This window comes from Campylobacter sp. JMF_11 EL3, from assembly GCF_027736965.1.
In the GTDB taxonomy this organism is placed as follows: Bacteria; Campylobacterota; Campylobacteria; order Campylobacterales; family Campylobacteraceae; genus Campylobacter_B.
In genome coordinates, this window is the sequence record NZ_JAOVTJ010000001.1 from 575531 (window position 1) to 632036 (window position 56506).

At 39.7% G+C, this 56506-nt stretch carries 65 protein-coding genes and 7 tRNA genes (2 of these 72 cut by a window edge); 22 read left to right on the forward strand and 50 right to left on the reverse strand.

From position 1 onward, the window contains the following. The 5 genes from OFN67_RS02860 to OFN67_RS02880 all read right to left on the reverse strand — a co-directional run. A protein-coding gene (locus OFN67_RS02860) for a YihY family inner membrane protein (protein WP_270861963.1) crosses the window boundary here: on the reverse strand, nt 1-494 show its 5' portion. The gene continues 331 nt to the left of window position 1, outside the view; the window shows 494 of its 825 coding nt (coding positions 1-494); the start codon lies at nt 492-494; its stop codon lies beyond the left edge, outside the window. A gap of 235 nt (nt 495-729) precedes the next feature. Then, entirely contained in the window at nt 730-1272 is a 543-nt protein-coding gene (gene hpf, locus OFN67_RS02865; protein ID WP_270868099.1) for a ribosome hibernation-promoting factor, HPF/YfiA family, read from the reverse strand. 17 nt (nt 1273-1289) lie between these two features. Then, on the reverse strand, nt 1290-1766 hold the full coding sequence (locus OFN67_RS02870; RefSeq protein WP_270868100.1) for a type II secretion system protein: 477 nt from the start codon (nt 1764-1766) through the stop codon (nt 1290-1292). Beyond that, nucleotides 1766-2773, reverse strand: a complete 1008-nt coding sequence (locus tag OFN67_RS02875) for a prepilin-type N-terminal cleavage/methylation domain-containing protein (RefSeq protein WP_270868101.1) — start codon at nt 2771-2773, stop codon at nt 1766-1768. Before OFN67_RS02875 ends, OFN67_RS02870 begins: the two co-directional genes overlap by 1 nt. A 9-nt stretch (nt 2774-2782) precedes the next feature. Continuing rightward, complete coding sequence (locus OFN67_RS02880) at nt 2783-3523, reverse strand: type II secretion system protein (protein ID WP_270868102.1); 741 nt, start codon at nt 3521-3523, stop codon at nt 2783-2785. Between the two features lie 189 nt (nt 3524-3712). Between OFN67_RS02880 and OFN67_RS02885 the strand changes: the two genes are divergently transcribed. The 6 genes from OFN67_RS02885 (at nt 3713) to OFN67_RS02910 (ending at nt 8984) form a co-directional block, all read left to right on the forward strand. Beyond that, a complete protein-coding gene (locus OFN67_RS02885; protein ID WP_270859336.1) occupies nt 3713-4360 on the forward strand; it encodes an outer membrane protein assembly factor BamD in 648 nt (215 codons plus the stop codon). A gap of 10 nt (nt 4361-4370) precedes the next feature. After that, nucleotides 4371-6767, forward strand: a complete 2397-nt coding sequence (lon, locus tag OFN67_RS02890; protein ID WP_270868103.1) for an endopeptidase La — start codon at nt 4371-4373, stop codon at nt 6765-6767. Nucleotides 6768-6791: 24 nt separating this feature from the next. After that, nucleotides 6792-7364 carry an imidazoleglycerol-phosphate dehydratase HisB gene (hisB, locus tag OFN67_RS02895; protein ID WP_270868104.1) on the forward strand — a complete coding sequence of 191 codons (573 nt, stop codon included), beginning with the start codon at nt 6792-6794 and terminating at the stop codon, nt 7362-7364. A gap of 285 nt (nt 7365-7649) precedes the next feature. After that, on the forward strand, nt 7650-7880 hold the full coding sequence (locus OFN67_RS02900) for a hypothetical protein (protein WP_270860777.1): 231 nt from the start codon (nt 7650-7652) through the stop codon (nt 7878-7880). 9 nt (nt 7881-7889) lie between these two features. Then, nucleotides 7890-8027: a hypothetical protein gene (locus OFN67_RS02905; RefSeq protein ID WP_270860778.1), complete on the forward strand. Its 138-nt coding sequence runs from the start codon at nt 7890-7892 to the stop codon at nt 8025-8027. A 3-nt stretch (nt 8028-8030) separates the two neighbouring features. After that, a complete protein-coding gene (locus OFN67_RS02910) occupies nt 8031-8984 on the forward strand; it encodes a PstS family phosphate ABC transporter substrate-binding protein (protein ID WP_270868105.1) in 954 nt (317 codons plus the stop codon). 4 nt (nt 8985-8988) lie between these two features. On the opposite strand, the gene OFN67_RS02915 is transcribed toward OFN67_RS02910, so the two are convergent. The 25 genes from OFN67_RS02915 to OFN67_RS03035 all read right to left on the reverse strand — a co-directional run bounded on the left by OFN67_RS02915 (nt 8989) and on the right by OFN67_RS03035 (nt 30581). Then, complete coding sequence (locus OFN67_RS02915; protein ID WP_270868106.1) at nt 8989-9378, reverse strand: DoxX family protein; 390 nt, start codon at nt 9376-9378, stop codon at nt 8989-8991. Between the two features lie 105 nt (nt 9379-9483). After that, nucleotides 9484-13998, reverse strand: coding sequence for a DNA-directed RNA polymerase subunit beta' (rpoC, locus tag OFN67_RS02920; protein ID WP_270862322.1), 4515 nt, complete (start codon nt 13996-13998; stop codon nt 9484-9486). After that, complete coding sequence (gene rpoB / locus OFN67_RS02925; protein ID WP_270868107.1) at nt 13995-18131, reverse strand: DNA-directed RNA polymerase subunit beta; 4137 nt, start codon at nt 18129-18131, stop codon at nt 13995-13997. Before rpoB ends, rpoC begins: the two co-directional genes overlap by 4 nt. A gap of 93 nt (nt 18132-18224) precedes the next feature. Continuing rightward, nucleotides 18225-18602, reverse strand: a complete 378-nt coding sequence (gene rplL / locus OFN67_RS02930; protein ID WP_270862320.1) for a 50S ribosomal protein L7/L12 — start codon at nt 18600-18602, stop codon at nt 18225-18227. Between the two features lie 23 nt (nt 18603-18625). Then, nucleotides 18626-19105 (reverse strand): 50S ribosomal protein L10, encoded by a 480-nt coding sequence (gene rplJ, locus OFN67_RS02935; RefSeq protein WP_270859325.1) that lies wholly within the window; start codon nt 19103-19105, stop codon nt 18626-18628. 125 nt (nt 19106-19230) lie between these two features. Next, nucleotides 19231-19932 (reverse strand): 50S ribosomal protein L1, encoded by a 702-nt coding sequence (gene rplA, locus OFN67_RS02940; protein WP_270859324.1) that lies wholly within the window; start codon nt 19930-19932, stop codon nt 19231-19233. Nucleotides 19933-19991: 59 nt separating this feature from the next. After that, on the reverse strand, nt 19992-20417 hold the full coding sequence (gene rplK, locus OFN67_RS02945; protein ID WP_270859323.1) for a 50S ribosomal protein L11: 426 nt from the start codon (nt 20415-20417) through the stop codon (nt 19992-19994). A gap of 23 nt (nt 20418-20440) precedes the next feature. Next, complete coding sequence (gene nusG, locus OFN67_RS02950; protein ID WP_270859322.1) at nt 20441-20971, reverse strand: transcription termination/antitermination protein NusG; 531 nt, start codon at nt 20969-20971, stop codon at nt 20441-20443. Between the two features lie 12 nt (nt 20972-20983). Continuing rightward, complete coding sequence (gene secE / locus OFN67_RS02955; RefSeq protein ID WP_270859321.1) at nt 20984-21157, reverse strand: preprotein translocase subunit SecE; 174 nt, start codon at nt 21155-21157, stop codon at nt 20984-20986. A gap of 14 nt (nt 21158-21171) precedes the next feature. Next, nucleotides 21172-21247, reverse strand: a tRNA-Trp gene (locus OFN67_RS02960). A 6-nt stretch (nt 21248-21253) separates the two neighbouring features. Continuing rightward, complete coding sequence (gene rpmG, locus OFN67_RS02965; protein WP_270859320.1) at nt 21254-21424, reverse strand: 50S ribosomal protein L33; 171 nt, start codon at nt 21422-21424, stop codon at nt 21254-21256. 56 nt (nt 21425-21480) lie between these two features. Next, nucleotides 21481-22680, reverse strand: coding sequence for an elongation factor Tu (gene tuf / locus OFN67_RS02970; protein ID WP_270859319.1), 1200 nt, complete (start codon nt 22678-22680; stop codon nt 21481-21483). Between the two features lie 55 nt (nt 22681-22735). Further along, a tRNA-Thr gene (locus OFN67_RS02975) sits at nt 22736-22810 on the reverse strand. Nucleotides 22811-22922: 112 nt separating this feature from the next. Beyond that, nucleotides 22923-22999, reverse strand: a tRNA-Gly gene (locus OFN67_RS02980). Nucleotides 23000-23008: 9 nt separating this feature from the next. Beyond that, a tRNA-Tyr gene (locus OFN67_RS02985) sits at nt 23009-23093 on the reverse strand. A 35-nt stretch (nt 23094-23128) separates the two neighbouring features. Continuing rightward, nucleotides 23129-23204 (reverse strand) — tRNA-Thr (locus tag OFN67_RS02990). A gap of 85 nt (nt 23205-23289) precedes the next feature. Then, complete coding sequence (locus OFN67_RS02995) at nt 23290-23439, reverse strand: hypothetical protein (protein WP_270859318.1); 150 nt, start codon at nt 23437-23439, stop codon at nt 23290-23292. Between the two features lie 95 nt (nt 23440-23534). Continuing rightward, nucleotides 23535-24527, reverse strand: a complete 993-nt coding sequence (locus OFN67_RS03000) for an HP0729 family protein (RefSeq protein WP_270868108.1) — start codon at nt 24525-24527, stop codon at nt 23535-23537. A gap of 7 nt (nt 24528-24534) precedes the next feature. Next, complete coding sequence (locus OFN67_RS03005) at nt 24535-26115, reverse strand: GTPase (protein ID WP_270868109.1); 1581 nt, start codon at nt 26113-26115, stop codon at nt 24535-24537. Next, nucleotides 26109-27866, reverse strand: a complete 1758-nt coding sequence (locus OFN67_RS03010; RefSeq protein WP_270868110.1) for a hypothetical protein — start codon at nt 27864-27866, stop codon at nt 26109-26111. The genes OFN67_RS03005 and OFN67_RS03010 overlap by 7 nt, the downstream gene beginning before the upstream one ends. Next, complete coding sequence (locus OFN67_RS03015) at nt 27847-28359, reverse strand: hypothetical protein (protein ID WP_270868111.1); 513 nt, start codon at nt 28357-28359, stop codon at nt 27847-27849. Before OFN67_RS03015 ends, OFN67_RS03010 begins: the two co-directional genes overlap by 20 nt. Then, a complete protein-coding gene (locus OFN67_RS03020) occupies nt 28359-29165 on the reverse strand; it encodes a GTPase (protein ID WP_270868112.1) in 807 nt (268 codons plus the stop codon). The genes OFN67_RS03015 and OFN67_RS03020 overlap by 1 nt, the downstream gene beginning before the upstream one ends. A gap of 141 nt (nt 29166-29306) precedes the next feature. Further along, on the reverse strand, nt 29307-29612 hold the full coding sequence (locus tag OFN67_RS03025; RefSeq protein ID WP_270868113.1) for a hypothetical protein: 306 nt from the start codon (nt 29610-29612) through the stop codon (nt 29307-29309). Nucleotides 29613-29677: 65 nt separating this feature from the next. Continuing rightward, nucleotides 29678-30361, reverse strand: coding sequence for a WYL domain-containing protein (locus tag OFN67_RS03030; RefSeq protein ID WP_270868114.1), 684 nt, complete (start codon nt 30359-30361; stop codon nt 29678-29680). Further along, a complete protein-coding gene (locus OFN67_RS03035; RefSeq protein WP_270868115.1) occupies nt 30327-30581 on the reverse strand; it encodes an HTH domain-containing protein in 255 nt (84 codons plus the stop codon). The genes OFN67_RS03030 and OFN67_RS03035 overlap by 35 nt, the downstream gene beginning before the upstream one ends. A 131-nt stretch (nt 30582-30712) precedes the next feature. Between OFN67_RS03035 and OFN67_RS03040 the strand changes: the two genes are divergently transcribed. After that, complete coding sequence (locus tag OFN67_RS03040; RefSeq protein ID WP_270868116.1) at nt 30713-30931, forward strand: hypothetical protein; 219 nt, start codon at nt 30713-30715, stop codon at nt 30929-30931. Between the two features lie 31 nt (nt 30932-30962). On the opposite strand, the gene OFN67_RS03045 is transcribed toward OFN67_RS03040, so the two are convergent. The 5 genes from OFN67_RS03045 to hemB are packed head-to-tail and all read right to left on the reverse strand — an operon-like array spanning nt 30963 to nt 35978. Then, nucleotides 30963-32228, reverse strand: a complete 1266-nt coding sequence (locus tag OFN67_RS03045; protein WP_270868117.1) for a (Fe-S)-binding protein — start codon at nt 32226-32228, stop codon at nt 30963-30965. A gap of 3 nt (nt 32229-32231) precedes the next feature. Then, nucleotides 32232-33596 (reverse strand): oxygen-independent coproporphyrinogen III oxidase, encoded by a 1365-nt coding sequence (gene hemN, locus OFN67_RS03050; RefSeq protein WP_270859306.1) that lies wholly within the window; start codon nt 33594-33596, stop codon nt 32232-32234. After that, nucleotides 33583-34065, reverse strand: a complete 483-nt coding sequence (locus tag OFN67_RS03055; RefSeq protein ID WP_270865587.1) for a DUF2603 domain-containing protein — start codon at nt 34063-34065, stop codon at nt 33583-33585. Before OFN67_RS03055 ends, hemN begins: the two co-directional genes overlap by 14 nt. Then, the gene (gene argF / locus OFN67_RS03060; RefSeq protein ID WP_270868118.1) at nt 34066-34986 is read right to left on the reverse strand and encodes an ornithine carbamoyltransferase; all 921 of its coding nucleotides are present in this window, start codon (nt 34984-34986) and stop codon (nt 34066-34068) included. It lies immediately after the preceding gene. A 14-nt stretch (nt 34987-35000) separates the two neighbouring features. After that, the gene (gene hemB, locus OFN67_RS03065) at nt 35001-35978 is read right to left on the reverse strand and encodes a porphobilinogen synthase (protein ID WP_270868119.1); all 978 of its coding nucleotides are present in this window, start codon (nt 35976-35978) and stop codon (nt 35001-35003) included. A gap of 61 nt (nt 35979-36039) precedes the next feature. Here hemB and ribA point away from each other — a divergent pair, with 61 nt between their 5' ends. From ribA to OFN67_RS03115, 10 genes are all read left to right on the forward strand, one after another. Beyond that, nucleotides 36040-36603 carry a GTP cyclohydrolase II gene (gene ribA / locus OFN67_RS03070; RefSeq protein WP_270868120.1) on the forward strand — a complete coding sequence of 188 codons (564 nt, stop codon included), beginning with the start codon at nt 36040-36042 and terminating at the stop codon, nt 36601-36603. Next, nucleotides 36600-37166, forward strand: coding sequence for a 16S rRNA (guanine(527)-N(7))-methyltransferase RsmG (gene rsmG / locus OFN67_RS03075; protein WP_442868087.1), 567 nt, complete (start codon nt 36600-36602; stop codon nt 37164-37166). The genes ribA and rsmG overlap by 4 nt, the downstream gene beginning before the upstream one ends. 47 nt (nt 37167-37213) lie before the next feature. Then, nucleotides 37214-37414 (forward strand): hypothetical protein, encoded by a 201-nt coding sequence (locus OFN67_RS03080; RefSeq protein WP_270862309.1) that lies wholly within the window; start codon nt 37214-37216, stop codon nt 37412-37414. Further along, the gene (locus OFN67_RS03085) at nt 37411-37791 is read left to right on the forward strand and encodes a type II toxin-antitoxin system death-on-curing family toxin (protein ID WP_270865584.1); all 381 of its coding nucleotides are present in this window, start codon (nt 37411-37413) and stop codon (nt 37789-37791) included. Before OFN67_RS03080 ends, OFN67_RS03085 begins: the two co-directional genes overlap by 4 nt. A 9-nt stretch (nt 37792-37800) precedes the next feature. Continuing rightward, a complete protein-coding gene (locus OFN67_RS03090) occupies nt 37801-38031 on the forward strand; it encodes a hypothetical protein (protein ID WP_270862307.1) in 231 nt (76 codons plus the stop codon). Then, complete coding sequence (locus tag OFN67_RS03095; protein ID WP_270865582.1) at nt 38028-38564, forward strand: hypothetical protein; 537 nt, start codon at nt 38028-38030, stop codon at nt 38562-38564. Before OFN67_RS03090 ends, OFN67_RS03095 begins: the two co-directional genes overlap by 4 nt. After that, nucleotides 38552-39418, forward strand: coding sequence for a zinc metalloprotease HtpX (gene htpX, locus OFN67_RS03100; RefSeq protein ID WP_270868121.1), 867 nt, complete (start codon nt 38552-38554; stop codon nt 39416-39418). The genes OFN67_RS03095 and htpX overlap by 13 nt, the downstream gene beginning before the upstream one ends. 577 nt (nt 39419-39995) lie before the next feature. Beyond that, on the forward strand, nt 39996-40418 hold the full coding sequence (gene lysM, locus OFN67_RS03105) for a peptidoglycan-binding protein LysM (RefSeq protein ID WP_270859298.1): 423 nt from the start codon (nt 39996-39998) through the stop codon (nt 40416-40418). 83 nt (nt 40419-40501) lie between these two features. Further along, nucleotides 40502-41035 (forward strand): type II secretion system protein, encoded by a 534-nt coding sequence (locus OFN67_RS03110; RefSeq protein ID WP_270865163.1) that lies wholly within the window; start codon nt 40502-40504, stop codon nt 41033-41035. A gap of 100 nt (nt 41036-41135) precedes the next feature. Continuing rightward, nucleotides 41136-41438, forward strand: a complete 303-nt coding sequence (locus OFN67_RS03115; RefSeq protein ID WP_270865162.1) for a hypothetical protein — start codon at nt 41136-41138, stop codon at nt 41436-41438. A gap of 78 nt (nt 41439-41516) precedes the next feature. On the opposite strand, the gene OFN67_RS03120 is transcribed toward OFN67_RS03115, so the two are convergent. From OFN67_RS03120 to rpmB, 7 genes are all read right to left on the reverse strand, one after another. Next, complete coding sequence (locus tag OFN67_RS03120; RefSeq protein ID WP_270868122.1) at nt 41517-41957, reverse strand: hypothetical protein; 441 nt, start codon at nt 41955-41957, stop codon at nt 41517-41519. Between the two features lie 85 nt (nt 41958-42042). Continuing rightward, a complete protein-coding gene (locus OFN67_RS03125; RefSeq protein ID WP_270868123.1) occupies nt 42043-42471 on the reverse strand; it encodes a hypothetical protein in 429 nt (142 codons plus the stop codon). Continuing rightward, on the reverse strand, nt 42440-42865 hold the full coding sequence (locus tag OFN67_RS03130) for a hypothetical protein (RefSeq protein ID WP_270868124.1): 426 nt from the start codon (nt 42863-42865) through the stop codon (nt 42440-42442). The genes OFN67_RS03125 and OFN67_RS03130 overlap by 32 nt, the downstream gene beginning before the upstream one ends. After that, a complete protein-coding gene (locus OFN67_RS03135) occupies nt 42862-43242 on the reverse strand; it encodes a hypothetical protein (protein ID WP_270868125.1) in 381 nt (126 codons plus the stop codon). The genes OFN67_RS03130 and OFN67_RS03135 overlap by 4 nt, the downstream gene beginning before the upstream one ends. A 51-nt stretch (nt 43243-43293) precedes the next feature. Further along, nucleotides 43294-44487 carry a bifunctional glutamate N-acetyltransferase/amino-acid acetyltransferase ArgJ gene (argJ, locus tag OFN67_RS03140; RefSeq protein ID WP_270868126.1) on the reverse strand — a complete coding sequence of 398 codons (1194 nt, stop codon included), beginning with the start codon at nt 44485-44487 and terminating at the stop codon, nt 43294-43296. Then, nucleotides 44480-45610 (reverse strand): potassium channel family protein, encoded by a 1131-nt coding sequence (locus OFN67_RS03145; protein ID WP_270859293.1) that lies wholly within the window; start codon nt 45608-45610, stop codon nt 44480-44482. The genes argJ and OFN67_RS03145 overlap by 8 nt, the downstream gene beginning before the upstream one ends. Nucleotides 45611-45628: 18 nt before the next feature. Continuing rightward, entirely contained in the window at nt 45629-45820 is a 192-nt protein-coding gene (rpmB, locus tag OFN67_RS03150) for a 50S ribosomal protein L28 (protein WP_270859292.1), read from the reverse strand. 150 nt (nt 45821-45970) lie between these two features. On the opposite strand from rpmB, the gene rpe reads away from it, so the two are divergent. The 5 genes from rpe to OFN67_RS03175 all read left to right on the forward strand — a co-directional run bounded on the left by rpe (nt 45971) and on the right by OFN67_RS03175 (nt 47975). Then, nucleotides 45971-46612, forward strand: a complete 642-nt coding sequence (gene rpe / locus OFN67_RS03155; RefSeq protein WP_270868179.1) for a ribulose-phosphate 3-epimerase — start codon at nt 45971-45973, stop codon at nt 46610-46612. Beyond that, nucleotides 46609-47403 carry a 3'-5' exonuclease gene (locus OFN67_RS03160; protein WP_270868127.1) on the forward strand — a complete coding sequence of 265 codons (795 nt, stop codon included), beginning with the start codon at nt 46609-46611 and terminating at the stop codon, nt 47401-47403. Before rpe ends, OFN67_RS03160 begins: the two co-directional genes overlap by 4 nt. A gap of 80 nt (nt 47404-47483) precedes the next feature. Further along, nucleotides 47484-47558 (forward strand) — tRNA-Gln (locus OFN67_RS03165). 24 nt (nt 47559-47582) lie between these two features. Beyond that, a tRNA-Met gene (locus OFN67_RS03170) sits at nt 47583-47657 on the forward strand. Nucleotides 47658-47771: 114 nt separating this feature from the next. Then, nucleotides 47772-47975, forward strand: a complete 204-nt coding sequence (locus OFN67_RS03175; RefSeq protein WP_270868128.1) for a hypothetical protein — start codon at nt 47772-47774, stop codon at nt 47973-47975. An 84-nt stretch (nt 47976-48059) separates the two neighbouring features. Here the strand turns inward: OFN67_RS03175 and OFN67_RS03180 are convergent, their stop codons facing one another. From OFN67_RS03180 to leuS, 8 genes are all read right to left on the reverse strand, one after another. Next, nucleotides 48060-48560, reverse strand: a complete 501-nt coding sequence (locus OFN67_RS03180) for a hypothetical protein (protein WP_270868129.1) — start codon at nt 48558-48560, stop codon at nt 48060-48062. Nucleotides 48561-48685: 125 nt separating this feature from the next. Beyond that, nucleotides 48686-49366, reverse strand: coding sequence for a 3-methyladenine DNA glycosylase (locus tag OFN67_RS03185; protein ID WP_270868180.1), 681 nt, complete (start codon nt 49364-49366; stop codon nt 48686-48688). Then, on the reverse strand, nt 49353-50180 hold the full coding sequence (locus OFN67_RS03190; RefSeq protein ID WP_443101019.1) for an ATP-binding protein: 828 nt from the start codon (nt 50178-50180) through the stop codon (nt 49353-49355). Before OFN67_RS03190 ends, OFN67_RS03185 begins: the two co-directional genes overlap by 14 nt. Nucleotides 50181-50193: 13 nt before the next feature. After that, nucleotides 50194-53169, reverse strand: coding sequence for a DEAD/DEAH box helicase (locus tag OFN67_RS03195; RefSeq protein ID WP_270868131.1), 2976 nt, complete (start codon nt 53167-53169; stop codon nt 50194-50196). Then, on the reverse strand, nt 53169-54059 hold the full coding sequence (locus tag OFN67_RS03200; protein WP_270868132.1) for a M23 family metallopeptidase: 891 nt from the start codon (nt 54057-54059) through the stop codon (nt 53169-53171). Before OFN67_RS03200 ends, OFN67_RS03195 begins: the two co-directional genes overlap by 1 nt. After that, the gene (locus OFN67_RS03205) at nt 54046-55269 is read right to left on the reverse strand and encodes a Mur ligase family protein (protein ID WP_270868133.1); all 1224 of its coding nucleotides are present in this window, start codon (nt 55267-55269) and stop codon (nt 54046-54048) included. The genes OFN67_RS03200 and OFN67_RS03205 overlap by 14 nt, the downstream gene beginning before the upstream one ends. Beyond that, nucleotides 55250-55801 carry an LPS assembly lipoprotein LptE gene (gene lptE, locus OFN67_RS03210; RefSeq protein ID WP_270859283.1) on the reverse strand — a complete coding sequence of 184 codons (552 nt, stop codon included), beginning with the start codon at nt 55799-55801 and terminating at the stop codon, nt 55250-55252. Before lptE ends, OFN67_RS03205 begins: the two co-directional genes overlap by 20 nt. Nucleotides 55802-55807: 6 nt before the next feature. Next, nucleotides 55808-56506, reverse strand: partial view of a leucine--tRNA ligase gene (leuS, locus tag OFN67_RS03215; RefSeq protein ID WP_270868134.1) — the final stretch only. The gene runs 1734 nt beyond the window's last position; 699 of the gene's 2433 nt are visible here — the last part of the coding sequence; its start codon lies off the right edge, out of view; the stop codon is at nt 55808-55810.

The following is a 56506-nucleotide window of genomic DNA, read 5'->3' on the forward strand; positions in this document are numbered from 1 at the left end:
TCGGTTTTATCGAGTAAATTTTGAAGTTCTGAGCTGATGAAAAACGACGCGCCAAGCCCTACGGGAGCCAGTGTCATAAGCGTCCAATATGTGCTAAGGCCTTTGAAAAAACCGCGCTTTGGCGAGTGCGAAATCTGCGCGATAATCTCCTCAAAATCATCAAAAAACAAAATCGAAGTTACAAGCACCGCCAAAAATCCCAGTGCGCCAAGGCTTAGGCCGTTTGCCATAAACTCTTCCAAATACGGAATCAGGCTTTCTTGGTTGGCTGGAAGCAGGTTTGAGAAGATAAATGCCTTGATTTTGGCGTAATAATCGTGAAAACTAGGCAGCTGCATAAATACGCTCAAAGATACCATAAGCACAGGGAGCAATGCCAAAATCGTGTGAAAACTAAGCGACGAGGCGTAGTGCATGAGGTGCGGATCGTAAATCTTGCGCCAGGATTTGATAAAAATTTTAAATTCGTCCAAAAATATCTTTAAATTTTTCATTTCGCAATTTTAGCTAAAATTTTAAAAATTTGGGTAAAAATGAAATTTAGAAAGGTTAAATTTGGCAAAATTTGAAATTCTTTAAATTTGTGGAATTTATAAATTTTGATTTTTGAATTCGTGGTTTTCCGCATTTATTTAGCGGTTTGCAATGGCAAATTTTGCAAAAATTTGCCATAAAAAACGGACAGGCGAACCTGTCCGTGAAATTTGGCAAAATTTAGAAAATCAAATCCTAGAATAATCCAAATTTGCCGTCTTTGCGTTTGTATAAAACACGCATTTTAGCGTCCATATCGTTGAAAACTAGGAATTGATCGGTGCTTTCTTTTAATTTATTTAGCGCCTCGTCGATTTCTAGCGGTTTGTAAAGATCTAACTCTGTTGGGACGATTTCATCGACATTATCGTCTAAATTCGGCTCGCTAGCCTTGATGATTTCATCTACTGCGTTTTGTTTCATATCATCGCGGTTTTTGTGCGAATTTACCTTGTCGTGGTAGCGACGAAGCACTTTTGCAAGGCGATTTGTTGCGTTATCTACCGCTGCGTATAGGTCTTTGTCTTTTTCGCGCACGACAATTGTGTCTTGGTGAGCTAAATTTAGCGAAAAATCCACGACGAAGCCCTTGCGACCTTGTTTTTCATCTGCTGATATGACAGCGCGACCTGATATAATGTCAAGGTTGTATTTTTTTAGACTATCAAACGCTTGTGTGATATAATCCTTAATAGCGTCTGTTAGTTCAAACTGTTTTCCTACTATACTTAAATTCATTCTTTCCTCCATTGAAATTAAGGTTTTTGTATTGTTCTTCTATGGTATCTGATTCGCGGTGAATCAAGAGCCGGTGTCGAAGTAACGACAACATCAATAATGGCTGCGTGGCTAGTTACAGCATTCCCAGTCGTCTTGCTAAATGCAGTTGTTGATGCCCTGTTGCACCTAGCAGGCATATTTGCATCCAAGTAACTAATTGTAACATTTATATCAAAAAGAGATTCGTTACGACTCGGATAAGTAATATCAATTTGATTTAGACACTCTGCATTGTCAGTAGTTGTGGTTGGATACACATGTTGTTGCATAGCCAAAACAGCATACTCTGTCGCACTTTGCGCTAAAAGCACAGCCTGCTCGCGGTTGTGAGCATTATTTGTATCGCGGGCTGTCATCGTAGCGATAGAAAGCGCAGTAATAGCCGTAGTGGCAACTAAAACGATAAAAAATATTGCGGCTATCAAGCCAAAAGCTCTTCTCATCTTTTTCATTAGTACACCACCTGAGATTTACACATAATCATATCTAATTGATTAGGGTCAAAATTTCTACCATTATCTCTCATACATAGTTTCATTTCGACAGCACCATTATCATCTCTAAATCTAAACATAAACACATCTTCTGCTAACAAAACTTTTTGTGTTGTTGCGTCACTATATCTTTCACCTGCCCATGGTCTATAATTGTAAGCCAAGGTAAGATTAAAATTTTTACCAGCTTTACCTCCATAATTAACCACTTGTGTTCCAGTAGGATAAATAGCATATGCTGAATGCGCCAAATAGTATTGATCTGAGAACTCTCGAACAGTAGCGCCAACATTGTCCAAACGAGTTGGATAATTTGTGATAGTCAAATTCTCATCATCATTGTTGCCTACTGTTGCACTAGCTACATAAACTCTATCGCTATTATTGCCTGTGCCGTTGTATCCATACGCACCATCGATATTCACACCATCATAGTCATTAGCCAAATAAGTAAATATAATAACAAAATCATTATATCTACCTGTTGCGCAATTAGATTTATTAACACATGTCAATTTATCAATTATATTACTCACACTATTCAAACTACTACCCTGAGAAAGTATAGAATTTGCCTTATTATCCGCGTCATTAAAAGGATTTGGGATAGAGCTCATATCCACAAAACCACTCCAACCAGGATTTGAATTATTTATATTCTTAGTTTCTATACTTTGACCAATCCACTCGATAATATCGTGATCTTTACTAATACCAGCAAGATTGATAAAATCCGTTATAGGCTTACCCGCTTCTCTACCGATTACACTTCCATAAATACGATATTCCAATCGATTTGATATTAAAGTAATCGCGTTTTGCGTCCTTGATTCTAACTGATTTAGCGCACGGGTATGCAAGTATGATTTATATATTTGAGAATACAAATCGGCACCAAACATAGAGATTATACCCAAAATCACTATGACCATTACTAATTCTATTAAAGTAAAACCCTTTTTCATGTCATATTCCTAATACTGTTGCTTATCTATTTTCATAGAACCAGAGCCTATATTAAAACCATAATATCTAAGCGCAACGCTAGCTCCTGGATCATCTTCATTTGTCGCAATAACATTTACCATTTTAACATTTGTAGGAGTTCCATTCGCAGGAGTAGTGCCAAAATTAGCTACCAAAGTAGAACTATTATTATAATTTCCAACTACTAATGGATCAGCTACATAATCTACACTAACAACAGTTTCTGTATTAAGAACAAAATCGCCTGTAACCAAATCTGAACTTTTTATCTTATGTTTAAAACCTTGATAATCATCTAAATCCCAATAAGGTTGATTTGCGCTAATAGATTTATCTTTTCCTGCGTATCGAATAGAACCAACCCCTATGCCAAAATTCCCATACGGTGTCGGACCCACATCGCTAATACTATCTTTTTTATCCTTGCCTTCCGAATCCAAAATCCCGACTCTACTTTCTTTTGTCGCACCAGCAGCTATATTCACACTATGAATAACATTAGCATTTGAACAACCGCCAGTACAACCAGCAGAAGTACTATATGCACTATCCCACTTCGCCGGCTGGATACGGCTCATCATAGATTTAGCATTATAAACAAGCTCCTGTTGCACGGCAAACATATTTAAATTTACCGTCTGAGCGACTATACGCGGTATGGCCATTGTAGTAATAGCCAAGATTACGATGGTAAAGACCAACTCGATCAGAGTGAAACCCTTTTTCATCTCGCCTTCCTTAAATTTTACTCATGGATACTCAATATCCACTGCTAGACGCATAATTATACAACGCAAAACCTTAAATTTGCTATTTTTACGCATACAAAATGAAATTTTTAAAATTTGAGTGAAATTTTGGTGTATATTTACCTAAATATTATAGAATTGCGGGTTAAAATTTCACAAGGAAAAAATATGCAAAATTTAATCAAATTTCTACTTTGTGCCTTGTTTGTCGCATTTATCGGCGGTTGTAGCTCGAAGGGCGATGGCACACTTTTTAACCTCAGCCAAGAAGCATGGTATGCGCAAATCCTAGACGATTTAAACTCGCTTTCATACGATGATGCCGAGACGCACTACACGAGCTTTGCTAGCGAGCACATCGCTTCACCACTTTTGGAAGAAATGACGCTGATTATGGCGCAAGCCTTCGTCGATGACGAAAATTACGAAAAAGCAAACAAATATCTAGACGAATACATCCGCAGATACGGCACCGCGAGAAAAATCGAGTATGCAAGATACCTAAAAATCAGAGCAAATTTCGACTCATTTTCGCGCCCAGGTCGCAATCAGCGATTAATGCTAAATAGCATAGATGAAATTCGCAAATTTATCATCGAATACCCTCAAAGCCAGTATAGACCGCTATTAGAGACCATGATGACCAAACTTCGCCTAGCCGAACACCAGCTCAATAAAGACATAAAAGACCTTTACGAACGCACTGGCAAGGACGAATCAGCTAAAATTTACGAAAGCAGAATCGAAAATTCGCCGATGAACAGCACCGAGATTATCAAACCGCAATCCCCATGGTATCGCGCGATATTTGAGTAGGAAATTTCTAATGCAGTTATCACAAAATAAAAAATTTCCCACAGATTTGCCGATTTTGGTCGAGGACGAGCTGTTTTTATACCCGTTTATGATAACTCCGCTTTTCATAAGCGATGAAAAAAACAAAAGAGCCATCGATCTTGCGATAAAAAACGAATCCATGATAATGGTAGTAAGCTCGACGCCCGAATTTAACGGCGACAGGAGCTTCGGCGGGATTTATCATATCGGCGTAATCGGCACTATCATGCGCACAGTGCCACTTCCTGATGGCAGGGTTAAAATTTTATTCCAAGGCTCTGCAAAGGGCAAAATTCTGCACGAAATTTCGCAAAACCCGCTATTTGCCACTATCGGTATCGTCCATGACGAGCGAGGAGATGAGGCGAAAATCGACGCATCAATCAATGTTTTAAAAGAGAGAGTCAAAGCCCTAAGTAGCCTAACGCATTTTTTCCCAAACGATCTGCTTAAAACTATCGAGGAAAACACAGACGCATCGCGAATTTGCGATTTAACACTAAGCGCGCTCAGGGTCAAAAAAGAGATAGCGTATTCGTTTTTTTCGCAGTTAAATTTAGAAAAAAGAATTTTTGATCTCATCGCCTACATTGCCGATGAAATCGAATCTTATCGCCTCGAAAAAGAGATCAAAAGCAAGGTTCATAGCAAAATCGATCAAACCAACAAAGAGTATTTTTTAAAAGAGCAGTTAAAACAAATCCAAAAAGAGCTTGGCTCAGATAGCGATAGAGAGGTCGAAATCGAAGAATACAGAAAAAAGCTAGACCTAAAAAAGCCATTTATCAGCGATGAAGCCTACAAAGAGATAAAAAAGCAAATCGACAAATTTGCGCGCCTTCACCCAGATAGCGCAGACGCTGGACTTTCGCAAAGCTATCTAGACTGGGTTTTGGAAATCCCATTTGAGCAAATGGCAAAGGAAAAACTCTCAATCCAAAGCGTAAGCAAACAGCTAAACAAAGACCATTATTCCCTAGAAAAGCCAAAAGAGCGTATCGAAGAGTATTTCGCGCTAAAAGAGCTTTTAGAGCTTCGCGGAAGCGTGGATAAAGAGGGCAAACGCGTGAATAATGGCGCGATTTTGTGCTTTTACGGACCTCCGGGTGTGGGTAAAACCAGCCTAGCAAACTCTATTGCAACAGCCTTAAAACGCAAATTAATCCGTATTGCGCTTGGCGGATTAGAAGATGTCAATGAGCTTCGTGGCCACCGCCGCACCTATGTAGGCGCCATGCCAGGGCGTTTGGTGCAGGGTTTAATCAGCGCAAAACAGATGAATCCTGTCGTCGTGCTAGATGAAATCGACAAGGTATCCACCTCGTATAAAGGCGATCCGACCGCTGTTTTGCTCGAAATTTTAGATCCAGAGCAAAATTCAGCATTTAGGGATTATTACCTAAATTTCGATATTGATTTAAGCAAGATTATTTTTATCGCCACAGCGAACGATATTTCTCAAATACCTGCCCCACTTCGCGATAGAATGGAGTTTATCGGGCTTAGCTCATACACCCCGCAAGAGAAATTTCAAATCGCAAAAAACTATCTAATCCCGCAGGAATTAGAGCGACACGGGCTCAAACCAGCCGATATCAGCTTTCACTCTACTGCGCTTGAAAAAATCATCGCCGAATACACCAGAGAGTCAGGCGTGCGTAACCTGCGCCGCCAAATCGCAGCGATTTGCCGTAAAATCGCCGTTAGAATTCTAAAAGATAGCGAATTTAAAAAACTTGCCATAACAACCAAAAATTTAGAAGAATTTTTGGATAAAAAGGTTTTTGAAATCGACGCGGTGAAAAAAACGAATCAAATCGGCATTGTAAATGGCCTAGCTTGGACGAGCGTGGGCGGTGATGTCCTAAAAATCGAAGCGATTAAAATCAAAGGCAAGGGTGCGATGACAATTACCGGTCAGCTTGGCGATGTAATGAAGGAATCCGCTCAAATCGCATTTAGCGTGGTAAAAGTCCTAATCGATAATGGAAAATTAAAATTTAAAAAAAGCGCAAATTTGGCAAAAGACGAGCAAATTTATAACAAATTTGACCTGCATATCCATGTCCCAGAGGGCGCTACGCCAAAAGACGGCCCAAGTGCTGGAATCACGCTAGCAACGGCGATTGCGTCGATTTTAAGCGAGAAAAAGGTGCGCTTCGATGTGGCGATGACGGGCGAGATTACGCTAAGTGGGGCCGTGCTTGCAATCGGCGGATTAAAGGAAAAATTAATCGCTGCGCACAAGGCCAAAATCACACACGCCCTAATCCCGCGCAAAAATTTCGAGCGCGATTTGGACGAGATTCCAGATGAAGTCAAAAACGCCATGCAAATCACGCCAGTCGATCACATAGAAGATGTGCTAAAAATCACATTGGTCTAAATTTAGCCTTTTAAAGGAGATAAAATGATAAGCAAAACTAGAAAAACGAAAGAAACCGACATAAGCTTAGAGCTTGAAATTTACGGCTCAGGCAAGGCTGAGATTAGCACAGGAATTGGCTTTTTTGACCACATGCTAACGGCTTTGTGTAAGCACTCGCTAATGGATATGAAGCTTGTTTGCAAAGGCGATTTGGAAGTGGATTTTCACCACAGCGTCGAAGACTGCGGTATCGTGCTGGGTGAAGCTATAAAAGAAGCGATTTATCCGATTCAAAATGTCGAGAGATACGGCGATAGCGTGGTTGTTATGGACGAAGCGGCAACTAGCTGTGCAATCGATCTTTCAAATAGAGCATTTTTGGTTTATGAAGGTCTAAAAACCGGCAAAATCGGCGAATTTGACGCCGAGTTGATAGCTGAGTTTTTTAGAGCCCTTGCGTTTAACGCTGGTATCACGCTACATCTCATAAATTTGCGTGGCGAAAACGCTCATCACATAGCAGAAGCCACATTTAAGGCATTTGCAGTGGCATTTAGAAGAGCAGTGGCTAAAAACCCACGCACAGGAACTCCAAGCACAAAAGGCGTATTGTAGCGTATGGATATATTATTTGGGATTTTTGGATTTTTTTGGATACTTTCGTATTTTTTATTTATCCCAATTAGTATAACAATAGTTTTGTTAATCATTTCATTATATGGTTTTATTGAGCTAAAAAAAAGCGATAAAGAGAATTCGGATTATCAAAATTTAAAAAAAGTAGTCTTAAAATTTACCATTATAACCTGCATTTGTGCAGTTATTACAATTGATTTATATATTACAAATTTAATATTCCAAAAGCCAATTTTTCATATGTAAATTTAGGAAAATTTTAAAATGAGCGATTTGTTTTTTGCCGAACTTTTGTGGGGAATTCCGATTTTATTGCTTGTCGGAGTTGGAATTGTCGATAAAAAAATTAGAGCTTATCTTAAAGCAAGGGACGGCTCAAAACTTACCAACACATTGATTTATATAATTTTATCTCTTGTAATTGTAGCGATTGTCCTTATTTCTTCTTTTGTGGTGCTTATGATTTTAATGTCATTGCCCGGTGCTACAATGTAAGGAAAATTTATGAGTGATGAAAAATTTTATAAAATAATCCTTGCGATTTGCGTTATTTGGGCATTTAGCGTGGCTGGACTGATTTCTTATACTTTTGATTTGCAAAGCAAATGTTCGATTATTTCGTATATCGCAAACGGAAAATAAGCCGTGAAAAAATCTCAAATTTTAATAATCATTTCGCTTATTTTAGCGTTTTTGGCGTTTGATTTGGCGTTTTATCACGGCATTACCAAACGCTACAAAAACTCCACAAACCCCGAAATGCAGGCAAAATCAATCGAAATTAGCAAATTTTTGCCATTTGATGAAAATTCACACATTTACAAAACAAAAGCAGACTTAAATTTACAAGGCGACTTGCCCGTCATCGACGGAGCAGCGGCACTTTTCCCTGTGTTTTCAGCTTTTGTGGGTGCGATTTATCCAAAAGATAGAGTAGAATTTGACGGCGAAAATTTCAGCGAAAAAAGCAGACTAAAATACACAAACACTCGTGGTGCTTATAAGGCAGTGGTTGATAAGAAAGCAGATTTGATTTTTGTCGCAAAGCCCTCAAATTCGCAACTACAATACGCCAAAGAAAATGGCGTGAATTTAGAATTCGTGCCAATCGGGCTTGAAGCCTTTGTTTTTATCGTCCATAAAGATAATCCCGTATCAAATTTAAGCACCGCTCAAATCAAGGAAATTTATAGTGGAAAAATCACAAAATGGTCGCAAGTAGGTGGGGCAAATTTATATATTGACGCCGTGCAACGAAACGAAGGCAGCGGTTCGCAAAGTGCGATGAGCGCGTTTATGAAAGATGAAAAAATGAAGCGAAACACGCTTGGATTTTTTGGCTCAGCCATTGGTTTTTCGTTTCGTTACTATGTCGAAACTCTCGTCGCAAACGGCAAGGTTAAAATGCTAAGTCTAAACGGCGTGTATCCAAACAAAAAAAATATCAAAAACCGCTCATATCCGATAATAGGCGAAATTTACGCCGTGTATGACAAAAATAACAAAAACGAAAATATCGCCAAAATTTTAGAGTGGATTTTGAGCCCGCAAGGGCAAGAAATCATCGAGCAAAGCGGATATGTGGGGGTAAAATTTTAATTCACTAATCCCTTGCCACGCTAAATCGTCCGCCACCGCAGGCTAGCAGACAAAGAGAAATTCCGATATAAAGGTATAAAATTTCAGCTTCAAATCCGCCGTGTTTTGATAATGCCAAAAAATCAGGGTGCGCTAGATAAAATATCACGCCGCACAGCCCAAGCACGATGAGCGCGCCCACGCGGGTGAAAAATCCGATGATTATCATCACGGGTGCGACGATTTCGCCCAAATACACGCCATACGCGATAAACTCAGGCAATCCCTTTGCACCCAGCATGCCCTTTATACCGCCCACGCCGTTCATTATCTTTGCCACGCCATGCATAAAAAGGCAGACTCCAAGCGTCAAACGAAGCATTAATAATCCGAAATTTGGAAATGATTTAGGCATAGGTAATCCCTTTTGTGGCGAAATTTTAAAATTTTAAAATTTGGCAAAATTCAAGAATTCTAAAATTTTAAAATTTAAAAAAGGGGCGAAATTTCGCCCCCAAAATTATTTTTTAAGCTTGACTTCTTTGTCTTTGTATAGACCGGTTCCGACTGGGATTATGTGACCTAAAATGATATTTTCCTTCAAGTCCTCTAATCTATCAAATTTCGCCGCGATACTTGCCTCGGTTAGAACTTTGGTAGTCTCTTGGAAGGAAGCAGCCGAAATCACGCTATCGCTTCCCACAGCCGCTCTTGTGATACCAAGAAGCACTGGCTCAGCGATCGCTGGCTCGCCACCCATTTTCATAATGCGCTCATTTTCTTCTTTAAACCTGCGGCGGCTGATTAAATCGCCGATGATTAGCTTAGTATCGCCACTATCTATAATGCGGACTTGGCGAAGCATTTGAGATACGATGATTTCGATATGTTTATCGTTAATCGCAACGCCTTGTGAGCGATAGACTTGTTGAACTTCGCTAACTAGGTAGTAATGAAGTGCCTTTTCGCCCAAAATTCTAAGCACATCGTGTGAGCTAATAGAGCCGTCAGTTAGCCTTTCGCCAGCATGGACAAACTCGCCGTTTCTAACCTGAATTTGGCGAGATTTATCGATTAGATACTCAGCTACTGTGCCGTCCTCGCCCTCGATGATTACGCGCTCTTTTGAGCTCATAGGTTTGCCAAATCTCACAGTTCCGTCGATATCAGCGATGATAGCGGTATTTTTTGATTTGCGCGCTTCGAAAAGCTCAGAAACGCGTGGCAAACCACCTGTGATATCTTTCGATTTCGCAGCGGCTTTTGGCGTCCTAGCTAGGATATCAGCAATCGCTACCTCATCTCCACTAGTTGCAAGAATTTGAGTTTTTGGTCCGATATTGTATTTCATCGGCTCGCCCTTGCTAGGTGTGATTACGATAGCTGGTTTTACGCCTTGTGGTAAATACTCATTAATCACCAAACTACTATGTCCTGTCGCTTCATCGTATTGCTCAGTAGCAGTGTAACCTGGCTCGATATCCTCGTAGCTAACCACACCAGCGCACTCAGCTACCACAGGGGTAGTATATGGATCCCATTGAGCGATTACGGTGTTTTCTTCTTTTTTAGGTTTTGCGATGATATCATCAAATTTAACCTTGCTATTATCGTTAAATACAAGCACAGATTCGCGTGGGATATAGTGTCTGATAGCCTCTCTGCCGTTTTCATCAGAGATTACAGCATACATACCTTTTTCGGTTACGATATTTCCCTTTTTGATATCTTTTAGACGCTCTAAATAATCGCCTTTTAAGATGAAATATTTGATCTCGCCAACTGCGCCTGATTTGATTTTTTGAGTTACAGGCTCGCCGTCTTGGACGCAAATTTCACTAGCAAACGGCACGCGAGCTGGGATATTCCAGTCTGTTTTGATGATTTCGACCAAACTCTCGTTTTCTTCGATATTATCGCCGTCTTTGCAAACGATATAGTATTTGCCCTCGACCTTACCGCTAACACCAGCTAGCTCGTTTGGTTTAGCCAAATCGTGGCGGCGGATATTATATTTAACCTCATCTTTTTTGCTTTTTACAGAGATATTGACATCATCGTGAGTTACTTCTATGCTTACCTTACCGCTAAATGGAGCTTTGATTTTTGGTTCGACCAAAAGCACAGCCGCATTACGGCGATTCATTACGATATTTTTGCCATTGTTTTCATAAGTTTTGACATTGTAATATCTGATATAACCCTCATCGCTAGCGATAACCTTATCTGCTTGTTGATCAGTAGCAGCCGTTCCACCTGCGTGGAAAGTTCTTAGCGTTAGTTGCGTTCCTGGCTCGCCGATTGATTGAGCTGAGATGATACCGACAGCCTCGCCTGGTTTTACCAGTTTGCCTTCGCCCAAATTCACGCCATAGCATTTAGCGCAAACGCCCTTGTGAGCCTTGCAAGTAATCGGAGTGCGAATGCTAACTGATTTAATTCCAGCATCTACGATAGTGCGAACCTCTTTTTCGCCAAGAAGTGTGCCCTCGGTAAATAAAATTTCATTTGAAACCGGATCAATCACATCTGCACTTAGCACGCGACCCAAAATTCTATCGGCTAAATTCTCGACCAAAGTTCCGTTTTCGACGATTTCAGTTACTTCGATACCCTCGTGTGTGCCACAATCATGGATTGTAACGCGGACATTTTGAGCGACATCGATTAGCTTACGAGTAAGGTAACCAGCATTTGCCGTTTTAAGCGCAGTATCGGCTAGACCCTTTCTCGCACCGTGGGTTGAGATGAAGTATTCGTTCGCATCTAGTCCCTCGCGGAAATTTGATGTAATCGGGGTCTCGATAATCGAGCCATCTGGCTTAGACATCAAACCACGCATACCAGCTAATTGGCGAATTTGCTCTGAACTACCACGAGCGCCACTATCAGCCATCATATAGATTGAGTTAAAGCCGTCTTTGTCGTTTTTCATCAAATCCATCATCTCATCGGCTAGTTTTTTAGTCGTGCTTGTCCAAATTTGAATAGTTTTATTGTATCTCTCGCCCTCAGTTAGCAAACCGCCAGAGTATTGGTTTTGGACTTCGCGGACTTGATTTTTCGCGTCCTCAATCAAATTTGACTTAGAATTTGGCACGATGATATCTGAAACAGCGATTGAAATTCCGGCTTTTGTAGCGGATTCGAAACCTAAATTTTTAAGATTATCTAGGAATTCAGCACTTACTTCCAAACCGCCATTTTTATAGACATAATCGACTAGTTCTGCGATATCTTTTTTCTTTAATTTTTTATTCCACAATGTATCTGGGATAAAATCAGGCAAGATCGATTTGATGACCAATCTACCAGCTGTCGTAAAGATAATGCGACCATCGACCATAGTTTTGATTTTAGCGTGGATATCGAGAGAATTCGCCTCCACAGCGACCATAACCTCATCGACATTGGCAAAAATTTTGTTTGTGCCTTTTGCACCGGCTTTTTCAAGGCTAAGATAATAAATTCCCAAAACCATATCTTGCGAAGGCACAGCCACAGGCTTACCGCTAGCTGGAAGCAAGATATTCATAGAACTTAGCATTAAAATTTTGCACTCTGCGATTGCTTCTTGGCTTAGTGGGACATGCACAGCCATTTGGTCGCCGTCGAAATCAGCGTTGAAAGCCGCACAAACAAGCGGGTGCAAACGAATAGCCTTACCCTCGATTAGGACTGGGTGGAAGGCTTGGATTGACATTTTGTGAAGTGTCGGCGCACGGTTTAGCATGACAGGGTGGCCTTTAACGACCTCTTCTAGGCACTCCCAAACCTCATTTACCTTGCCCTCAATCATTTTTTTGGCTTGTTTTACGGTTGTTGCATAGCCTTTTTCTTGAAGTCTAGCTATCAAATGCGGTTTAAATAGCTCTAATGCCATAGTTTTTGGCAGACCGCATTGATCCATACGCAAATTTGGACCTACGACGATAACTGAACGACCTGAGAAATCGACGCGTTTTCCAAGCAAATTTTGTCTGAAACGGCCTTGTTTTCCTTTGATAATCTCACTTAGAGATTTTAGCGGGCGTTTGTTTGCGCCTTTTACAGCGTTTGCCTTTCTGCCGTTATCAAATAGCGCATCGACAGCTTCTTGGAGCATGCGTTTTTCGTTGCGAATAATAATCTCTGGCGCGTCAAGCTCCAAAAGTTTTTTAAGGCGAGTGTTGCGATTGATAACTCTGCGGTATAAATCATTGACATCTGAAACCGCAAATTTACCGCCGTCAAGGCTAACTAGCGGTCTTAAATCCGCTGGTAGAACTGGTAAATTTGTAATCATCATCCACTCTGGTTTGTTGCCAGAATTTAAAAAGCTCTCTACGACTTTTAGGCGTTTGATTATATTTTTTTTCTTTAATTCTGAATTTGTGCTAGCCATTTCCTCTTTCAAATTTGAAAGAATTTCGACCAAATCAAGATCTGCTAGCATATCTCTGATAACTTCGCCGCCCATTTTAGCCACAAAACCAGTTTGCTCAAATCTCTCGCGCAAACTTTGGTATTGCTCTTCGTTTAATACATCGTATTTTTCGACTTTTTTAGTGTTTTCGTTATCATAATACGCACTACCAGCGCTCTCTACAATATACGCCTCGTAGTAAAGCACGCGCTCTAAATCTTTCATTTTGATATTCAAAAGCGTGCCGATACGGCTAGGGAGCGAATTTACATACCAAATGTGCGCTACTGGGGTAACTAGCTCGATATGTCCCATGCGTGTGCGGCGAACCTTCGAACTAGTGATTTCTACGCCACATTTTTCGCATTTCCAGCCTTTGTAGCGCATTTTTTTGTATTTTCCACAAATGCACTCATAATCCCTTACTGGACCAAAAATTTTAGCGCAAAACAAGCCGTCTCGTTCAGGTTTTAGCGTGCGATAGTTGATAGTTTCTGGCTTTTTAACCTCGCCGTGGCTCCAATTTTTGATTTGCTCAGGGCTAGCAAGTCTTATGGCAAATACATCAAAATCTTGAACTCTACCGTCTTCTTTAATTTCAATTTTTTCTAAGCTATTGTTTTCGCTCATTTCTTTTCCCCGTTTCCGTAAATTTCAACATCCAAAGCAAGTGATTTAAGCTCGTTTGTTAAAACAAAAAATGTCTCAGGAATTCCTGTTGTTGGAACATTTTCGCCTCTGGTAAGTGCTTTATACGCCGCCAAACGACCATCGACATCGTCTGATTTGACAGTTAGCATTTCGCGCAAGGTATATGCCGCGCCATAAGCTTCAAGCGCCCAAACTTCCATTTCTCCAAATCTTTGACCACCAAATAGCGCTTTACCGCCGACTGGTTGCTGTGTAACAAGGCTGTAAGGGCCTGTGCTTCTAGCATGGACTTTTTCATCAACTAAGTGGTGGAGTTTGAGATAATACATACAACCCACATTTACGCGCTCTTTAATCTTTTCGCCTGTGCGTCCATCATAAAGCTCGGTTTTGCCATCAGCGTCGATTTTCGCCATTTCAAATAGTTTCGCAAAATCCTCAGGCACGATTCCCTCAAAAATCGGAGCTGCAAATCTAACGCCCTTGCTCCAATCTCTGGCGTATTTCAAAAGCTCTTCATCGCTGATTTTTTCTAGCGTTTTCTTAGCGTCCATAAGCTTAGAAACACTCGCAATATCAATCATTTTAGCGCGAAGTTCTTTTAGCCACTCGCCAGTTTTTTGCTCTAAAATTTCAGCGATTTGCTCGCCCAAACGCCAGCCTACTAGACCTAAATGGCTCTCCATGATTTGACCGATATTCATACGGCTTGGAACGCCTAGTGGATTTAGGACGATATCTACTCTTTGTCCATTTGGAAGGTATGGCATATCGACCTCTGGGACGATATTTGATACGATACCTTTGTTTCCGTGGCGTCCAGCCATTTTGTCGCCGACTTTTAGTTTGCGTTTAGTTGCGACATAGACTTTGACTAGTTTTACTACGCCACTTGGCAAGATATCATCTTTTTCCAAAATTTCGATTTTTTCATCATGCTCTTCTTTAAGCTTTCGTTTTTCATTTTGGAAGTGATTTTTCAAATCCTCATACTCTTTTTGAATTTTCTTAGAATATCCTTTGATAAACGAATTTAGCGTAAAGCGGTTTGAGCTTTCAAGCTCTTCTTTGCTGACAATATCGCCTTTTTTATACTCTTTTTTATTTAGGCTTTGCGCACTTTCTAGCTTGCTTTTTGATAGCAATGCTACGACTTTTAGCATTTCTTCGCGATCTAGCATCAAAAGTCTATCATGGTGCTCGCGCTCTAACTCTGTCTTTTCGTCCTCATAAGCTTTGTTTGTTCTAGGATCTTTTTCATAGCCTTTTTTAGTGAAAATTTTGACATCGATTACCACGCCTTCCATAGAAGCTGTCGCATAGAGTGATTTATTTACCACATGTCCTGCTTTTTCGCCAAAAATCGCCCTTAAAAGTCTTTCCTCTGGGGTTGGTTTAACCTCGCCTTTTGGAGTTACTTTTCCTACCAAAATCATACCAGGTTTGACATGGGTTCCGATTTTGATAATTCCACTCTCATCAAGGTGAGAAAGCTCTTCTTCCTTGATATTTGGGATATCTCTGGTGATCTCTTCTACGCCGTCTTTTAACTCTCTGGCTTCAATCTCTTTCTCATAAATATGCACGCTTGTGTATTCATCAGCGCGAATCATCTTCTCGCTCATTACAACAGCGTCCTCGTAGTTATAACCATGCCATGGCATAAACGCGATTAGAGCGTTTTTACCGATAGCTAGCTCGCCGCCGTCCATGCTAGGGCCATCTGCGATGATTTGTCCCTCTTTGACACTATCGCCTTTGCGCACAATTGGGTGTTGCGAAAATGTAGTGTTTTGGTTAGTGCGTAAATTTTTCTCCATTGAGTAGTGATCGATAAACGGACCTTTTTCATCTTCGCCTAAGATAAAGATATTTTTATTATCTACTTTTTCGACCACGCCGGCTCTTTTGGCCTTAATCGCCTCCCAAGAATCCCTAGCGATTGTAGCTTCCATACCTGTGCCTACAATCGGAGCAGTTGCGTATAGAAGCGGAACTGCTTGGCGTTGCATATTTGAACCCATTAGCGCGCGGTTGGCGTCATCGTGCTCCAAAAATGGAATAAGTGAAGCAGCCACACCAGCAATCATACCAGAGCAAAGGTCGATTAGAGTGATGTCCTCGCGTCTAGCCATAAGGTTTTCGCCGTCTTTTCTAGCTTCCAGCATTTCCTCGATAATCGCGCCGTTTTCGTCTAATTTAGCAGAAGCAGGAGCGATTACATGACCCTCTTCTTGTGTAGCAGTTAGATAAACGATTTCGTCTGTTACCTTACCATCGACAACCTTTTTATAAGGAGCTTCGACAAAGCCTAAATCATTTACTTTTGCATAAGTTGCAAGGGTATTGATAAGACCAATGTTTTGACCCTCTGGGGTTTCGATTGGACAAATTCTACCATAGTGAGTCGGATGGACATCGCGCACCTCAAATCCAGCGCGCTCTTTAACCAAACCGCCCTCGCCAAGAGCAGATAAACGACGCTTGTGAGTAACCTCGCTAAGCGGGTTTGTCTGATCCATAAATTGGCTCAACTGACCGCCTGTGAAGAATTCCATAAGGGTAGTTGTGATGATTTTTGGATTGACAAAATCATAAGGCATAAGCTCATCGATATTTCCGCTAATGCTTGCAAATTTATCTTTTATAGCTTTTTGAACCTTGATAAATCCAAGGTGCATTTCACTAGCTAAAAGTTCGCCAATAGAGCGAATTCTACGATTGCCTAGATTATCTCTATCATCGATAAAGCCTTCGCCATTTTTAACTTTTATCAAATATTTTGCTGTTTTTATAATGTCTTCGTTAGTTAGCACAGTAACATACTCTGGTGTTTCGTTGCCAAGTTTGTGGTTCATTTTCATACGGCCGACTTTTGTAAGGTCGTATCTTTCAGGGTTGAAAAACAGATCATTTACAAACGATCTTGCAGTCTCTTTAACCACTGGCTCGCCAGGGCGCATAACTTTATAAATTCTAATAGCTGCTAAATCGTTTTCATCATCAACGCCTTCGCTTTGTTGTAAAATTTTAAGAGCTTCACTATCTTGGGCAAATGAGTTGATGATAGAGGCATCGACACCACTAGCTAAATCGTTTGCGATTGTAAATTTTTTCTGTGAATTTGCAATAGCGACTAGTTTGGCTTCATCTAACGCAGCAAGTGAATCATATATAACCTCGCCACTATCTTTATCAAAAATCGCGTCTGCTAAGTGGCGCTCTGCTAAAATTTCAGCTGGGTATTCTATAAGCTTCAACCCCTCTTCTGCTAATTTTTCAGCTTTTTTTAGAGTTAAACGCTTGCTTGCTTGGTGCAAAACCTCGCCTTTTTCGTTGATGATATCATAATCAAGTCTGCCAGCATACTCTTTTGGATCGAAATCTGTTAAGAATTTGCCTTTTTTGACATAGATTGTTTTAATCGGATAAAATAGTTTTATAATGTCTTGTTTTTTATATCCAAGTGCGCGGAAAAGTATAGTAATAGGAACCTTGCGTCGTTTATTAATGCGCACATACAATACATCTTTCGCATCGTATTCGAAATATAGCCAGTTGCCGCGATCCGGTATGATTTGGGCTGTGTAGATTAGTTTGTTTAATACAGTCGGGCTCTCTTCTTCTTTGAAAATAACGCCAGGACTTCTGTGTAGTTGATTTACCACGACACGCTCAACACCGTTGATGATAAATGAAATTCTATCGGTGATAAGCGGAATATCGCGAATATAAATATCTTGTTCTTTTATATCTTTAACGCCGATTTTTTCGCCTGTTTTATCATCTCGCTCATGCACGATTAGGCGAATTTTCATCTTTAAATTTACAGAATATGTAAGACCACGCTCCATACACTCTCTAATCGAGTATTTCGGCTTGGAAAGCTCGCTACTTACATACTCGATGCTTAGTCTGTTTTGAGCATCATGAATAGGAAAGATAGCACGGAAGACTTTTTCTATACCACTATCTGCATTTGAGTTATCAAGATTTAAAAAGTGATCAAAACTTTTTTTTTGTAATTGTAATAAATTTGGTATCTCTATATCTTTTGGGACCTTAGAAAAATCAACTCTAAGACGATTACCTGAATATAAGCTATTTAACATTCTACTACCTCGTAGTTGTATTTTAAGAAAGAAGTGTCGGCGCTTGCACACCGACACACATTATGATTTGCAAAACTAATAAATTTTGCGAGATTATTTAAGTTCGACCTTAGCGCCTGCTTCTTCAAGCTCTTTTTTAGCTTTTTCAGCATCTTCTTTGCTAACGCCCTCTTTAAGAACAGATGGTGTAGACTCAGTAGCGTCTTTTGCCTCTTTAAGACCAAGACCTGTAAGAGCACGAACGACTTTAATAACATTGATTTTTTTGTCGCCTGCATCAACTAATACGATATCGAATTCAGTTTTTTCCTCAGCTGCTGCTGCACCTGCTGCTGCACCTGCTGCACCAGCTACCATAACAGGAGCTGCGCTAACGCCGAATTTCTCTTCGAATTCTTTAACTAATTCGCTAAGCTCTAAAACTGAAAGATTAGAAATGAATTCTAATACATCTTCTTTTGTAATTGCCATTGTTTTTCTCCTAAATTTTTATTTTATGCTGTTTGTTCTTTTTTTTCTTTAAGCGCATTTAAGCCGATTGTAAAATTTTGAATCGGTGCGTTCCAGACTTGAAGTAACATTGCGATAAGTTCGTCTCTGCTTGGCATTTTTGAAAGCGCGCGAACTTTTTCGATGCTAGTAACTTCACCATCGACATAAGCAGTTTTAAGTGCAAATGCTTCGTTTTTCTCTTCAAATTTAGCAGCAACTTTACATACTGAAAGTTGATCGCCCCATAAGAAAATATTTGTATCTTTGAAACTCATACCATCTTTTTCGGCGTTTTTCAAAGCGATAGCTGCTAATGTATTTTTGATAACTCTGACTTTTACATCAAGCTCACGAGCGCTATTTCTAAGTTCTTCTAGTTTTTTAACATCTAGACCTTTGAAATCAGATATAACAATAGCTTCGCTATTTTTGAAAGCTTCGCTTAGTTCTGCTACGATTTGTGATTTTTCATCTCTCGTCATTAGGTTTCTCCTTTCCGATCGGTGATTTCAAGCCAAGAGATTTAAATTTAAGCTAGTTAAATTTAAATCAATTAAGTCAAAGCGACCTTGAACTATCTCCAATCTAAGATAAAAATTTTAAATTTTTATTTTAAATCAATAACTTCTTGGCTATCAAGAGTAACAGCTGGGCTCATAGTTAGCGAAAGTGCTGCATGAGTCACATATCTACCTTTTGCAGTAGCTGGTTTGTGTTTGTTAATGGCTTTGATAAATGTTGTAACATTATCCAAAAGTTGTTCTTTGCTAAAACTTACTTTTCCAAGACCAGCGTGGATATTTCCTTGTTTATCAACACGGAAATTTACTTGACCACCTTTTGCATTTTTGACAGCTTGTGCTACATCCATTGTAACAGTGCCTGTTTTAGGGTTTGGCATTACGCCTTTTGGTCCAAGAATTCTACCTACTTTACCGACTAATCCCATTAAATTTGGAGTAGCGATAAGAACATCGAAATTTATAATACCTTTTTGGATTTCCTCGATTAAATCATCTGCGCCTACGATATCAGCACCAGCCTCTTGTGCCTCAGTTGCTTTTGCGTCTTTTGCGATAACAGCAACGCGAACGCTCTTGCCTGTGCCAGCTGGTAAAACGATAGAGCCGCGAACCATTTGGTCTGCGTGGCGTGGATCTACATTTAGTTTAAGAGCGATTTCAACAGTTTCGTCAAATTTAGCAGATGCTAGACCTTTTACTGTATCGATAGCCTCAGATATATTGTATAGTTTATTAGAATCAACTTTTTTCAAAAGTTCATTAAATCTTTTCGAATTTTTTGACATATATTTCTCCGCAATTTTAAAGTGCTACCGCTTTTATTTAAATCTTAGCGGTCAAAAGATTAATCTACTATGGTAATACCCATAGAGCGTGCAGAACCAGCAATGATTCTAGCTGCTTGTTCGCGATCGTTGGTATTTAAATCAGCGATTTTTTTCTCAACGATTTCCAAAACTTGCGCTTTTGTTAAAGTCGCAACTTTTTTCTTCAAAGGATTGTCTGAACCTTTGTCGATTTTAGCTGCTTTTTTAATCAAATCTGTCGCAGGCGGTTGTTTTGTGATAAATGTAAAGCTTTTATCAGCATAAACAGTGATAACAACAGGGATATTATAACCTGCCATATCTTTTGTGCGCTCGTTAAATGCTTTACAAAATTCCATAATATTTACGCCTTTTTGACCCAAAGCTGGACCAACTGGCGGACTTGGATTTGCTTTTGTAGCGGCGATTTGTAATTTAATCTCACCAACAACTTTCTTAGCCATTTACTATACTCCTTATTAAATTTTTAAATTATCTTTTCGACTTGTGAATATGAAATTTCAATCGGCGTGCTTCTACCAAAGATAGAAACATTTAATCTAAGCTTGCCGTGAAGCATATCATACTCTTCGACAATACCATTAAAATTCGCAAATGGTCCATCGATAATTCTAACAGTCTCGCCCTCATCAAAATTGATTTTTGGTTTTGGTGCTTGACGATTATTGATTTTTTCAAGAATTATTGCGATATCTTTTTCCAATAAAGGAGAAGGTTTTTTAGCCTCGCCGATAAAGCGACTAACTTTTGGCAAAATTTGAATTCTATGCCACAAAGTAGTGTCTAAATCTAAATTTGCAAAACAATATCCAGGATATAAACTTCTCTCTTTGATAGTTTGTTTTGTGTTTTTGACCTCGATAACATCTTCTGTGGGAACTAAAACCTCACCTATTTTATCTGCAAGCATCTCATCAGCTTTTAGAGCTTCGATAGCATTTTTTACTGCCATTTCACTGCCAGCATAAGTCTGAATTGCATACCATTTATGTGCCATAAAAAAACCTTTCTATGCAGTAATTGCAGTAGACATTAGAAAATCTACCAAAGCCAAAAATAACGCTATGACCACAACCACAACAACTACTGAAATATAAGCAGTTCTTGTTTGCTCTTTTGTTGGAAAAATTACCTTATCTAATTCTATTCTTGCTTGTCTATAATATTCTTTAATTTTTTCCATAATCCCTATCCTCGTGGCAGGGCAAGAGGGATTCGAACCCCCAACCATCGGATTTGGAATCCGGCGCTCTACCGTTGGAGCTATTGCCCTATAAACTTATTTAAGCTTAACTTCCTTGTGAAGTGTGTGTTTTTTTAATCTAGGGCAGTATTTTTTAAGTTCCAATTTTTCTGTTGTTGTTTTGCTGTTTTTATAAGTGCTGTAATTGATATCTCCGCACTCAGAACATTTTAGACCAATTTTTACTCTACTTGAATTTTTTGCCATATTACTTCCTTAAATTTAAAAAAACAGACGGATTCGAAAATCCGTCTGTATAAAAATTATGCAATGATGTTTGAAACAACACCTGAACCAACAGTTCTACCACCCTCACGGATAGCAAATCTTGTTCCTTGTTCAAGAGCAACAGGAGCGATAAGCTCAACTGTGATTTTAACATTATCACCAGGCATAACCATCTCTGTGCCAGCAGGTAGAGTGATTGAGCCAGTAACATCTGTTGTTCTAACATAGAATTGTGGTCTATAATTGTTAAAGAAAGGAGTGTGGCGTCCGCCTTCCTCTTTTGTTAGAATATAAACTTCACCTTCAAATTTTGTGTGAGGAGTGATTGATTTTGGTTTGCATAGAACCATACCTCTTTCAACTTCTTCTTTTTTAGTTCCTCTTAGCAATACACCGACATTATCGCCAGCTTCGCCTTGATCCATCTCTTTTCTAAACATCTCAACGCCAGTAACTGTTGTTGTTTGAGTTGGTTTAAGACCAACGATTTCGATTGTGTCGCCTACTTTAACAACACCTTTTTCGATTCTACCAGTTACAACTGTACCACGACCTGAGATTGAGAAGATATCTTCGATTGGCATCAAGAAATCTTTATCAGTGTCACGAGTTGGAGTTGGGATATAGCTATCAACAGCGTTCATAAGATCCATGATTTTTGCTGACCACTCGCCGTCGTTACCAGCTTTTGCCTCTTCAAGAGCTTGAAGTGCTGAACCAGCTACGATTGGAGTATCATCGCCTGGGAAGTTGTATTCATTTAGAAGCTCTCTAACTTCCATTTCAACTAGTTCTAGAAGCTCAGGATCATCAACCATATCAGTTTTGTTTAGGAAAACAACGATGTATGGAACACCAACTTGGCGAGATAGCAAGATGTGCTCTCTTGTTTGTGGCATAGGACCATCAGCTGCTGAAACAACTAGGATAGCGCCGTCCATTTGAGCAGCACCAGTAATCATGTTTTTAACATAGTCAGCGTGGCCTGGGCAATCAACGTGAGCATAGTGGCGAGACTCTGTTTCATACTCAATGTGAGATGTAGCAATAGTGATACCGCGCTCTTTTTCCTCAGGAGCATTATCGATATTGTCGTAATCTTTAAGCTCAGCAAGACCTCTTCTAGAAAGAACAGCAGAAATAGCAGCTGTCAAAGTAGTTTTACCATGATCAACGTGACCAATAGTACCAATGTTTACGTGTGGCTTGTTACGAGTAAATTTTTCTTTAGCCATCATATCCTCCGTTATTAATTTGTGGTTACACAACAAAACTAAGCAATTTTCTAAATGGAGCTCATAGCGGGACTTGAACCCGCGACCTCTTCCTTACCAAGGAAGTGCTCTACCTCTGAGCCATATGAGCATTACCCCTGGCCAAGAGAAATCGCTACCTACTATCTGACAATGTAAGACGAAATTTGGATATAAAAGCGTATAAAAGCATTAAGTTTTTACAGCTCCCAGTAAAACCCAAATGGAGCGGGAAACGGGGCTCGAACCCGCGACCCTCAGCTTGGAAGGCTGATGCTCTAGCCAACTGAGCTACTCCCGCATAGATTCATGGTGGTGAGACGTGGATTCGAACCACGGAAGACATAGTCAGCAGATTTACAGTCTGCCCTCGTTGGCCACTTGAGTATCTCACCTAATGAAAATCTGGTCAAACACTGTTACAAAAAAATGGAGCTGGTGAACGGACTTGAACCGCCGACCCACTGCTTACAAGGCAGTAGCTCTACCAACTGAGCTACACCAGCATTTTGAAATTGAAGTTTGGATTATATCTGAAAAAAAAATCTTTGTCAAGGTTTTTTTGAAATTTTTAAGTCAAAATTTCAAATTTTACTCCCCTTTTTGCTGCGGTATTATGTTTCCGCATTTTTTGCACACCGCAAACGGCTTCGTGCAACTAAAAATAAAAATTTGCAAATTCCCACATTTTGGGCATTTTACCAACTTTGGTTTTCCAGGAATTATACCGTTGATTTTCATTTTTTATCCTTTATAATCGATTTTTTGTTTTTCTCGCAAAAGCGCAGGTATCGCGCCGTCTCGCCCTACTCCTAAAATTCGACTTCTTAGCAAATTTATCTCACGCAGGCTCGCCTTTTTTTATGCACGCTTGGATTTCGCACACTTTGCAGGGCGGTTATCTCGCCAAGCAAGGTGTAAAGTAAGAAATTTTCTAAATTTCTATCATTTAGCCTCTGAATTGCTTTTTTAATCCTAATTTGATTAAATAAAAATTTGTAAGTGCCTAAATTTGGACGAGTATCAAACATATCTCGCACAGTGTAGTCCTTGCCCTGCACCGAGTAAGGCACGGCTAAAATCTCTTTGTCAAAAACGCAAAGCCTTTTAAATAAAATTTTGACAAATTCGTAAATTTCAAGCTCCATGACCTTAGAATATCTCATCGAAATGGCGCTAAAATCGTAAATTTTATCATCTTTGTTGGCTAGGTATTCGATCTCGGCTGAGACTAGATTTTCCACGCTGTCGATATGTAAGATATGAAAAATCTCGCCGAAACAATACCTTGCTAAATTTTCTTTTACGCCCAAAAATTCGGCACTTTTATAGACATTTTTGTAAAAACACTCGCCACTAGAAAAATAATCAAGCGAATTTTTTTGTTCTATGATGAGTGGATAAACATAGTCGTTGCCGTAAATGCGGTAAGTCCTGCCACGCACCAAAAATCCGCTTAAAAAATCATCTCTGACGCGTTCGAAATCATTTCGCACAAGCTCACGCAAATCGCCTAAAATAAACCATTTCTCCACTTCTAAGCTCTCGTAGTAGCTCGGAGCGACCTCGCCTTCTAGGCTGTCTTTTACAGCGATGACTTTGGCTACATAAAGGCTAGAAAAATCGCTCAAAAATAGCTGAAAATAGGCGTTTTCGTTCGCACTGGCATAAATTTCGTTTAGGGCATTTTCGTCGGAATTTATCATATCCCTATCCTTGGCTCTGACCTTGCCAAATGCAACCTTGCCTTTGCTAAGCAAAATTTTTATATGCTCTTCGATGACATTTGCCTTGAAGTATGGATTGTAAAGGATAAGGATATTTTTCATTTTTCACCTACGCTATCATCTCTGAAATTTTTGAAATTTGCTTTTGAATTTGCTCTAAATCATCGTTTTTAGATGACAACTCTCTAAAAATTGCACTATAAGTATTCAAAAGTGGATTAAAAATCTCATTTGCAATCTTATCAAATTCATTTTGGAAATTCACCTGCAAATCATCTGCGATATTGCTGGCTGCATTGTTTATACTTGCTATCCTCTCTCTTTCTGCTCTTCTTCTCTCTTCATCTTCTTTAATGGCGCTATAAGCATCATAAATGCTAGTTGCCACTGTTATAAGAGAACCTATGTATTTTCCAAGAGTTTTAGAAGTTGTCTCTATCCAAATTTTACCCTTTCCTCTCATTAGCTCAGGCAAATACTCTTTGATAAATTCCAAAGCGGTTTTTGATATGTTAGCAATCAATTCCTTATCGTTCATTACCTGCATTACACTATCTTTTAATTGCTCTGGTATCAAGGACTCGCCAATTTCACTATTTGAAGCTAGATTTGGCAAACTTACATCCGTGCTAATGCCACCAAGTTTATTAAAATTATTTGTGAAATTATCCACCTTGCGTGAAATTTCAGAAGTTAAATTGCTTAAATTTTGAGAAAATTCATCGCTTATTAAATTTGTTTTTGCTTCGACTACTTCATAAAGTTTCGCTTCGCTAGGATTTTCGCTAGATAAAACTGCCACAAGATTATCTTTTAAATTTAAAATATGTCTTCTTAGGCTATTGTTTTGTTTCATTGAGAAATTTTCTCTTTGCTTTTCAAGGTAAGCTATGAGTTCTGAAATGCTTTTTTGTTTTTCACTTTCGAATTGCGAAGTGCAAATTTGAGATATCTTTTCTAATTTCTCTTTCAAAAACAGATTTAGAGTATTTTCGACATCGTTTGTGCTAGAATTTTGCATTAAATTTTTTATCGCAAGTTCGATTTGTGGGTAGCCGCTTTTTTCAAGTAAAAGATTTTTATTTTCCATTTTCGCTTTTAACGCAGATAAAGCATTTACAACCTTGATTTGGATATTTTCAGCTTCCGCTCCATACTCAGATGAAATTCTTTGTAAATTTTGGGCTACCTTATCTGTGATTTTTACACTCTCTTCACTATCAAACCCATGACACTCTTTATCATTTACAACGACCAAAAGCTTTTTATTGTTTTTTAAAATTTCAGCCATTGCAGTGTAGATATATCTTGCTTCAACGGAGCTACCATTTTGCATTACAAATATCACGGCATCGCTTTTTTGCAAATGTTCCTGCGAGATTATATCGTCTTCATTATTTGCATTAAGTCCCGGAGTATCATAGATAGTGAAGCCGTTAAATTTATGCTCGTGTATCTCTTTGGTAGTCGGCACATCGCCCATAGGTGCTACTTCTTTGCCAAAAAGAGCATTTAGCAGGGTTGATTTACCGCTATTGTATGTGCCGTAAATCATAAATGTCGGATTAAAATTTGCTAGTTTTTCATCTAGCGTTTCATTAATGCTCTCTAAAATTTCTTTGAAATTTTCATTGTCTTTCAACAAAGAATTTAACTCATTTTGGATACTTTTGTAGTTTTTGATTAGCATGTTAGTTCCTTTCTAAAAGCTTGCATATCTTTTTCAAATTTATTTATAATTCCAGCGATTTGGCTAGATTTTTCTTCAAGTGGCTTGAAAATTTGAACCTGTAAATTTTCATAGATTGCTTCTGCTTGTTTAGCAAAGAGATTTGTTCTAGCTTCTTTAAACTTTAAAATTACTTCTTCGCTATTATCGCCCATATCTACATACTCTATCTCATCTTCACCTGTGGCTTCACCGATTTTACCACCTACATAACCAGCAGCGGCAGTAGTAACGCCAGCAATAGCAGCACCAGTCCAAGTTAATACATTTACGCCTGGGACAAATGAAAGAGCAACCATTGCTGCCCCACCGAGCACAGCTGACCCCACAGCCTTATTTCTAGTTTTTGTAGAATGAACTATCTTTTCCCTTTTTTCCTTGATTTCATAGTCATAGCTTAGTTCGTTTTCGAAATTTTCGATTGCTTGTTCATACTTTGCAATTATTTTTTTGATTTTTTCTTTCATATCTTCTTCAAATTTAGTCTCTATTTCCTTGTCTATCTTTTTTAGCGTTTTCTTTAAATCCCTATTTGAAAGATTTGTCGCATATTTACTAACTACTTCATCTACTATCAAGCCCACTTCGCTCATAGAATTTAGCTTAAAAGTATCGAATTTTTCATTTGTTTGTCTTGTTTCCTCATCAAATTTATCTATACTTTCTTTAATTTGAGCTATCGAATTTTCTCTATCTTCCAAAATTTCATCTATGAGTGAATTTAGCGTTAAATACGGACTTTGCTCTTTTAATTTTGTAGCTTTATTTTTCACAATATCAGTTAAATTTTCATACAACTTTGAAATATTGCTATTTTCAAATTTTTCCTTATCATCGTTTTCTATCCCAATCTTTGCCATTTTTGTCGAAATAGAAAAAATATCTCCCACTTCTTTGCCAATCTGCTCTTTTATGCGTTTTTTGCAATCTTCTTCTTGACCTTTTCTGATTTCTGGCGATTTATTATTTGAAATAAGCACTATTTCTCCATTTATTTCATCTTCGCCGCTTATATCTGATTTAGTGATAATTGTAGTAACTTCTTTATTTGCTCTGAAAATTTCATCAAGTTCTCTATTTTCATCCATTTGAAAAGGGTCAAGCGAGTGAGACGGATAAATAACATAATCAGCACTGCTTAGATATTTTTTAGCAAGTTCGCCGTTTTCGTCAGTCATCGAGCCAAGACCAGGCGAATCTATCCAAGCTAAACCGCTTAGCTTAAATCCTTGAATAGAGCTTGTGCATTCTAAAAAATCTGTCTTAAACTCTTTTTCATCTATCTCTGTTAGCTCTTTGATTTCATCTTTTTTACCTGCTTGGTCATACTCAAAAAACGAAACTGTTTGATTTTCAAGCCTATTTTTGACTATAAAATTTCCTAGATAGCTTTTTCCTGCTTTTACTTTTCCAAAAATCATAACGATGAAATAGTTTTCAAGCTCACTTCTAAATTTTTCATTTTCTAAATTTTTCTCAAATTCGGCGTTCCAGTTTTCTATGCTAGATTGTGCCGTGTTTTTGATACTCTCAAATGTCTTAGCTAATGCTTCATTTGCTTTACGCAAATTCTCATCCAAGCTGACATTGCCTAAATCGTCTCTTAAATCATTTACTAAATTTTGAAGCTTTTGTCTTTTTTCATCTATTTTAGAATTTCTGACGCTTATCTCATCAAGAGATTTATAAAATTCAACCATTTTTGATTTCATCTAAAAACTCCTTTAATTCATTGATTTCATTTTGTAAATTTTCATTTTCTTTTTCTATATGGCTAGTGTCAATGCCGTGAAAAACTATTTCATCGTTGTCATTGGAAACCATAGCACAAAGAGCCGATTTATCAGAAACTTGCTCGGAAACTACCTTAGCAATTCCAATCCCAGTAGCAACAACACCTGCGACGCCACCCAAAGGAGCCGTCATAGCCGCCGTAGCCATGCCCAGCGGATTAAGTTTATGCTGCACTTTAACCCCAAAATCTCTTTCTATGGAATCAAACACACCTTTTTTATGCTTTTTAATCTGAGCATAAATTTTCTCATTATGAGATAACTCTTTTTTCTTTTTTTCTTCTTCTAACTCATTGCGATTGCTTGTAGTCGTTGTCGATGATTTATCATCATCGCTAAAAGCATTTACTACTGCACCTACTACAACGGCACCAACGGCGGCGGCTGCCCAGCCTATCAATGGAATTGGCATTATCTTAACCTCGCTTTCATATTTTTTATAGTTTTGTTTGCTTCTGCTACTTTTTCTTTAATTTGCTCTTCTTTTTCTTTTATATTTTGCACGGCTTTATTATTGTCGTCGATTTTTTCTTGCAGTGATAAAATCAGCATTTTTACGGCTTTTTCTAGTCTTGCATTTCGATTTTTATAAATTTTATCCGGTCTGCACATTTTATTTATCTGCTCTTTTAGTTCGTTTATACCACTGTTTTGAACTAGCAAATTTTTATTTTCATTTTTGCCTTTGATATAACTTGGCGTTTTTATGCTCAAAACTTTCACACTAGCACTAAATTCATTTTGAATTTGCTCTTTTATCTTTTCCATACCCCTTTTTATATCTTCATCGCTTTTATCTTCTATATGATTTATCACAAAGATTGTCTTATCAAAAAACGATTTTGCATTATTTAGCTCGTTTATCAAGCTATGCAAATAACCTATCTCGTCTTTTTTCAGCTCACCACCCGATAAAGAGTGCAAAAATATATTCACATCAGACATAAACTCACCGCCAAGAGCCTTTTCATCGTCATCAGGCGTAGCATTTAGTCCAGGTGTGTCGATGTAAATAATACCCCCATACTCCACACTTTTAATTTCTGGCGTTTCTCGCTTGTCAGCCACTTCAAAAGTTTCGTTTTCAACATCATCTATCAAAGCGTTTAAAAGCGAACTTTTTCCACTATTATAAATCCCTATACACAAAACATTCGGTTTTATATTTTGAGAAAACTTTAAAGCTTCAACTAATTCTCGTATTTCATCGATACTCATAAGAACTCCTTTGTTTTGAATTTTGAGTTTATAAATCCCCGCTCTAACGCAGATTTATAAACTCAATTTTAAAATTTGCCATAGAATTCATAGAATTCCACGGCAACTAGGTAAATTCGTAAATTTTAGCGATTTGCGAATTTATTCGGTTTCTGCTTCGATAGTAATTTCGCTACCTTGTGCAACACTTGGGGCAGGTTTTGCACTCTCGCCCCAGCCAAAGGCTTCGTCTATCTCTCCAAGCTTTTTCTCAACGCTATCATAAACTTGCGAAGCCGTCTCTTCGATAGTGTCTTTGGCTCTACCAAATCCATCGCAAACGCTCTCTATGACATCATCGACTTTTTCGGCGAATTCGTCATCTTCTTCGCACCTACTTTTGACATACGCTAACGCACCTACTCCTGCTATCGCACCTACGCCTAAACCTAAGAAAAACTTCCACATTTTTCATCCTTTCGTAAAAAATTTATGGTATTTTACGAAATAGCTGCGACAGGGTTTGTCGTTTCTCATAAATTTCCGCCATTTTTTAGATAATCTTGCAAAATTTTTTCAAATTTGCTTTGCAAACTCGCTGGTTCGATGATTTTGATATATGGCAGGTAGAGTTTTGCGAAATTTAAAATTTCATCTTCAAACGCCGCAGTTACGGCAAGTGTGGCGAATTTGTCATTTTTATCAATAAAATTTTGCGTGATGAAAAATTTTTTGCGCCCAAGGTATGCAAGCGCAGTATTATCCACGCGCAGTCTCGCACTCACGGGGCTTTGCGAAAACCAGTGGTTTTTGTTTTCTTTGATTTGGGCTAGTTTTTTGATTTCTGGCGAAAAGGTTTGCTCCAAAACATCTAAATTTGAAATTTTCTCAAATGTAAAGGTCTTTAAAACCCCCATTTCATCGCACAGCACATACCACACCCCAAGGCGAAAAATAAAGGCATAAGGCTTTGCGGTGCGCTCCTTGCCAGAGTAAGTGAAATTTAAAATATTGTGATTTTTAATAGCGTAGCAAATCTCCTCAAAATCCCTTTTGAGCGTGGAATTTGGGGCAAATTTGTCAAATTTGGCGTCGATTTTATAAACGCCGCCAAGCAGGTCTGTGATTTCCTCGCTTCCAAAGCTAGGGAAAATCTCGCTAACGCCTAAATTTCGCGCTAGACTAAGCGAGCAGGTATCTAGAAAACCCCCCCCCAACGCAGTTTGCGTGAGTTACGCCGTTTTTGGTCTCAAACTCAAATCCATACGCCCTAAGCGCCTTCAAATCCCTCTGTATCGTCCGAACATCTACGCCAAATTCGCTTTGCAAATCTTTCTCGCGAAAGCTCTCGCCCAAAAACGCAAATTGCATAAATTTAAGAAGTCTAATGGCGATATTTTCGCGACTATCTTTGGTTTTGCCCGTTATCTTTTTCATTGTCCATTACCTAAAAATAAAGCTTGTATTTTATCTTTTTTCGCCTTAAAACCAAGCAATTAAAAGTTAAAATTTTGGTAAATTTAACTTATGCTATAATCACGCTTTGAAATTTACAAAAAGGTAAAAAGATGAAAATCGTTCCTTGGATTATCGTTATATTTATGATTTATGTGGTGTATTATTTTATTTCTCGTTCTGAAAAGCGCATCACAGCGCTAGAAAAGCGACTAAACCAAGCCGAGAGCAACTACGACGAGCTAAAAAAACAGATCGAAGCCAATCGCATGCTAATCCAAGAAAACAGCCCAAAAGAGCCAGAAGCAGAAGAAAACGCCTACGAAGATTGAAATTTGGGGTTAAATTTAAATTTAACCCAGACTACCCCAACGCCCTAGCAATCAGTTCTAGCGGATTTACGCATTTCATATCGATCTGCGCTAAGCCAAAAGCGTTATTTAGTTGCATTCTGCACGCGCTACACTCCGCACTTACGATTTTTAGGGGGCTATCTTTGAGCGAGGCAACCTTATCAAGCCCAGCCTTGCGCGAGAGATGATATTTTTCGCTCTGCATTGTTACACCGCCAAATCCACAGCATTGATCGGCGTTTGACATTTCGATTATTTCGTAATTTTGCGAAAGCAAATTTCGCGGTTCGCGCCAAATTCCTTGCATTTTGCGTGAGTGGCACGGATCGTGGTATGTGATTTGCCCTATTTTTCCGCGCTCTGATAAAATTTCTTTTAAATTTGTAAATTTATCAAAATACTCCGTCGCTAGATAAATTTTGCTCGCCACAGCCTTTGCACGCTCTTGCCAATGCGGATCGCTTTCGAAAAAATGCACATAATCGACTTTTAGCATACCAGAGCATGTCGCCTCTGGAACGACGATAGCATCGAGATTAGCTAGCATTTTTTCAAAATACTCTATATTAAATTTCGCATTTTTCTCCACAGAGTCAAAATCCCCAGTAAAATACTGCGGCGCACCACAGCAGGCTTGTTTTTTCATCAAATGCACATTTAAATTTAGGCTTTTTGCGATTTTCAAAAACGCCTCGCCAATGCCCGTATATGCGTAGTTTCCCATACAGCCTATAAAAAGCCCGATAGTTTTGCTTCCGCCATTGTCGATAAACTCGGTGTGCGAGTTCATAAAGCTTTTTTTTGCTAAGCTAGGCAGTGTGCGCTCCACGCTCATCATAGGCACCGAAAATCGCGGTCTCATCGTATTTCCGCGCTCGCTGTCTTTTTGCGTCTTAAAGGCGCACGGCACGAAAAAATACCCTAGTCTTGCTGCTAAATCCAAAATTTTGCGGTGGCTCAAAAACCAAAACGCAACCCTTTTATACCACGCTATGCCAAATTTTTGCGCGATTTTGTAGCGCGCGTTTTCAATCGCGGTATCGGTAGGTAGGGAGTCGTTGCACACATCGACGCAGCTTGTGCATAAAAAACAACTCTCAAAGATATTTTTCATATTTTTATCGAGTTCGAGTTCGCCCCGCTCGACCGCACCAAGCAGGTCCAAAAACCCGCGTGGGCTGGTAACTTCGTCGCTATTGATATTATGAATCGTGCAGGCTGGGATACATTTGCCACATTTTACGCATTTATCGCTTAGGGTTTTGAAATCATACATTTTTTACACCGTTTTTGAGAATTTTTTCTCGCCCAAATTTTTGTGCATATACTCATCAAAGCACATTGCGATATTGCGGATTAGAAGCGTTCCAGTCGGCGTTACGCTAAGCTCATCGTCTGAAATTTTCACAAAATCTTTAAGATATTCAAGCTCTTTTAGCGAATTTGCAAAATGCTCGAAAAATTTAACACCATGCTTAGCTTCGATCTCTTTGATATTTACCCTGAAATTCGCCATTAGGCTCATTACGACATCTTTACGAAGTAAATCCTCGCTATTTAGCAAAATTCCCTTGAAAAACGGCAATTTACCGCTATCAATCGCCTCCTCATACGGCGCCATATCTTTGAAATTTTGCGCATAATGCCGCGCACCCTCGCCGATACTTGTTAGCCCAATGCCAATCAAATCCGCGCCACCTTTTGTGGTGTAGCCTTGGAAATTTCTATGAAGCGTGCCGTCTTTAAGTGCGGCGTGAAGCTCGTCGCTTGGCTTAGAATAGTGATCCATGCCGATTGGCTCATATCCATTAGCGGTCAAAAAATCATGGGTAAATTTTAAAATTTCAAGCTTGATTTTTGGCGCAGGAAGCGTGCTTTCGTCGAATTTACGCATAGATTTTTTTATCCATGGAACATGGGCGTAATTAAATATCGCAAAACGATCTGGATTAAGGCTTAGCGCCAAATTTAGCGTTTCTTGGAAAGTCGCTAAATTTTGGTATGGCAAACCATAAATCAAATCCATATTAATCGACTTTATCCCAGCCTTTCGCGCCATATCCATTACGCTTTTTGTCAGCTCATAAGGCTGAATTCTATGGATTTCTTTTTGCACGCGCTCGTTGAAGTCCTGCACGCCGTAACTTATGCGGTTAAATCCATGCGAAATAAGCACATCAAGCTGCTGCTGCGTAAGAAATCTAGGGTCAATCTCACAGCTAATCTCAGCGTCAGCACTGAAATTTTTAAAATGTTTTTTTATGTTTTTTATGTGGCGATCAAGTTGTTCGGCGTCGAAATATGTCGGTGTGCCACCACCAAAGTGCATTTGCGTAACAATCCTGCTAGCGTCTAAATGCTCGCACAAAATATCCATTTCGCGATCTATGTAGTCTAAATACCTGTCCATTTTATCGCGTTTGCCAGTGTAGATGACATTACAACCACAAAAATAGCACGCCGAACGGCAAAACGGCATGTGAAAATAAAGCGAAAGCGGGGCGTTTTTGTCTTGGGTTTTTAACTCGTTTATATACTGCTCGTAGCTGAAATTTTGGCTAAATTCTAGCGCAGTAGGATAGCTCGTATAGCGCGGTCCTGGGCGCGAAAATTTAGCATACGCGTCAAAATCAATGTTTGCCATTTCTGCTCCTTACTAACTCTTCGATATCAATAAATAAATTTGGGTGTGATTGCTTCACGCGCGAAACTATGGCGTCTAAATCTAAATTTATCTTTTTTATGCTTGGGTTTTCGCTCGTGATTTTGCGGATTTCGTCCATGCACACGATCCACGCATCGCCAAAATCCACTGGGGCTTGCTGTAAAATCGAGCGCTCTAATTTTAGGTTGAAATTCTCTGCAATCGCCCCTTTTGCGACTTGGATTAGATTATTTAGCGATTTTAAAGATACCATTGTGTGCAGCTCGCCACTCTCATCTATCCCAAACCACGGCTCCTCATCGCTCCATGAACCCTTTTTTAGTGTTAGTTTTTTTTCGTTTGTTTGTGGGTCGTGCGAAATCTCAAAAACCGTGCTATTAGCGTCCTCGATACCGAAAAATTCATTGATTTGATCAATTTTTGTTAATGCTTTGTCGTTTTTTTCCACTTAATTACCTCTGTGTCTATCTAGCCATACCATTACGCCCTTTTGGCCGTGCAGTCTGTTTTCAGCCTCGCTAAAAACATCGCCCGCATGAGCTTCTATAATCTCATCACTGACCTCGTATCCGCGATACGCTGGCAAGCAGTGCAAGAAAATAGCATCTTTTTTGGCTAGGCTCATCATATCTTTATCTACGCAAAATCCCTCAAACTGCTTAACTTTGCGCTCTTTTTCGCTCTCTTGTCCCATTGAAACCCAAGTATCAGTCGTAACGACATCTACGCCACAGACTGCCTCGCGTGGATCGTGAGTGTAGATGATTTTCGCCCCTGAAATTTTGGCGTTTTTCTCAGCTTGCGCTACGATAGACGCATCAGCCTCATAGCCTTTTGGCGTAGCGATTCTAAGCTCAAATCCCAAAATCGAAGCCAGCGAAATCCAAGTGTGCGCCATATTGTTTCCATCTCCGATATACGCCACGCAATCGCCGTTCGCGCGCTCTTGCATAGTAAGATAATCCGCGATTAATTGCACCGGGTGGAGATAATCGCTAAGGCCGTTTATCACAGGCACGGCTGAGTATTTGGCGAATTCCTCCAAATCACTTTGTTTATAGACCCTAAGCATAGCCATATCGACCATGCTAGAAATCACGCGCGCAGTATCCCTCACAGGCTCGCCACGACCTAGTTGAATATCTTTCGAGCTTAAAAACAGCGCTTGTCCGCCTAGCTGATACATACCAGTTTCAAAGCTCACGCGCGTTCTAGTCGAGCTTTTTTCAAAAATCATTGCTAGGGTTTGGTTTTTTAGATATGGCTTGTAATCCTTCGCTTTGGCCTCTTTTTTAATCTCAGCCGCAAGGCGCAAAATTTCAAAAATTTCATCTTTGCTAAAATCTTCAAAAGTCAAAAAATGTCGCATACTCACTCCTAAATTTAGCTAAATTTACGCAAAAGCTCAGCTATTTCTTTTGCGTGATATGAGATTATCATATCCGCTCCTGCGCGTTTTATGCTTATCATAGTCTCCATTAAAACCCGCTCATAATCGATCAATCCAAGCTTCGCTCCGCCTTTTAAAAGCGCGTATTCGCCACTGACATTATACGCACAAATCGGAAGTAGCGTGCGCTCGCGCAAATCACGGATTATATCCAAATATGCAAGTGCCGGTTTTACCATTAAAATATCAGCCCCTTGCGCCTCGTCTTCTAAGCTCTCATTTATCGCCTCAAATCGGTTTGCTGGATCCATTTGATACGAGCTTCTATCGCCAAAGCTAGGCGCGCTCTCCGCCACATCGCGAAACGGTCCATAGTATCCACTAGCAAATTTCGTAGAATATGCCATAATCGGTAAATTTTCAAATCCATTGCTATCAAGTGCGTCTCGCAAAGTGGTGATTATGCCGTCCATCATACCGCTTGGGGCTATCATATCAGCGCCGTTTTTAGCGTGGATTAGGGCTTGTTTGGCTGAAATTTCAAGCGTGGCGTCGTTATTTACGGTTTGATGAACATGATCTAGTATCCCGCAGTGTCCGTGGTCAGTGTATTCGCAAAAGCACAAATCAGTAATTACCATAAATTTTGGAAATTTATCCTTAATCGCGCGAAGCGCAGTGGCGATTATGCCATCATCGCTAAGCGCGTCTGAGCCAATGCTATCTTTGATTTCTGGAATTCCAAAAAGCAAAATTTTATTAATTCCCAAATTTGATAAAATTTCGCACTCTTTTAAAATTTCGTCCAAACTCAGCTGGAAAACGCCTGGCATGGAACTTATCTCGTTTTTGACACCTTTTCCAGGAACGACAAAAAGCGGGTAAATAAAATTTCTCATCTCTAACGAAGTTTCGCGCACTAGCTCCCTTACTACGGGATTTATGCGCACTCTTCTAAATCGTTTAAACATTGTTTTTCCTTTTTTGGGTAAAATCATCGATTTATAATATCACAAATGGAGTAAATTTTATATGAATATTCAAATTTCGCAGATTGCAAATTTGCCCTCACGCTTCGGTAAATTTAAGGTGCAGTCCTTCAAAGAAAACGAAAAAGAACACTTAGTAATCGCAAAAATGCCATTAAACGAAATCGTAAATGTGCGAATCCACTCCGAGTGCCTCACAGGAGATGCGATCGGAAGCCTAAAATGCGATTGTAGAGACCAACTCGAAGAGAGCCTAAAATACATAGAAAAAAACGGCGGCATGGTGATATACCTGCGCCAAGAGGGGCGAAATATCGGGCTTTTAAATAAAATCAACGCCTACGCACTCCAAGATAAGGGCTTTGACACAATCGAGGCAAATCATCAGCTAGGTTTTAAAGCAGACGAGCGCACCTATGAAATCGTGGATTTTATCCTAAAACACTATGAAATCAAAAAGATAAATTTACTCACAAACAACCCTGAAAAGCTATCAAATTTGCATTGTGTCGAGATTATCGAGCGCATACCGATTATCATTAAAGCTAACGAATTTAGCGAGAATTATCTGCGAACTAAAAAAGATAAAATGGGGCATTTGCTGTGAATTTGATTTTGCCTGAAAATTTCGACGAAAAGTGCGCTAAATTTGGCGAGTGTCTGCGTAAATTTAACGCAATCCACAGCCTTACGAATTACGATGATTTAAGCGAAATTATCGCTGATAGTATTGGTGGGGTGAAATTTATCCCAAAATACCCTAAAATCGCCATTGACATCGGTAGCGGGGCTGGGTTTCCGGCGATATTTTTGGCTATGGTTTTAAACCACACGAAATGGCATTTATACGAGCCAATCGCCAAAAAAGCGTCGTTTTTGACCTACGCTAAGGTAAATTTGGGGCTAAAAAATGTCGAAATTCATAGAGAAAAAATCGAAAATTCGCTAAAATTTAGGGCTGATTTGATAACTTCAAGGGCTGTGATGAAAACGAAAAATTTAGTCGAAATTTGCGATGGATTTTATGATAGCAATACGCACTTTTTGCTCTATAAAGGCAGCAGCGTAGATGATGAAATCACCGAGACTAAAAGCAAATTTCCAAGTGCCAAATTTGAGATTTTTAACGCCGGTATGCGAAATTACCTACTTCTTAGCGGAATTTGTTAAAATATTGTATAATCTTGCGATAAAGCGAATTTTAAAAGGATTAAGTAATGCAAACTTCAAAGGATTTTACGCCTATGTTGGTTTTGGTTCCAAATGGCGAAGTTGAATTTTTTGCGCAATTTTGCCAAAAAATCGGCTACAAAGCAGAGCAAACACAGGATTTTGAAAATTTCAAAAACGAAATTTTAAACGATATTTTCGAAAACCCTAAAAATCGCGCTGTCTTTGAAAGGCTAAAAGATAAATGAAATATTTAACGCTAAATCAAGCCATATCTTTGCACGACGGTGTTTTAGAAAAAATGGGCGGATTGATTGGCTACAATAACGCTCAAATCGGCTATTTAGCCTCAGCGTTAGAAAATATCAAAAACGATTTATACTATCCTAGCATTGCAGAAAAAGTAACGCATTTAATGTTTTCGTGTGTCAAATTTCACCCATTTTTAGACGGAAACAAACGAAGCGCCATAATGCTTTCAAAGGCTTTTTTGATAATTAATGAGGCAGTTTTTGACAAAGATAGTTTTTACGAATTTATGGAAAATATAGTCGTAAGCGTCGCAGACGGCAGTATTTCAAAAGAAAAATTACAAGAAATATTTGAAAATTTATTAAAAATTTAAAGGCCAAAAATGGGAAAACTTTTATCATTAGCGATAATTATTGCGTTAATTTATTTTTTAATCGTGCCGAAATTTCGTGCCAAAAAGGGCGAGAGCGCAGGCACAAAGAGCGAGCAAGAGCCAACAGCGCTAATGCCTTGCGATGAGTGCGGGACATACTACGAAACTAGCGCGCTTATCTCGCATAATTCGCGCCAAATTTGCAAATCTTGCTTGGCAAAAATAAAGGAAAAAAAATGATTATTCTAGGGCATGAATTGGTTGATTACGAGCCGTTTTACGCTATCAAACACACAGACGAGGTTTTCAGATACGATAATTTGCTCTTTAAATTTGATCCTAAATTAATCTCGCTAGCCAAAAGCACGGAGAAAAATTTCAGCGTCATTACAAACAACCTAAACGAAATTTTGCTCGCAAACGGCGCAGGTGCGAGATTTATCATCGTAAATAAAAAAACCGCTCCACTCGCGCAAAAGCTAGCCAACGACTATCTTTTTGACGCTAAAATCGCGATGTTTGTCAGCTCCACTCGCGCCCTAAAACAGCTTGCCGAGCTTGGAATCGACGCTGTGGTTTTCAAAGAAGCCATCGCAAACCGCCCAAAATCCTTTTTAAGCGGGCTTTTTGCTGGCGGGCGTAAATTTCACCTGCCGCATATCAATCCGCAAGGCCTAATCGGTCTAACCAAAAATTTAGGCGGAAAAATCAAAAATTTAGACACAAAAATCAGTGCGAAAAATTTATCCAAGGAGGATATATGGAAAAAATAAAAACCGCCCTGCTAATGAGCGGGCTAGTGCTACTTTTTATGTTCGTCGGCAGCCTAATCGGCGGACAAAAGGGTATGATTATGGCGTTTGTCGTGGCGTGCGGTATGAATTTTTTCAGCTATTTTTTCAGCGACAAACTAGTCTTGAAACACTACCGCGCTACGCCTGTAACTGCCGAGAGCCAGCCTATGTTATACGACATAATCGATCGCCTTTGCGCTAAGGCGAATTTACCAATGCCAAAAATCTATATCATCAACGAGCAAGTTCCAAACGCCTTTGCCACAGGTCGCAACCCAAACAACGCCGCAGTGGCCGTTACGCAAGGCTTGCTAAATCTAATGAGCCCGCAAGAAATCGAGGGCGTGCTAGCTCACGAGCTAAGCCATGTTAATCACTACGATATCCTAATCGGCTCGGTCGCTGCGATGTTTGCAGGCGCAATCGCAATGCTAGCGAATTTCGCCAAATTTGGCGCGATTGCGGGCTCAAACTCGCAAAATCGCGGTGGCACAAATGGAATTTTCTTGCTAATTGGAGCCGTAATAATGCCGCTAGCTGCTAGCGTAATCCAAATGGCAATCTCACGCACCAGAGAATTCAAAGCAGACGCCGGTGCAGCCGCACTTACAGGGCACCCTGAGTGGCTAATTTCCGCTCTATCCAAGCTGGATAATTACGCCAAAAACTACCGCATGCACTCTGCGACAGGATCGACTGCGCACATGTTTATCATAAACCCATTTAGCGGGATTAAGGCAAATTTCTCTCAGCTTTTTAGCACGCACCCTAGCACAAGCGACCGTATCGCAAAACTCGAAGAGCTAAAAGACAAAATCGCTATCCAAAAGTAAAATTTGCAAATTTAGTGTCAAATTTAAAATTTGACACTAAATTGCTTTAATCTGTCATTGCGAGGCGTGGCAATCTACGAAATAAAAATTCCAAATTTGTAAATTCGCTGTCATTGCGAGCTTTCGCAGAAAGCGAAGCAAAATGAGCGTAGCGACCCGAGCGAAGCGAAGGACATTTCACAGAAACATTTTTGCTTCGCAAAAAGCGCTTCGCTTGTTTTGGACGAGCCGTAGGCGAAGTCAATCCAGTAAAATTTAAAGCAAAATTCAACCCAAATTTAGCATTGAATTATTTTTTAAATTTTAGATTATGCTGTGTTTTTCTCGTAAGGGGGAAGGGGGCTTGAATTGCGAGGTCGCGCCCTTTCCCCCTTACAAACCCCCAACCCCCGACGACGCTTTATAAGGTGGCTAAATTTTAAAAAGCGTTGCTTTTTAAAATTTAGCTGATTTTATTTTTACTGAAATGCTTCGCATTTTTGCATACGCGCAGACAATAATCACAAATTTTCATTTTTTTCAAATATTTACTATCTTGCGTTAAAATCACATTTTATTTTTCATCAAAGGAGAAAAAATGGGATTACTTTCATTTGTTGCAAATGCTGGTAAAAAGCTACTTGGTATCGGAAACGACGAGCAAAATGTCAAAGACGAGATCACCAAAAACCTCTCTTCTACCCCAATCGAGGGCTTAGATGTCAAAATCGAGGGCGATGTCGTTAAAGTAAGCGGAAACGCCGACAAGGAAACTCTTGAAAAAGCAGCTCTAATCGCAGGAAATGTAAATGGAATTTCAAGCGTAGAGATTGAAGGCGTCAATGAAGATAGCGAAGAGAACTACTACACTATCGTCAAAGGCGACAACCTTTCAAAAATCGCTAAGAAATTCTACGGCGATGCTAACAAATACCCTGTGATTTTCGAGGCCAATCGCGAAGTCATCAAAGACGCGAACCTAATCTATCCAGGTCAAAAAATCAGAATTCCAAAAATCTAAATTTATGGGCGCAAACGCGCCCTACTCTTTTTTTATTTTTCAAATTTTTGTATAATCACCCAAAATTTAGCTAGGAGCAGGTTATGAAAAACGCTTTTACTATGATCGAACTTGTTTTTGTTATCGTTGTTTTGGGAATTTTATCTAGTATCGCTCTGCCTAGAATGAACGCCAGCAGGGACGATGCCGAAATCGTGCGATTGATGACAAATATAAAGACCCTTACTAGCGATATCACAAACTACTACAACGCAAACGGCTGTCTTAGCAACAATCCAAATTTTATGAGCAATGTCGCCACATTTAGCTCAGCCACTGGTGGCGCGCACACAGGCAACGGCTCGTGCCTAGCTAACGGCGGTAGCGTGTCAATGCACATCAGAGTCACAAACAAACCTTGCTACGCCCTAACTTACGGCGTGAGCGAATACATGGGTGCTTGGGTGCGCGTAGATGGTATGAGCGCGGGTGCTTCAAATGCGTGCAAACTAGCGCACAATGAAGCCACGATGAAATCAATGCGCGATGTGAGTTTCACATACACAGACGAAACTGGCGCAAACAAAACAGCCAAAGGCACACGAATCGGCGGATTAAATCCGAATAAATTTAGATAAAATTTTCAAAATTTGATGCAAAATTTTAAAATTCTAAAATTTTGCGCCAAAATTCTTTTGTTTTGGATAAAATTACGAAATTCTATCAAAAGGAGTTAATGTGCGAATTTTAATCAACGAATTTCCAGGAGACGGCTGTCCGCAAACCAAGGCTTTCGATGCAAAAGAGATTTTTTTAAACACGGCAAAAGACGATGAAAATCCTGGGAATTTCGTCGTTTCGATCTATGTGCAAAACCAAGAAATTGCTCTGTTTTCTTGCGCCAAAACGCCAGCGTTTGAGGAATTGCAAAAGAATTTCAAATCAATGATTTTCAAAAAAGGCGTATTGGTGATAGATATCCAACTTAACTATCTCAATGGAAAAATGGTTTTAAAATCATCATCTTTTTGTGAAGTATGATTGAAATTTGGCGCAAAATTTTGAAATTTGCGTCAAATTTAACTACTCTAAAACTTTTATCACTATTTATTCGATATTTTATAACCAATTTCGAACTAACTTTCTTTTTCGAAATACAAACCACAAAAACGCAATCGCCAAAAACAAGGTAAAATTTTTGTATAATCGAAGCTCTTTTTGTGAAAATTTTACGATTTGGGCGTCTTTTCCACTATAAAATTTTAGAATTTTTGTTTTCTGCTCGTCTTCATAAACAAGCGCTTTGTAAATTTTATAAACATCGCCAAAGCTTTCCTTTTTTACCCAAAATGTAAAAAAATAATTATTTTTGCTCAAAGAACTAACTATCGGCTCAAATCCCAAATTTGGCTCTACGACCTTAATACAGCTATTCCCGGCGTTATTTTTAATGCAGACATTGTAATATTTTCTAGGCGATAAAACCTCATCTCTAAAACTTTTTACCGCTATTTCCTTGATAGATGTTACTTTTCCTTCGATATATTCGGTATTTTTCAAATTAGTTTCTATATTAAACGATATAAAAAACAACACCCCAGAAAACAAAATATAATAAATATTTTCCAAAATAAATTGTATAAATTTATTTGATTTCATCGATATTACCTTTTTTAGTATTACCAATAGCACAAATTATATTGTCAGTATCTGCAATCCTTAATTTTTTCCACTCGTCAAAACTATTAACTTTAACTAAATTTTGCGGAATTCTTAATGGTTCATCGATAATTTTAAGGCACTCGCTCGTTTCTCTTTTGAAATATTGCACAATAAGGTGTTTATCATCATTTTCCAAAGCCTTTTTTATGCACTTTGCTTTCAGTTTAATATTATCGTTATTGCTTATAGAATTGTCTGAAAAAAGATTTTTTGGAGCACACTCGCTAATCATTTCCATATAAACCATACGAAAAACAAAAAACGCAACAATTATCACAAAAGGTAATAAAATAATGTTTTTGTATCGTTTCAAATCATTTTTACTCCCGCCAATATAGCTTATATAATTCAAATTCTTCCCATATCTTATCTCTTATGTCCATATTTTTTATACAAAATTTAGATTGCACATCAAGTTCTAACAATCTATCTCTATTTTTTGTTTTATTTGCCTCATTCAGCTCTTTAATAAAATCGTTATAATTAAAATCGGCGCATATCAATACAGAAGCTTGATCGTAAATTTCTTCTTGTCTGCAAATTCTACTATCAAAAACAATGCCTTGTAATAAAAATATATTTTTAGTTTCATTTGCTTCTTTTAGTCTAGACAAAAGCCGTTTTTCTGCAAATAAACATGTACTTTTGTCTAATAAATAAGGTGCTGTCACAAGCAATATCAAAATAGTTGAAATCAAATAAAAGATTATTTTTAATATTTTTAATATTTTTTTTAAAAATTTCATCTCATTTTCTTATTTGAAATTTTTGAATTTTCGGTTGCTGTTTTGTTATTATTATTTTCAATAAATTCATCATTTATAATTTTTTTTACCTTATCAACCACTATTTGTTCTTGGGAAGTAAAATTTGCGTCTTTTGGTAAAATTCTAAAATAAAAATCTAACATATTTTTAGTTCTATTTAATTCACGATTTGCACAATACACAAATACTTGACTATAATTGCTGTCTAATCGCATGTTATCCATATAATTATATTGATAACATGGGTCTTCTTTGATTGCAACTTGATAGGATATACTATTGGCGCCACCAAAAACTATAATACATATCAAAAAACCAATAATTACAAACAAAAAATCCCTAATACCTGCTTTCATTTTTTTCTTTTCTTGGATAAACCACCCTTACAGGCGCAAATTTCGCTAAATTTACGACCTGTAATCTGCGTTTATTTTGACATATTCATAGCTGAGATCACAGCCATATGCGCTAAATTCGCCCACTCCAAGCCCCAAATCGCATGAAATTTCAAATTCGGCCTTTTGCATTACTTCGTGCGCTAGCCTTTCGCGCTCCTCGTCTAGCTCGCGGTGTGCGCTATCATACACAAGCGCGTCATCGTATTTTATCACGAGTTTTTCGGCGTCGCACTCTATCCCGCACGCACCAATTGTAGAGGCTATGCGTCCCCAGTTTGGATCCTCGCCATAAATCGCTGTTTTGACAAGCGGAGAATTTGACAAAGCCTTGGCGGCCTTTTTGGCTTCATTATCATTTTTCGCGCCAAAAACTCTAAATTTCACTAGTTTATTCGCACCCTCGCCATCGCGCACTAGCATTAAGGCAAGGTCGAGTGCGAGTTTTTTCAACGCGGCACGAAACGCCTCTTTATCATAGCTAGCACGCGCACTGGTCGCTAGCATGACGGTATCGTTCGTGCTAGTATCGCCATCGACACTGACCCTATTAAAGCTATCCTCCACAGCCTCGCTTAAAAGCTCGCCCATATCAGAGTGCGGGATTTTCGCGTCTGTTAAAATATAGCAAAGCATAGTCGCCAAAGCCGGATTTATCATACCCGCGCCCTTGCAAATGCCTGCTATGTGAAATTTCTCGCCATTATCTAAGCTAACTTCGTAAGCAAACTCCTTTTTTAGCGTGTCTGTCGTCATAATCGCCGTGGCTATGGCATCAGAATCGCGCGCCATAAGGTCGAAATTTTTCGCAGCAGCTATGATTTTTTCTTTTTTTAATCTATATCCAATGACGCCGGTTGAGCTCATCACAGGATTTACTAAGGGCGTAAATTTTGAAATTTCAGAGAAAATTTCATCTATATCGCTAATGCCTGCTTCGCCGGTCATTGCGTTTGCGTTTTTAGAATTTATCAAAATGAAATTTGTGCGAAATTCCCCGCCGTTTTTCTCTAAAATTCGCCTAAAATGCGCTATTGGCGCAGCGGCAAATTTATTACTCGTAAAAATCGCGCTTATAGCAAACGGCTCTTCGGCTCTGATAAATCCCAAATCATTTCCGACCTTTTTAAAGCCCGAATTTAGCCCGCCAAAATAAAATCCGTCGATATTTTCTAGGCCGTTTTGCAAAGGGGCAATTTTATACATATTTCATCTCCTGCGGTTTGTATTTGCTTCTAATTAGCTTTTTGGTATCCCTGATACCCTCGGCTGTGCCGATGACTAGCAGTTTCGCGCCAGTGCCGATTAGATAATCCCCATCAGGCATAGCTACAAAGCGATTGTTGGCTTCCTTCACGCCCACGATATTTGCGTTTGTCATCTCTTTGAGGCGGGTTTCTTTGAGGCGTTTGAACCTCATCCACGAAAACTCAGGGACTAAAATTTCTTCGATATCAATCGGAGAGTCTTTTTGATAAACGAGGCGTTCTAGGATATTTTCCATATCTGGGCGCACGCTAATCGCCGAAAGACGCTGTGCGGCGAGTTTAGACGGCAATACGACAGAATTTGCCCCAAGTTTTTTGAGGCGTTCGCTGTCGCTGTCGCTGTCAGAATTCGCCATGATAAAATACGGAGTAATACGCCCTAGCTCTTTTTCATAAAGCCTAACAAGCGTGATAATAGCGATATTATCGGCCAAATTTGGACTTAGCGTGATTATGGATTTTGCGCTTGAAAGGTGCGCTTTTAAAAGCGTTTTTTGCTCGTGCGGATCGCCGATTATGTAGTATGGGTATAAATTTTCATCAGCACTTTTTGCCAAATCTGGGTTTGGATCAATGACGACAAATGGGATATGATTGGCGCGAAATTCCTTCGCCAACTCCGCACAATACGAGTTGTTATAGCATATAATGTAGTGATTTTTGAGCCTTGCGATATTGTTTATCATAGCTTGCTCCCTGATTAAATTTTGCAGTGTTCCTTTTTTGATAACTTCGACGACGACACCCAGACAAAACGAAAATGTCCCAAAGCCCATCAAAATAAATGCGATTGTAAAAAGTCTGCCAGCAGGCGGGATTGGCGCCACTTCGGTAAATCCGACGGTGGTAAATGTCATGCCTGCTTGATAAATTGCATCAACTAGCGAAAATCCAGCGGTGAATATATAGCCCAAAGTCCCCACTAACTGCATTAAAACAATGATAATTAGTGGAAGTCTAAATGGGCGTAGTTCGTCGTAAATTTCGCTATAAAGGTTAATGTCCGGTTTAGTAGAGCCGGACCAGTTGAGGAATAATTTTATTCTGCCTAAAATAGACATAAATTCCTCTTTTTAAGGTTATCTTGATTGTTTTTTCATTGTTCTTAGAGTTGAAGCAGCTACTTTGATTTTTCTTGTAGTGCCGTCTTCTAGCTGAACGCGAACTGTGCGTAGATTGACTTGGAATTTTTTCTTAGTTCTGTTGTTTGCGTGGCTTACATTGTTTCCTACCATCGCACCTTTGCCAGTAATTGCGCATCTTCTTGCCATAATAAATCCTTATAATTTGAAAATAAACGGCGATTATATCTTAAAAAATTTCAAAATTTGCTTAAATTATACAAAGTATTAAATTTAGCAAAATTTATGAGAAAAATTAGTAAAATTGCAGGTTTTATAAATTTGATAAGGAAATTTGATATGTATGTAGCCCCTAGTATTTTATCAGCTGATTTTGGCAGGCTTAGCGAAGAAGTGCGCGCAGTATGCGACGCGGGAGCAGATCTGATCCATGTCGATGTCATGGACGGACACTTCGTGCCAAATCTCACAATCGGCCCACTTGTCATAAATGCCGTAGCCAAGGCCTCCACAAAGCCTCTTGATATTCATTTAATGGTGCAAAATGTGCCGTTTTTCGCTGATTTATTTTTGCCACTAAAACCGAAATTTTTAAGCTTTCATATCGAGGAAGAAAAACACCCTTTGCGCTTGATAGATCATATCCGCAAAAACGGCGTCAGCCCCGCTATCACGCTCAATCCACACACGCCAATTAGCGCACTTGATTACATCATAGACGAGGTTGATATGGTGCTTTTAATGAGCGTAAATCCAGGCTTTGGCGGGCAAAAATTTATCCCATCAGCCTTGCGCAAAATTTCAGAACTTAGAAATTTAATCGAAAAACGGGGCACAAAATGTATGATCGAAGTCGATGGTGGCGTAAATGGACTAAATGTCGCCGAGCTAGATAGCGCAGGCGCAGACATCGTCGTGGCTGGAAATTTCGTATTTTCATCAAACGATTATAGCGAAGCTATCAAAGCCCTAAAAGTATGAGCCAAGACAGCAGAAAAGGGCTTGATAACCTAATCGAACTTTTGGCGCAAAAAAGCATAAATTACCATGATTTTATCGCCAAAGCGCAAAAAATCGAGCTAATTGCGGAGCTTTTTGAGCCAAAAGATTTTAGCATGTGGCGCGCCATGGGGCTAAATGTCATCAAGCTAGACAATGGCAAAATCACGCTTAAAACCCGCGAAACCGATATCGAGGACGAGATTTTTTGCTTTGTGGATATTGAGACCAGTGGCGGGCTAAGTAGCGGCCAAATCATCGAAATCGGCGCGATAAAGGTGCAAGGCGGGCGAGTTTTGGATAGATTTGAGAGCTTTGTCTATGCAAATTTCGTGCCAGAGGGTATCACTGAACTAACCGGAATTAGCGTGCGCGATTTAGTGGGCGCACCAAGCCTAGCTAGCGTTTTGGAGCGGTTTCGACTATTTTTAGGCGACGCGATTTTCGTGGCGCACAATGTCAAATTTGATTATGGTTTTATCGACGCAAGTATGCAAAAATGCGGGTTTGGCATGCTACTAAACCGCAAAATTTGCACCGTCGAGCTAGCGCGTCGCACGATAGAGTCGCCTAAATACAATCTCGGCGCGCTAAAAGAGCTTTTGGGTATCGAAAATACCCACCACAGGGCTTACAGCGACGCTATTTCGTGTAAGGAAATCTTCGCTCACGCCATAAGCGCACTTCCATGGAGCGTGCAAAGCACGGAGGATTTGATACTGTTTTCCCGCACAGCAGGGCTGAAAAAACCAATAGAAAAAGACATTAATTAAGTTTCGACAAAAATTTAAAAATTTTTGAATTTTCCTTGACTTTTAACCAATTTTGATGTATAATACAGGTTCTTTTGCATTGGGGTATCGCCAAGCGGTAAGGCAATTGGTTTTGGTCCAATCATGCGGAGGTTCGAATCCTCCTACCCCATCCACACTTCTTTAAATCATTTTTGTATCGCAGGGTAGAGCAGTGGTAGCTCGTCGGGCTCATAACCCGAAGGTCGGGGGTTCAAATCCCTCCTCTGCAACCAAATTTAATAATTTCAATCATACAAATGTATTTTTGTAACATAAATTTCATATAATTTCCAATATATTTAGAAAAATCATAAATAAATTCAAATTTCATCACAAATTTCACAGCAATGTTTATTATAAGTAGTGGTTTCCACGATCCAAACGGCGATTTGCTAGAAGAAATTTATCGCAAAATCAAATTTAAAAAGTGGTTTTTCGGACACTTTCACGAGGAGCTTTTCTGCGTAAATAGCCAGTTTGTCACACTTTGGCACGATATAGTGGAACTGAAATTTGATGGCGAGAAAATCAAACATTTGTGCATGATTTAATCTCGCTTCGCAAATTCTAAACACTGCGCCGAAATTTTAAAATTTCCAAGGGGCAAAATCGGCTAAAATTTTGCCATTTTGGGTTTATTTATGTTTTTTTCTTTTATTCTTGCGCGGTTTTGGCTTACCAGCTTTATCACCAGTAAAAATTTCATTTTTATGTGCAAATTTTTGTTTTAAATAGTGCTCATAATCCACCAAATTCCCAAAACATTGTTTGCACCTTAAATTTTTTACCTCATAAAAATAAAAAGTCTTTTGGCAATTTTTGCAGAAAAATAGTTTATTTTGATTGCTTTTTTTACCAAATAAAAAAGCAAAAAGCGAGGCAAAAGCCACAATAAAAGCAAAAATTTTGCCCCTTGTGCCAAGTCTTACCCAGCCTTGGTATTTGTTCCACACTTTATATCCGTTTAGCGAAGCAAAGCCATCAAAAAAAGAGATTGCAGACAACACAAAAGTGCCAGGCTTATCAGAGCGAAAAGCATAGATAAAAAAGAGCATGACACAAATAAAAATAATGTCGAAATAATCCATACCAACACTAGATAAAAGCCCATTTATAAGGCTGTTTTGCCTAAGCATTTCTATGCTAATACAGACAAAAGACAAAAAAAGAAAAATTTGAAAATAGTTTTTATTTTTTATCTGGCTAGGTAGCGACAAAAGGGTGTAAATCACGAGAAAGATTGTTAGAAAAATTTGAATTTTTAACTGCATTTTAACTCATTAAATAAATTTATCGCAAATTCGTCGAATTTTTTACCTTTTAAGTGTGCTTTGCAAAATTCCACGATTAGTCCGTGAAATAGCGCAAATGCGCCGTTTTCGTCATTTGAAAAATTATCATAGCGAGAATTTGCTAGTTTAAAAACTTCGCTAAAATTTAGGCTTTCCAACCACTCTTTGCACTCATCATAGCACTCAAATTCATAGCCAAAATATCCTAAAATTCGAAGTGCGTAACTATCAACGACCATTGTAGGTCGCCCACAAGCATAGCACAAAATCGCATCGCAGGTTTCTGCGCCTATGCCTTTTTGGCTTATCAGCCACTCGCGACTTACGGCGTGCGCGAAATTTTCAAAATCGCCAAATTCTGCCTCAATCGCCCTGCAAAGCGACCTTAATCGTTTTGCTTTTTGATTATAAAATCCGCTTGCTTTGATAATTTCGGCTAAATTTTCCACGCTTAAATTCGCTAAATTTTGCAAAGTTAAAAGCCCTTTTTGACGCAGGTTTTCAAGTGCGAGTTCGGCGTTTTTCCAGTTTGTGTTTTGGATCAGTATTGCGCCGACAATCACTTCAAATTCGCCATATCTCGGCCACCAGCGAAAATCATCAAATTTAATCGCGCCAAAAAGTGCGCGAAATAGCTCAGTCGCGCTCATTTTCGGGGCTAAATTTCGCAAAAAACTCGCTTGCATAGCTTAGCGCAAACTGCTTTGCGATCCGCCCGCTTCGGCTCGCCCTTAGCCTCGCAAACTCGCTAGCACGGGCGCGTAACTCATCAAGCGCGTGCGCGAAACGCTGCCTAAACTCATCAACGCTCATAAATCTAAATGCCGCGAAATAGCTCTCCACCACGCCCAAATACTCGCTCATATTGCCACTATAAAAGCTAAGTTGCAAACCAAATCGCTCGCTAAGGCTAATGCGCTCGTTTTTGGCGTCACTTAAATGAAGCTCGTCGGTACCCACCTGCGCGCCCATGTTGTCGCTGGCTAGCTCGCTTAAAATGTGTCTGCGATTCGAAGTCGCATACATTAGCACATTTTTAGGCGCGCGCTCCATAGATCCGTCAAGTAGCGGTTTGAGGTGCTTGTAGGCGTTTTCGCCAAGCTCAAAACTTAAATCATCGCAAAAAATGATGAAAAAATAATCCTGCCCCCTGATTTCATCGATTATATCGATGAGATACTCCAAATCATCTTTGCCGATTTCGACGATTTTAAGCCCGTCTTGCAAAAATTTCGTAAAAACTGCCTTTGCTAGACTTGATTTACCACACCCTGGCTCGCCCCAAAGCAAGGCGTGATTTGCCCCGCGCCCGTGAATAAAATTTCGCGTATTTTCTACAAGCGCAGTTTTTTGCGCCTCTAAGCCACAAAGCGCGTTGATATCAACAAAATCAATATCCTCTATCGCCCGCAGTTTTAATCCGTGTCTGCGAAACTGCGCCACTTGCACGCTTTGCCAATCGATTTTCAAATTTAACTCAGACATTTTTGTTTTCCTTTCGCAAATACACTAAAATTTCCGCTAGCACATCATCATCGTCTTTCGAAGGCGATTTTAGGCGGATTTTCTCGCCATTTTTATCTGTGATTACGATATTTACATCTGCGCTCGAAATCGCGCGCACACCGATATTTTGGGCTAGCACCTTTATCATCATCATATCAATGAATTGTTTGGTATAAACATCGGCCTTGCCGAATCTATCCTCGATTTCAGCGTAAATTTCATTTATTTGCATAGCGTTTTCGCATTTGCTAAGCCTGCGGTAAATATCAAGCCTCAACCTATCCTCCGCGATATATTCGCTGTTTAAAAAGGCATTGACTGAAATTTTAAGCTCAACGCTTGAAATGATTGTTTTTTGGTTTAAAAGCTTGTTTATCTCATCTTCTAGCATACGCAAATACAGGCTGTATCCGATAGCCTCGATATGCCCGCTTTGCGCTTCGCCGACGAGGTTTCCACCACCTCTGATTTCTAGGTCATGATACGCTAGCACCGAGCCTGAGCCTAGAAATGAGTTGCTCTCTAATGCCACGAGCCGTTTTAGCGCGTCGCTAGTAAGGGCGGTTTTATCGCCAATCAAATAGTAGCAAAATGCCTGTTTGTTGCTGCGCCCTACCCTGCCTCGTAGCTGGTGTAGGTCTGCTATGCCAAATTTATCGGCATTGTCGATTAAAATCGTATTGACGCGTGGCATGTGGATTCCACTCTCGACTATACTCGTGCATAGCATCAAATCATACTCCCCAGCGATAAATTTAGCTATCTCGTCCTCGGTGGTTTGTGCATCTATTTTAGAGTGTAAGATTACGATTTTTAAATTTGGCAAAATTTCAAGTAGCCGTTTTTTCACGCTAGGCATGCTTGCGATATGATTATGCACATAAAAAATCTGCCCGCCACGGCGAAGCTCCCTAGTAATCGCCTCTTTTACGATTTTTTCGTCCCACTCCTTAACCATTGTGCGCACATCGAGGCGATCTAGTGGTGGAGTTAGAAGCGTGCTATAACTCTTAATCTGGCTTAGCGCCATATTTAATGAGCGGGGAATCGGCGTAGCAGACATGCTTAAAAGGTGCGAATTTTGCGATTTTTCCTTTAATTTCTCTTTTTGTTTCACGCCAAATTTATGCTCTTCATCGACGATTACGAGCCCTAAATTTGGTGCTTCGACATTTAGCAGGCTATGCGTGCCTACGCACACAATCGCTTCGTTATTTTTAAGTCGTTTTAAAATTTCGCTTTTTTCCTTTACTTTGCTAAATCTATCTAGCCTAAAAACAGGGATTTCAAACTCTTCAAATCTCGCTTTTAGCGTGGCGTAGTGCTGAGCGCACAGCAAAGTCGTCGGCACGAAAAAAAGTGCTGAAAAGCCACTTTTTATCGTCGCAAATATCGCGTTCATCGCCACTTCCGTCTTGCCAAAGCCCACATCGCCACTTAGCAATCTATCCATGACCTTGCCACTGCGTAAATCCTGCAAAATCGCGCTAATCGCGCTTTCTTGATCTGGCGTGTATGAAAATCCGCTAGAAGCGATAAATTTGGCGTAATTTGGGCCAGTATTTTCTATCATCACACCACGAATTAACTCGCGTTTGGCGGCGGTTTGGATTATTTTGCTAGCGATGACAAAGAGCTTTTCGCGCACCTTTTCTTTGATTTTCGCAAAGCTTGCCTTGCCTAGGCGATCAGGGCTTACCACGCCCCCACCAGCGATATATTTGTCGATTTTGTTTAGGTATTCCACAGGCAAAAGTAGTTTGTCGCCACCTTCGTATATCAGGGCGACAAACTCACGCGAATGCCCCAAAACGGTCGCTAGTTCAAGGCCAGCGAATTTGGCGATTCCATAGTCTTCATGCACGACAAAATCGCCAGGATTTAGCTCATCGAGCGCAAGGCTAGATTTGCGAACGCGCTTTTTAGGGATTAGCTTGTTTAATGATACGATAATCTCGTCAGAGCTGATTAAATTTAGGATAAAATCCTCTTTTAAAATTTTCGCATTGCTTAAATTTGAGAGATCCAAATGCGCCAAAAGTGCGTCATTTCGCGCGATAATGGTGATTTTGTCGTTTTTGTGAAATTCGAAAAATTCGCTATTTGGCGTGATTTGCAAATCCTTAAATTTACGCGCGGCAGGTATTAGCGGCAGTGTATCAAGGACGCTTAGATCCCTTTCGGCAAAGATTTCATCTTTTTTGATAGGACAGGCTAAAACCGCGCTAAATTCTTGCAAATAATCCACAAACCCATCAATAAACCAAAATCCAAGCGAAGTTAAATCGTTAATCAAAGCGTCGCTATCAAAGGCGCTAATTTTTTCGTTTGCGCTCTCAAACTCGCCCTTGTTCAAATTCGCCAAAAACGGCTCAATCTCGACGCTTTCTAGCTCGATTTTTTCGGATTTTTGCGTATCAATGTCAAAATGCCTAATGCTCTCGATTTCATCATCATCGAGCAAAACCCTCACCCCGCACTCGCCCCCAAGCGGGAAAATATCGATAATCTCGCCACGAAAGCTAATCTCGCCTGCGCTTTCGACGACCTGCGTCACGCTGTATCCAAGGCGCAAAATTTCATCTTTGAATTCAGCCAAATTTAGCTTTTGGGCAAATTCGATTTTTATCCCTTTTAGTTGCGATTTTGTGGGGAGTTTGTTTAAAATCGTGCGAACTGGCGAGATTAAAATTTTGCGCCCTTCGCATTTGTAATACGCGCCAAGCGAGCGTGAAATGCCGATTAGCTCGTCATAATAGCTTCGTAAATCCTCGCCAAAATGCGCCCTAAAATCAGGCAAAACAAAGGTTTTAAAACCCAAAAATTTCAGCACCTCAGCGCAAAGTGCGCTATCTTTTTCATCATCTGTGATTAAAATTTGAGGACAAATTTGCGCAGAATTTTGCGCTAAAATTTGCGAAAAATACTCATAAATTCTAGCTTGCATTATTTTTGCGCCCCACTTTGCAAGACGCGATTTATCTCATACCACGATACATTTGGCTCGACCGACCAGATATTTAAATTCGAGCTATCCCAAAGCATGAAATTCAAAGGATCTAGCGTCATACCCAAAAACCGCACCTCATAGTGCAAATGTGGCCCCGTGCTATACCCTGTATTGCCCGTGTAGCCGATAATCGTGCCTTTGCTAACCCACATGCCAGGAGCCACACTAACCGAGCTTAAATGGCCATACCTTGTCGAAAATCCGTAATTGTGCGTGATTCGCACGAGTATGCCATATCCGTTTCCGCTCTCGCCGGCAAAATCGACAAATCCATCTGCTGTGGCGATTACCGGTGTGCCGACACTGGCGCGCAAATCTATGCCGTGGTGCATGCGTTTGACACCGGCTATCGGGTGCGTGCGCATGCCGTAATTATCGGTGATTCCGCGGTTTTTTATCGGGTAGCGGTTTGGTATGTATTGAAACATCAATTTATAGGTGTTATCGTTTGCGCTGATTGTTTTGGAATTTGATTTGTTGCGTTTGGCTAGTCTTTCGCTGAAATACTGCGCGATTTGCGCGTCGCTCTCATCGCCGTCAGGGCCTTCGTTTGCGATATCAAGGCTGGTTTGTTCGCGCATTTGATTTGCCTGAATTATCAAATTTTGGTTTTGTTTTTCTAGCTTTTCGATTTGCGCCATTAGCGTAGCATTGGTGGTTTTTAGGTTTTTTTTGTCGTTATTTAGGCGAAAAAGCGCGAAAAACAAAACGAGCAAAAACACAATGATAAATGCAACTAAAATTTTAAGTTGAAAGCGAAAATTCTCGCCAAATTGCATAGTTTTCGAGCCGAAATTATCACTAATGGTGATTTTAGTTTTTGCCAAATTTCGCCCCGTTATTATAAAATTTCAAAAATTCCTCGACTAAATGAAACGAACCAAACACCAAATAAAGCTCATTTTCATCTATTTCGCCCATAAATTCAGAGTGCGCGATACCAAGCTCGTCCAAAGCCTGCGTAATCATCTCCCCGCCAAGCTCTCTACCCGGGGCATCGTAAGGCAAAATTTGGACATTTTTGATAATCGGCGCAAGGGTAGCAAGAACCTTTTTGATATCCTTATCGGCAAACGCGTTGTAAATCAGCGTAAATTGTTTGCCTGCAAATTCCTTGGCAAGTGCTGCGGCGGCTAGTTCGTTATGCCCCACATCGATAATGATATTTGGGGCGATTGCTTCGACGCGCCCAGGCAAATCAAGTGGCAAAATTTCAGCAATTTTAAAATTTAAGCCCCAAAATTTCGCCCCAGCCACGGCTAGTTTTAAATTTGAATATTGAAAATTTGCTAGATTGTGAATTTTGATATATTCGGCAATTTCGCGCTTTTCATCTGCGTTTAAAAAATCGCTTGCAAACGCCAAATTTGCCCCTTTTTGCGCTGCGATTTCACGCGCGATTTTCACGCTAATCTCGTTCATCTCATCGCTTAAAATCGCATTTTGCGCCATTGCGTTGAGCTTCGTGCGCGAAATTTGCTCCAAATTCTCTCCAAGCATGCCGATATGATCTGTGCCAATAGGGGTAAAAAGCGAAAGCTTGGTATCAAAACTGCTCGTAGCGTCAAACTCGCCACCCATACCAGCCTCGAATACGCAGTAATCGCACTCCCTAAAATGCACCGCAGCCGCCAAAGTCAGGTATTCGAAATACGAAAGGTTATTTCTAAATTTTGCCGGTAAATTTGCTTGCAAAAACTCGTGCGCGCTTTGCAACTCATCATCGCTAATCTCGCGCCCGTCGCGGTAAATGCGCTCGTTTAGGCGCAAAATATGCGGGCTAGTGTAGTGGCCGACGCTAAATTTAGGGCCCGAATTTCGCCCATTTGCGCCATTTGCACTCATAATAATCCTAGATAAAAACCTACCAGTGCTTCCCTTGCCATTGGTGCCGATGATTTGGGTGATATTTTTTAGCGGGAGTGCGCTACGCACGGCCTCAAAGGCGGCCGGAAAACGCTCGTAATCGATCTTTTTATAATAAATCGGACGAGCGTTTAAGAAGTCAAAAACCAAGCTAGTTTTTAGCGCGTTCAAGCTGTATGCCTTTGATCGCAAGAGCAGAAATAAACTCATCAAACGCCTGAGTAGAGGCATTTTCGATAGCGTCATAGCGCTCTTTGTCGCTGATGACTGAGATTGTGTCGTGTTTGTTTTTGACTAAGCGTGAGACCGAAAAATCATGATCTCCTACGCAGTCTTTGCTAAAAATTTCGCCATTTTTAAGCTTTGTTTTGAAATTTAGCGTCAAATTTGCGCGATAACTCGTAATATAGCCGTATCTATCGTAGGTAAGGGCTGTGAAAGTTAGCCTTTTTATGCTGGCTACGATATAGGTTTGCGCGCTAGATTTGTCAGCTAAATTTGAGCCTAAGCGCGCTACGATACCGCTTTTGACAGCGTCTTTGATAGCCACTGTGTTTTGAGGGTCTGTTTTACTCATCAGCACATCGACATACACGCTTTTTGACATAATCTGCGAAGTGATTTTTGATACTGGCTGATATCCGCAACCAACAACCAAAACCACAAACGCAAAAACGGCTAAATTTTTAATCAAATTTCTCATTTTTTCCTACTTTACGACCAAATTTACAAGTTTGTTTTTGACATAAATTTCTTTTATTAGCGTTTTATCCTCTAACCATTTTGCGACATTTTCTTTGGCAAGTGCTAAAATTTCCGCCTCGCTCGCGTCCGCATTGGCGTCGATTTCGGCGCGTTTTTTGCCATTTACGGTAACTGCAAGCGTGATAGTATCGCTCACAAAAACCTCAGGCAAAAGCTCAATTTTTGTGAAATTTTTGCGCCCAAAAAGCTCTTCGCTTAGCTCGCTTGCGATATGAGGGACGATTGGTTGAAGTAAATTTAGGATAATAAAATATCCCTCGGTGTAAATATCAGCGTTATCCTGCGCATTTAGGGCATTTAGAGCCTCCATACACGCCGCGATTAGGGTATTAAAGGCGAAATTTTCCGTATAGACATCGTGCGATTTTTTTAGCGCTTCATAAACTTTTAGTCTCGCATATTTTTCATCTTTGCTTAAATTTGCGTGGTTAATGCTAGGAATTTTATCTGTTTTATACGCATTGCTTGAACGCTCATAAAGGCGGTTTAAAAACTTATAAGCGCCCTCTACTGCGCTATCGTTCCACTCTAACTCTTTTGCAGGAGGCGCTGCAAAAAGTATGAAAAGTCGCGCAGTATCAGCCCCATAAGTAGCGATGATATCATCAGGATCTACGGTGTTGCCCTTAGATTTGCTCATTTT

What these genes read in the sequence shown, in the direction of transcription:
- OFN67_RS03005 (WP_270868109.1), bottom strand. Translation starts at nt 26,115, where the DNA reads ATGCTAATCAAAAACTACAAAAGTATCCAAAATGAGTTAAATTCTTTG.
- OFN67_RS03135 (WP_270868125.1), bottom strand. Translation starts at nt 43,242, where the DNA reads ATGAAAGCAGGTATTAGGGATTTTTTGTTTGTAATTATTGGTTTTTTG.
- tuf (WP_270859319.1), bottom strand. Translation starts at nt 22,680, where the DNA reads ATGGCTAAAGAAAAATTTACTCGTAACAAGCCACACGTAAACATTGGT.
- lysM (WP_270859298.1), top strand. Translation starts at nt 39,996, where the DNA reads ATGGGATTACTTTCATTTGTTGCAAATGCTGGTAAAAAGCTACTTGGT.
- rpe (WP_270868179.1), top strand. Translation starts at nt 45,971, where the DNA reads ATGTATGTAGCCCCTAGTATTTTATCAGCTGATTTTGGCAGGCTTAGC.
- OFN67_RS03095 (WP_270865582.1), top strand. Translation starts at nt 38,028, where the DNA reads ATGATTATTCTAGGGCATGAATTGGTTGATTACGAGCCGTTTTACGCT.
- lon (WP_270868103.1), top strand. Translation starts at nt 4,371, where the DNA reads ATGCAGTTATCACAAAATAAAAAATTTCCCACAGATTTGCCGATTTTG.
- OFN67_RS02900 (WP_270860777.1), top strand. Translation starts at nt 7,650, where the DNA reads ATGAGCGATTTGTTTTTTGCCGAACTTTTGTGGGGAATTCCGATTTTA.
- OFN67_RS02995 (WP_270859318.1), bottom strand. Translation starts at nt 23,439, where the DNA reads ATGAAAATCAACGGTATAATTCCTGGAAAACCAAAGTTGGTAAAATGC.
- OFN67_RS02905 (WP_270860778.1), top strand. Translation starts at nt 7,890, where the DNA reads ATGAGTGATGAAAAATTTTATAAAATAATCCTTGCGATTTGCGTTATT.
- OFN67_RS02885 (WP_270859336.1), top strand. Translation starts at nt 3,713, where the DNA reads ATGCAAAATTTAATCAAATTTCTACTTTGTGCCTTGTTTGTCGCATTT.
- OFN67_RS03185 (WP_270868180.1), bottom strand. Translation starts at nt 49,366, where the DNA reads ATGAGCGCGACTGAGCTATTTCGCGCACTTTTTGGCGCGATTAAATTT.
- hisB (WP_270868104.1), top strand. Translation starts at nt 6,792, where the DNA reads ATGATAAGCAAAACTAGAAAAACGAAAGAAACCGACATAAGCTTAGAG.
- OFN67_RS03025 (WP_270868113.1), bottom strand. Translation starts at nt 29,612, where the DNA reads ATGTGGAAGTTTTTCTTAGGTTTAGGCGTAGGTGCGATAGCAGGAGTA.
- rplJ (WP_270859325.1), bottom strand. Translation starts at nt 19,105, where the DNA reads ATGACGAGAGATGAAAAATCACAAATCGTAGCAGAACTAAGCGAAGCT.
- nusG (WP_270859322.1), bottom strand. Translation starts at nt 20,971, where the DNA reads ATGGCACATAAATGGTATGCAATTCAGACTTATGCTGGCAGTGAAATG.
- OFN67_RS03090 (WP_270862307.1), top strand. Translation starts at nt 37,801, where the DNA reads ATGGGAAAACTTTTATCATTAGCGATAATTATTGCGTTAATTTATTTT.
- OFN67_RS03045 (WP_270868117.1), bottom strand. Translation starts at nt 32,228, where the DNA reads ATGTATGATTTCAAAACCCTAAGCGATAAATGCGTAAAATGTGGCAAA.
- OFN67_RS02915 (WP_270868106.1), bottom strand. Translation starts at nt 9,378, where the DNA reads ATGCCTAAATCATTTCCAAATTTCGGATTATTAATGCTTCGTTTGACG.
- rplL (WP_270862320.1), bottom strand. Translation starts at nt 18,602, where the DNA reads ATGGCAATTACAAAAGAAGATGTATTAGAATTCATTTCTAATCTTTCA.
- argJ (WP_270868126.1), bottom strand. Translation starts at nt 44,487, where the DNA reads ATGTATAAAATTGCCCCTTTGCAAAACGGCCTAGAAAATATCGACGGA.
- OFN67_RS03175 (WP_270868128.1), top strand. Translation starts at nt 47,772, where the DNA reads ATGTTTATTATAAGTAGTGGTTTCCACGATCCAAACGGCGATTTGCTA.
- hemN (WP_270859306.1), bottom strand. Translation starts at nt 33,596, where the DNA reads ATGGCAAACATTGATTTTGACGCGTATGCTAAATTTTCGCGCCCAGGA.
- rplK (WP_270859323.1), bottom strand. Translation starts at nt 20,417, where the DNA reads ATGGCTAAGAAAGTTGTTGGTGAGATTAAATTACAAATCGCCGCTACA.
- OFN67_RS03180 (WP_270868129.1), bottom strand. Translation starts at nt 48,560, where the DNA reads ATGCTTAGGCAAAACAGCCTTATAAATGGGCTTTTATCTAGTGTTGGT.
- secE (WP_270859321.1), bottom strand. Translation starts at nt 21,157, where the DNA reads ATGGAAAAAATTAAAGAATATTATAGACAAGCAAGAATAGAATTAGAT.
- OFN67_RS03130 (WP_270868124.1), bottom strand. Translation starts at nt 42,865, where the DNA reads ATGAAATTTTTAAAAAAAATATTAAAAATATTAAAAATAATCTTTTAT.
- rpoC (WP_270862322.1), bottom strand. Translation starts at nt 13,998, where the DNA reads ATGAGCGAAAACAATAGCTTAGAAAAAATTGAAATTAAAGAAGACGGT.
- OFN67_RS02880 (WP_270868102.1), bottom strand. Translation starts at nt 3,523, where the DNA reads ATGAAAAAGGGTTTCACTCTGATCGAGTTGGTCTTTACCATCGTAATC.
- OFN67_RS03160 (WP_270868127.1), top strand. Translation starts at nt 46,609, where the DNA reads ATGAGCCAAGACAGCAGAAAAGGGCTTGATAACCTAATCGAACTTTTG.
- OFN67_RS03020 (WP_270868112.1), bottom strand. Translation starts at nt 29,165, where the DNA reads ATGAGTATCGATGAAATACGAGAATTAGTTGAAGCTTTAAAGTTTTCT.
- OFN67_RS03085 (WP_270865584.1), top strand. Translation starts at nt 37,411, where the DNA reads ATGAAATATTTAACGCTAAATCAAGCCATATCTTTGCACGACGGTGTT.
- OFN67_RS03010 (WP_270868110.1), bottom strand. Translation starts at nt 27,866, where the DNA reads ATGAAATCAAAAATGGTTGAATTTTATAAATCTCTTGATGAGATAAGC.
- htpX (WP_270868121.1), top strand. Translation starts at nt 38,552, where the DNA reads ATGGAAAAAATAAAAACCGCCCTGCTAATGAGCGGGCTAGTGCTACTT.
- rpmB (WP_270859292.1), bottom strand. Translation starts at nt 45,820, where the DNA reads ATGGCAAGAAGATGCGCAATTACTGGCAAAGGTGCGATGGTAGGAAAC.
- OFN67_RS02875 (WP_270868101.1), bottom strand. Translation starts at nt 2,773, where the DNA reads ATGAAAAAGGGTTTTACTTTAATAGAATTAGTAATGGTCATAGTGATT.
- OFN67_RS03145 (WP_270859293.1), bottom strand. Translation starts at nt 45,610, where the DNA reads ATGTCTATTTTAGGCAGAATAAAATTATTCCTCAACTGGTCCGGCTCT.
- OFN67_RS02870 (WP_270868100.1), bottom strand. Translation starts at nt 1,766, where the DNA reads ATGAAAAAGATGAGAAGAGCTTTTGGCTTGATAGCCGCAATATTTTTT.
- OFN67_RS03110 (WP_270865163.1), top strand. Translation starts at nt 40,502, where the DNA reads ATGAAAAACGCTTTTACTATGATCGAACTTGTTTTTGTTATCGTTGTT.
- rpoB (WP_270868107.1), bottom strand. Translation starts at nt 18,131, where the DNA reads ATGTTAAATAGCTTATATTCAGGTAATCGTCTTAGAGTTGATTTTTCT.
- ribA (WP_270868120.1), top strand. Translation starts at nt 36,040, where the DNA reads ATGAATATTCAAATTTCGCAGATTGCAAATTTGCCCTCACGCTTCGGT.
- OFN67_RS03080 (WP_270862309.1), top strand. Translation starts at nt 37,214, where the DNA reads ATGCAAACTTCAAAGGATTTTACGCCTATGTTGGTTTTGGTTCCAAAT.
- hemB (WP_270868119.1), bottom strand. Translation starts at nt 35,978, where the DNA reads ATGTTTAAACGATTTAGAAGAGTGCGCATAAATCCCGTAGTAAGGGAG.
- OFN67_RS03015 (WP_270868111.1), bottom strand. Translation starts at nt 28,359, where the DNA reads ATGCCAATTCCATTGATAGGCTGGGCAGCCGCCGCCGTTGGTGCCGTT.
- lptE (WP_270859283.1), bottom strand. Translation starts at nt 55,801, where the DNA reads ATGAGAAATTTGATTAAAAATTTAGCCGTTTTTGCGTTTGTGGTTTTG.
- hpf (WP_270868099.1), bottom strand. Translation starts at nt 1,272, where the DNA reads ATGAATTTAAGTATAGTAGGAAAACAGTTTGAACTAACAGACGCTATT.
- rpmG (WP_270859320.1), bottom strand. Translation starts at nt 21,424, where the DNA reads ATGGCAAAAAATTCAAGTAGAGTAAAAATTGGTCTAAAATGTTCTGAG.
- OFN67_RS03035 (WP_270868115.1), bottom strand. Translation starts at nt 30,581, where the DNA reads ATGAAAAAGATAACGGGCAAAACCAAAGATAGTCGCGAAAATATCGCC.
- OFN67_RS03040 (WP_270868116.1), top strand. Translation starts at nt 30,713, where the DNA reads ATGAAAATCGTTCCTTGGATTATCGTTATATTTATGATTTATGTGGTG.
- OFN67_RS03000 (WP_270868108.1), bottom strand. Translation starts at nt 24,527, where the DNA reads ATGAAAAATATCCTTATCCTTTACAATCCATACTTCAAGGCAAATGTC.
- OFN67_RS03195 (WP_270868131.1), bottom strand. Translation starts at nt 53,169, where the DNA reads ATGCAAGCTAGAATTTATGAGTATTTTTCGCAAATTTTAGCGCAAAAT.
- rplA (WP_270859324.1), bottom strand. Translation starts at nt 19,932, where the DNA reads ATGTCAAAAAATTCGAAAAGATTTAATGAACTTTTGAAAAAAGTTGAT.
- argF (WP_270868118.1), bottom strand. Translation starts at nt 34,986, where the DNA reads ATGCGACATTTTTTGACTTTTGAAGATTTTAGCAAAGATGAAATTTTT.